Raw genomic sequence first — 57,671 nt, forward strand, 5'->3', positions numbered from 1 at the left:
ATGATACCCTCAGAGGATTTAATGGTAATGATGTCTTATTTGGTGAACAGGGTGATGACCGTTTTGAAGGTGGTCGGGGTGATGATACTTTCTATGGTGGTGCTGGTAATGATGTCTTTAACTTGGAACAGCTACAAGACAATGATGTAGTCACAGATTTTGTACGTGGACAAGACAAGATTGACCTCAGAAACCTCAATATTAATGATTGGACTACCCTGCAATTACTCATTAGTAACGATGGTCAAGACAATGCCTTAATTACTACCTTCTTCAATGGTTCTCAGTCGCAAATCAAACTACTGAATATCAACCCAAACCTACTCCAAGCTAGTGATTTCATCTTCAACACCGTTAACCTGAATCAAACTATCGAGGGTACTAACTTCGCAGATCAGTTATTCGGTGGTTTAGGTAATGATACCCTCAGAGGATTTAATGGTAATGATGTCTTATTTGGTGAACAGGGTGACGACCGTTTTGAAGGTGGTACTGGTAACGATACTTTCTACGGTGGGACTGGTAATGATATCGCTGTTTATTTAGGTACTCGTTCTCAATATCAAGTAACTAGTAGTGGGGGTGTTTTTACAGTTACCGATACAGTGGCTAATCGTGATGGCGTAGATACATTACGTGAAGTTGAACAAATACAATTTTCAGATCAAACTATAACCATTGGTAATACTTCACCAACTATCACCTTAGCCGTATCTCCAGCTAGCGTTACCGAAGACGGAACCCCAAATCTAATTTACACTTTTACCCGCACTGGCAGCACTACCAACGCCTTAACTGTAAATTATAGCGTTGCTGGGACAGCTACCCTGAACACTGACTATGCTCAAAGTGGTGCTGCTAGTTTCAACGCTACCACTGGTACAATTACCTTTGCGGCGGGTGCAAGTACAGCCATCTTAACGATTAACCCCACCGCAGATACCACCGTCGAAAGTAACGAAACCGTTGCTTTAACTTTAGCAACCGGTACAGGCTATACAGTCGGTACAACAACAGCCGTCACTGGAACCATTACTAATGATGATACCTCACCTACTGGCATTACTATCAATCTCAGTGGTAGCCAAACTATAGTCGAAGGTAATACCAGTCCTCAAAACGTTACATACACCGTTACTCTTTCCCAAGCCAGCAGTCAAATTATCACCGTCCAATATGCCACCGCTAATGGTACAGCCACATCAGGTTCGGACTATACAAGCACAACCGGAACTCTGACTTTCAACCCAGGAGAAACCAGTAAAGTCATCAATATCCCCATTCTCAATGATTCAGTTAATGAGGCAAATGAAACCTTTACGCTGAGGTTGACTTCTCCCACCAATGCTACTCTTGGGACAACCAATACAGTTACCACAACTATCACCGATACCCTCACGGCTTCTGTGACTACCACTTTGCCAACTAATGTGGAAAACCTTACCCTCACAGGAACAGCAGCAATTAATGCTACAGGTAACGCCGGAAATAATGTCCTTACTGGTAATAGTGGCAATAATATTCTTTCTGGTGGCGCTGGAAACGATACTTATGCCTTTGTAGCTAATGCTGCCTTGGGAACGGACACCATTACAGAAACCGCTACAGGTGGTATTGACACTATTGACTTCAGTGGTACTACGGCTGCTGTCAGGGTGAATTTGGGTGTGACTACATCACAAACGGTGAATAGCAACCTCAAACTGATTCTCTCTGCTAATAACGTCATCGAAAATGCTACAGGTGGTACAGGTAATGACAGGCTTACTGGTAATGCTTTAAATAATATTCTGGCTGGTGGTAACGGAAACGACCAACTGCAAGGATTAGCTGGAAATGATACCCTCTGGGGTGGATTGGGGGATGATATTCTGACTGGTGGCGCTGGTCAGGATAAATATCTATTCCAAAGTAGTGGTGTTTTTAGTTCCAGTTTAGGGGTTGATTACATTAGCCAGTTTGATGTGGGACAAGACCAAATTGTGTTGAGTAAAGCTACATTTAATGCAGTTACTAATAGCGCAGGACAGGCTTTAACTGATTTTGCCGTTGTCAGTGATGATGAATTTGTTAACGCTAGTAGTGCGCGGATTGTCTATAGCCAAGGTAGTGGTAGCTTATTCTACAATCGAGACGGTAATGTTCTGGGTACAAGTACAGTGTTTGAGTTTGCTCGTTTAGGTAATCCTGATATTACTTTAAGTAGCAGCGATTTTAGTTTAATTGCCTAGCCATCATAGATACCCGACTTTTTGGAAAAGTCGGGTATCTTGTTTTTCACAAGGTAATTAACGCTGTGTGCAACTTTCTCTCAAACCTAACCCCCAACCCCTTCCCTGCGTTCGCGCAGCGCGTCGTTCGCGTTAGCGTTGCGTAGCAAAGACAGGGAAGGGGAGCAAGATTCAAAGTAGAGACGTTGCATGCAACGTCTCTACAGTTTCAGGGGAGAGGTACTCTGCGGGAAGCAAGCTATGGAGAGGGGTTTCAAAAATAAGTTGCACATCGCGTTAATAAAGAACAGGCGATCGCTCCCATCAACCGAGTAAGATTCTATTGTGCAGGTTTAGCAATATCTCCAACTTTGAATTTACCGCCAGTGGTGATTTTCCCAACGCTAGACGTAGCATCCACGTCAACTAGTTGAATCATGCCTAATGGTTGAGTAACACTGCGGATAACTTTACCTGTGGTCGGGTCTTTCACTTGTTTTGTCACTCGCTCAATGGAAAGTTTCATCCCGACTCGATAACCGTCTGATTGACCTTTGTTTAAAATCACAGTATTTCCTGTGACATCGGCTACAGTGGCGTTAACACTGGGTAAGGCTTTTGGTAAAGCGGCTAAATTAGCTGATTTTGTATTTAATTCAGTGATGACTTGATCTATGGCTTTTTCAGTGGCTTTGGTGAGTAATTTGCCTTCATTACTAGTAGAGGAACCTCCACCAATACCCAGTACGCTGACTTGAGTATCTGACTGACTCTCATTCCCATTACCTTCAGCGACAAATAAGATTTCGGCTGTAGTTGTATTGACTACACGAATATTCAACTTGACTAAAGCATCGGTATCGGTACTTGCTGCACCAAATCCTAAAAAGCCGCCTCCAGAACGCCGTTGTTGAACATCAAATTGAGTAACTGAGCCGATAACAACAGCCTCAACGCCTAAAATGCGGCCAATTTTTGCTGCGGTACTAGCATCGACTCGTCCAGAATCACCTAAATCTTGTTCTTTTAAAATAGCTTCTAATTGGCTACGTTCCACGACAACAAAATTACCGCTTTTCACTAACCTATTTACAAGGATGTCACTAACACCCTTACTACCTGCGGGAAAAAGTGATAGGTAACTGGGGTTGCTGACGCTACTAAAATCAAAATCGAGAACGGCAATTCTGACTTTTTCGGATGAGGAACTGCTTTGTTGTGCTAGTTGGAAAGATTGTGTTTGTTTGGCATTAGCTGGTTGTAGAGAAAAGGTTCCGGTATTTATGGTGAAATATGCAGCGAGCGCTGGTAAACATAAGCCCAAAATTATAGACTTATTTTGAGATAATTTGCTGTGATTCATCTGTTGAGCCTAATTAAGTAAATGTTATGACATTCCGCTTTTCTTTGAAATTACCTGCATAAAATAGGGAACACACAACAAGTCTTGTCTATTTGGAATTTTTCAGCGCCAACACAGACTACGCCAGTAAAAATCAAATAGGAGTTATATATATGCGGAAGGATGAAAAATTCTCATATGTGAATTTTTCATGAAGTTAATTATCTTTATCGCTACAGCACCTAAACACATATTATAAATTATCAGGAATTATGATTTTGCAATTTTAGTTTGAATTTTGTTGGCACAGCCTTCTCTACGTTCGCGGAGCGTGTCGTAGACAGACGCTACGCGTTGGTGTTAGCCTCTTGTAAGAGATGCCGTAGGCTATTTTGTAGCTTGCTTCCCGTAGGGTATTTTGAATTGATTCATGCCATAAAAAAGGGCAGGCATTATGCCCACCCTATAGTTAATGTAAGAGAATATTCTGTTGCTATTAACCCAACAATTGTTTAGCTTTAGCTAATACATTATCAACGGTAAAGCCAAATTTCTCCAAACAAATGCCGCCAGGAGCAGAAGCACCGAAGCGGTCTATAGTTACAACATCGCCTTCACTACCAATATATTTGTGCCAGCCGAAACTGCTAGCCGCTTCTACAGCTAAACGCTTGGTGACTGCTTTAGGTAGCACTGATTCTTTGTAAGCTGCATCTTGGGCATCAAATAAATCCCAAGCAGCCAAGGAGACTACACGAACTTTCTTGCCTTCAGCTTTAAGTTTCTCGGCTGCGGTGACGCAGAGGCTCAATTCTGAACCAGTACCAATCAGGATTAAATCTGGTGTGCCATCGGTATCTACAACAATGTATCCGCCCTTAGCTACGTTATCAATCGATGTACCTGCCAAGTTGGGAACATTTTGACGAGTAAACGCCAACAAAGTGGGAGCATTGTTCTTAGCTCTCTCAATTGCTACTTTGTAAGCGCCGGAGGTTTCATTACCGTCGGCGGGACGAATTACTGTCAGGTTAGGAATAGCACGGAGTGAAGCCAGAGTTTCAATTGGTTGGTGGGTAGGGCCGTCTTCACCTTGACCGATGGAGTCATGGGTCATGACCCAAATTGCACCGGCTTGAGACAGGGCAGATAAACGGATGGGAGCGCGCATATAATCACTGAAGATTAAGAAGGTAGCGCCGTAGGGAATTAGTCCCGAACCATGCAGCGCAATACCGTTACAGATTGCGCCCATACCATGTTCCCGGACACCAAAGTGGATGTTGGGATTTTGGTATTGTCCTTTTTGGAAGTCGCCTTTGCCCTTGATTTCGGTGAGGTTGGAATGGGTCAAGTCAGCCGAACCACCAATGAGTTCAGGTAGAACCGCCGCCAATTTGTTGAGGCAGGTTTCTGAATGCTTACGGGTGGGAAGTCCTTTATCTTCGGGGGTGTAGGATGGTAGTACCTTATCCCAACCATCAGCCAGTTTGCCGCTTAAGTGACGCTCAAATTCAGCTGCTTCTTGGGGATATTTAGCTTTGTAGTCTGCGTAGGTTTTGTTCCAGTCAGATTCGTAGCCTGCACCGCGCTCTACTGCTTTACGGGTATAGTTGAGGACATCTTCGGGAACAACAAATGGGTCGTGTGACCAACCCAGATTTTGACGAGTTAAGGCTACTTCGTCTCCACCCAATGCTGCACCGTGAACACCAGCAGTATTAGATTTGTTAGGGGAACCGTAACCGATAATGGTTGTCACCTTAATCAAGGTGGGCTTATCGGTGACAGCTTTTGCCTCTTCAATGGCTTTGTGAATTGCTTCTAAATCTGTGTTGCCATCTTTAACATGGATGACGTGCCAGCCATAAGATTCAAAACGCTGGGAAACATCTTCGGTAAAGGCTACATCTGTAGAACCATCGATAGAGATGTGGTTGTCGTCGTACAGGGCGATCAGTTTACCTAATCCCCAGTGTCCAGCCAGGGAGGCAGCTTCACCAGAAACGCCTTCCATGTTGCAACCATCACCTAAAATTACATAAGTATAGTGGTCAACAATTTTGGCATCGGGTTTGTTGAACTTAGCTGCGAGGTGAGCTTCTGCGAGCGCTAAACCAACTCCATTGGCAATACCTTGACCTAGTGGCCCGGTGGTGACTTCTACGCCTGCGGTCATGAAGTTTTCTGGGTGTCCAGGGGTTTTGGATTCCCACTGACGGAATTGCTTAATATCTTCAATACTGACGCTATCGTAGCCTGTCAGGTAGAGCAGGGCATACTGCAACATGGAACCATGACCGGCAGACAAAACAAAGCGATCGCGGTTAAACCATTTGGGATTTTTCGGGTTATACCGCATAAAGCGGTTCCACAGCACAAAAGCCATTGGAGCCGCGCCCATCGGTAGTCCGGGGTGTCCCGATTTTGCTTTTTCTATGGCATCAACAGCCAAGAAACGAATCGCATTAATAGAAAGTTCTTCGAGGGATTGGGTTGCAACAGCCATAATCTCTTGTTCTTAACGACGGGTTAGCACTCTTCAAGCTACTTTTACTGGGGTTATTTTTCTCAGCTAGCAATTAACAGTTAACAATTATCAAGATAGGATTCACTACTGATGACTGATACTGAATAAATGACAACTGATTTTCATTCCCCTACGTTATCCTCATCATCCCATTCCCGATTGTCCGTGGACAAGCGGGATCTCCTGAGTTTGTGGTAATTTATCAAGCCAAGAATCTGGTCACGCTGAACCCTTGGCTGGGTCGGGAATGATATCTATGATACTTTTAGCTGGTTGATTTCAGGAGAGCCGACAAGTGGAGAGTGGGGAGATATGAAAGATATAAAATCAAAAGTTTTTCTCCCTACCTCTTGCCTTATTCACACGTACTTTTTGAAAGCTAGTGTGACATTATGACCACCAAATCCAAAAGAATTAGACAATGCTACCTGGACTTTGTGAGCGCGACTAGAGTCAGGCACGTAGTCTAGGTCACAATCTGGGTCAAGGTTTTGAATATTAATTGTGGGTGGAATTTGGTCGTGAGCAGTTGCCAACACTGTGGCTACAGCTTCAATACCTCCAGAACCACCCAAAAGATGACCTGTCATCGATTTGGTGGAGCTGACTGCTATTTTATAAGCGTGGTCTCCTAGCGCTCGTTTAATCGCTGCGGTTTCAGTGGTATCGTTTGCTGAAGTGCTGGTGCCGTGAGCATTAATGTAGCTAACTTGTTCTGGGGTGATGTTTGCGTCTTTGAGTGCCAGTTGGATGGCTCTGGAGGCTCCTTCGCCGCCCGGAACTGGGGATGTCATGTGGTAAGCATCGCAAGTCATACCATAACCAACAATTTCGGCATAAATGCGAGCGCCGCGACTTATGGCGTGTTGCAGCTCTTCCAGAATCAGAACTCCCGCACCTTCACCCATGACAAATCCATCGCGATCGCGGTCAAAGGGACGACAAGCATGAGCAGGGTCATCATTGCGAGTTGATAACGCCCGTGCAGCCGCAAACCCAGCTACACCTAATGGTGTAATTGCTGCCTCAGCCCCACCGCAAATCATGGCTTGGGCATAACCGCCTTGAACTAGGCGGAAAGCGTCGCCGATCGCATTAGAGCCTGCGGCGCAAGCAGTGACGGTACAGTTATTTGGCCCTTTGGCTCCAGTGTGAATTGCTGTCAGTCCAGCCGCCATGTTGGCGATCATCATGGGAATCATGAAGGGACTACAGCGATCAGGGCCACGGTTGAGATAGATGGTTTGTTGGTCTTCCATGACCTTGAGTCCGCCTACCCCAGAACCAATAATAATCCCCACTTGTTCGGCGTTCAGTTCATTAATGACTAACTGGGAATCCGCAAGTGCTTGTTTGGCTGCTGCAACTGCAAATTGGGAAAACCGATCCATGCGCTTGGCTTCTTTGCGCTCCAAGTACTCATGGGGGTCGAAGTTTTTCACTTCACCAGCAATACGACAATCATGGCTAGACGCATCAAAGTGGGTGATGTAGTCAATGCCATTGCGTCCGCTTAACAATCCTTCCCAATATTCAGAGGCTGTGTTACCAATAGGTGTAATCGCGCCAACACCCGTGACAACAACGCGTTTACGATTATAATCTGTCATGACTCAGTTAAAGGTGGCGAGAAAGCTGCAAAAATTAGGGACTAGAGACTAGGGATAAGAAAGAGGCAGGGGAGCAGGGGGGCAGGGGGTAGGGGAGCAGGGGAGGCAGGGGAGGCAAGGGGAGAACTTGCTCCAAGATTTTCGCCCAACACCTAGTCCCCAGTCCCCAATCCCCAATCCCCAATTCCCAATCCCCAATTCCCAATCCCCAATCGCTGCTTAAGCTGATGCGGCAACTTGGTTATTGATGTAATCCACCGCCTCTTGAACGGTGGTGATTTTCTCTGCGGCTTCATCGGGAATTTCGATCTCAAATTCTTCTTCCAAAGCCATTACTAGTTCTACTGTATCGAGGGAATCAGCCTGTAAATCGTTGGCAAAACTAGCTTCTGGAGTTACTTTGTCAGGGTCTTCCACACTTAGTTGTTCGACAACAATGCTTTTGACTTTTTCAAAAGTTTCTGATTGGCTCATAGATAAAGGTCCTTAACCGGTTGCTATTGTCTGCGCTTTGTGGGCAACATTTTGAGCATATACATCTTATCGGAAAGCGCGATCGTCCGCATAGCGTCCCAGTTCCAAATATAGAATAGGGTGGGCAGTGCTGAGTTTTTAGTCCTGAGTGCTGAGTACGTGTTTTGACCCAGCCCTTGTTTCTTGCTACTTAGCTCTATTGATATAAGCTCTTGCTATGAGCGATTTTTTGCTAGTCCAGATAAGACTTTGTACTTTGGGCTTTGACCGACTGTCGGTCATCACGCCTACGCTTTGTAAATGCTGTTGTTTACCAATTCTTACTAAATTTTTGGCAAATGTCCAAAAAAAATTACCATTCCTCTTAAGTATGGCCTGTGAGGGGTGATAGAAAAGTTATCATCGGGGCAGTTGCCCTAAAATAAACCTAATTTTATGCTATCTCAGACACTAAAATATGCTTACTTTCCTGGTTGTGTTGCCCAAGGTGCTTGTCGGGAACTGTATCAGTCTACTCAAGCTCTTACCCAAGCTTTAGGTATTCAACTGATTGAATTGAAAAAAGCTGCCTGCTGTGGTTCTGGCACTTTTAAGGAAGACTCCCAACTGCTAGAAGACACAGTCAATGCTCGTAATATTGCCCTAGCAGAAGAATTAAATTTACCTTTACTAACTCATTGCAGTACTTGTCAGGGTGTGATTGGTCATGTTAATGAGCGTTTGCAAGAATCTCAGACCAGTAACCCTGATTATCTAGAACAGGTGAATGGTCTTTTACACAAAGAAGGTTGTTCACCTTATCAGGGTAGTACAGAGGTGAAACATCTGCTTTACGCTTTAGTCACAGACTACGGCTTAGAGGAAATTACCAAACGTGTGACCCGTAAGCTATCTGGTTTGAAGTGTGCAGCTTTTTACGGCTGCTATCTACTCCGCGCCCAAAAGTTAATGCCTTATGATGATCCTTACAACCCACAAGCGATGGAAAATGTTTTTCAATCTGTGGGGGCAGAGCCAATTTATTATCGTGGACGGACACAATGTTGTGGTTGGCCTTTATCTAGTTATGCCACTAATGAATCTTTTAAGATGGCGGGGATGCACCTTCAAGATGCCTTAACAGCAGGGGCGGATTGTTTAGTTACCCCTTGTCCTTTATGTCATCTCAATTTAGATTCTCGTCAACCAGAAGTGGAAAAAGTTATCGGTCATAAACTAGGTTTGCCAGTGCTGCACTTACCACAGTTAATTGCTTTGGCACTAGGCGTTAGTCCTGAAGAATTAGGATTAGACCGTCACATTGTTTCGACAAAGCCAGTGTTAGAGAAATTAGGTTTTTAATCGGGACTTTTGGGTTGGGAGGGTGTGAGGGTGTAAGGAAAAGAAAGATTTATACCTATACCCCAATACGGTTCAGTTAAGAGAATGGTAGGTTGGGTGGAGCGATAGCGGAACCCAACAAAGTCTTGAGAATGTTGGGTTCCGTTCCTCCACCCAACCTACACCGGTCTAAGTTGTTGCCTTAACTGAACTGTATTGCCCTAAACCCCTACCACCCCTAAACCCCTATACCCCTAAACCCTTGCCACATAATCTACCAAGAATTATACCTATCTGGATGCTGATAACTCCTAATATGGTGCTGCCAGCCCAGTAAAACCCTGCTGCTACTAAATTACGATCGCCTAAAAGGGTAAAGGTGTCTAAGGCATAAGTTGAAAATGTGGTGTATGCACCGAGAAAGCCAACTGCTACAAGTAATCGGATTTCGGGAGAAATTAAGGATACTCGCTCTAAGGCTAGGGCATAAAAGAAACCCATAGCTAAACAGCCGGTAATATTAATGAACAATGTGCCGTAGGGAAAAGTAATGCCGAAGCGTTGGGCAAACCACAAACTGAGATAATAGCGACTGAGCGCGCCGGCGATCGCACCTAAACTCACGGCAATGGGATGACGAATTGTCGGTTGTTGCAGCACTTCCGGTATTAACCTTGGTGCAACAGTCAACAATTGGATACTCTGCTCAACCAAAGTCTTCAGCCCAAATCCCATATTTATCCTACCTTTAGAGCCAAGTTTGTATGACTCGACCTTTTAATTCTTGCCCTAACCAAGATGTGTTACTAGAAAGTGTACACAGATTTTTCCTCTCGACTTTCCAGATTTTCTGAGGATCAAATAAAGTTAGTTCTGCTTTGTGATGAGGGGCAAATGCACTCACTTTTTGTTGAATACATTGGGCTGGACGAGTACTCAAAGCCTGCCATAATTCTAAAGCCGTAAATTCTCCAGTTTCTACAAGATTTTGCCAAAGTAAGGGTAATGCTAACTCGAAACCGATCGCCCCTGGTGGTGCTTCGGCGAAGGCTTGGACTTTTTCTTCGTAGGTGTATGGTGCATGATCAACGGCGATCGCATCTATTACCCCTGTGCGGACTCCTTGACGTAATGCCTTGACATCGCTGGCGTTACCCAAAGGTGGGTCTAAATGCAGGCTAGTATTATAACTTTTAACTGCTTTTGTGTCTAGTAACAGGTGTAGCCAAGTGGTACTGGCGGTGATGGGTAAACCTTTGGCTTTGGCGGCGGCGATTAGTTCTACACTACGGGCGGTGGAAACCCGCATAATGTGTACTTGAGTATTACCTGTAGCAGCAACCAACTCTAATAAAGCAGCGATCGCTGTTGTTTCTGCACTAGGAGGTATGGGAGGTAAACCAAAGCGGAGGGCATCTGCGCCTTCCCGCATCACCCCATTAGCAGAGAGTTGGCGATCGCACGGCCAAAATGCTACAGGTTTCCCCAATGGTTGGACATATTCCAGCAAGCGCCGCACCAGGCTTAAATTGTCTAAAGGCAACCCATCAGTAAAACCAACCACCCCCGCCGCCGCTAAATCAGCCAATTCTGTCATCTGCTTCCCTGCCACATCCAGGGTAATAGCACCCCAAAGATGGAGCAGGGGTGCTAGGTATTGGGGATTGGGGATTGGGGATTGGGGACTGGGGATTGGGGACTGGGGATTGGGCGACAATCTTGGAGTAATTTCTCCCCCTGCCTCCCCTGCTCCCCTACCTCCTGCCCCCTGCTCCCTGCCCCCTGCCCCCTGCCTCCTCTTCTGCAACTGTGCCACCAGCCCTGGATTATCAATAGCCGGAGATGTATCGGGTAAAATACTGACTTTGGTAAAACCACCAGCAGCCGCCGCTTGTAAGAAAGATGCCAGCGTTTCCCGTTCTTCAAATCCTGGTTCTCCAGAGTGGCTGTATAAATCCACTAAACCAGGGCCAAGAACTAATCCTCGACAATCTCTAATTTGAGTATCAGGACTAGTATTAGGAATATTTGGGGCAATACCTTGAATTACACCATCAGCAATTAACACATCTGTGATATTGTCAATACCCGAAACCGGGTCGATTACCCTTACTTGTTGCAGAAGTTCAGTTGTCATTTAACCTATCAGTGCTGGGACTGCTTGTCTATTGTGATCTATATTTTGCCTATAATGCTCCAGCTGCGGTTTTATCTAATACACCACCCAAATGGGTAGTAATATTCATGGCTTGCAGCACTGGTACACCATTTAATCCAGAGGGGTAATCAATGACACTAACAGCACCATTACCTTGGCGAAAATTCCAGAAATTGTCTGTGGGTAAACCGAGAATATGACACAGTAAGGTTTTATTTGTGGCATCGTGAGCCACGATTAACCCTGTTTGGCGTTGATTATCTAAGGCTGTTTGCACGATATTTTGCCAGGCTTCCGTGCTACGTTCCCACACTTGCTGTAAATTCTCACCTTCCGGCATTTGTACCTGGCCTGGTATAGTCCGCCAACGCTCTAATTCACCAGGAAATTCCTCTTCTATTTCGGCTTCTAGTTTTCCTTCCCAAAGTCCGTGACTAATTTCTCTTAAACCGTCTTGCAACTCCAAATTGATACTTGGATGGTGACGCAAGATAATCTCGGCTGTTTCTTTGGGACGCAGCATAGAACTACTCACAGCAAAGTCAATTGCTACATTTTGCAGAAACACCCCGGCTTTTTGCGCTTGTTGCCTACCGTTATCATTGAGGGGAACGTCAATTTGCCCCTGAAACCTAGTTTGGCGATTCCATTCAGTTTCGCCGTGACGCACCAACAACAATCTCACTCCCTGATGACCAGGACGCAAGGAAGGTAGAGTCTCGCCTGTGTGTTGGGTTTGATTCATCGACTCTAGTTGCACTGGTTCACCCAGTCCCCCAGCAAAATTTAATACACTGATTCCACAGTTAGATTGCTGTATGGAATGGTAACGACTGGGGTGAATGCCCAAGGCTGTGCTGATGAGGGCGCGATTAATGCCGTTGTGTCCAACGATGAGAATGGTTTCACCTCGATGATGGGGCAAAATGTTTTGCCAAAACTGCCGCGCTTGTTCGTACAAAGATAAAACTGGAAAATGTTCTCTTGTTACCCCATTGTCGTTAACTAACATTTGTAGTTCCTGGGGGTTTTCGTGCCAAATGCGGTAATCTTCGGGAAATTTCTGCTTCACCTCAGATGTCAGCATTTTTTCCCACAAAGGCAAGTCTATTTCTCGTAACAATTCGGAAATCTGCACATCAGCAGACTGAACAGCCTCATTTACTAGTTCACCATGAATAATCTCTGCTGTTTGTTTTGCTCTCTGGAGCGGGCTGCTGTAAATTGCATTAAAGGAAATGTTAGTGAGGGCTTTGCCTACCTTACTAGCATCACTACGACCTCGATCCGTTAATGTTGATACGTCAGCACGTCCTTGAATGCGCCGTTCGATATTATAAGTACTTTGGCCGTGACGCACAATAATGACACGAGTCATCCGTCTTGCCCTCCTCTATCTAAAGGACTAATTTTACTGCAAACTGCTTGCAGAATTATTCTTTAGATTGGTTTTTGGGAATTTAATTAAGGGTGTAGGGGTGTAGGAGTGTAGGGGTATAAGGGTATAAGGGTGTAGGGGTGTAAGAGAGAATTGCTATTGACTATTGACTATTGACTATTGACTATTGACTATTGACTATTGACAATTTTTCACTGATTTCCTAAATCTAACTGTACCTGCACTCCATCATTACCATTAACTGACTCTTGTGCTGGCTGTAATAAAACTGGAGTATCTAATGAGGTTGAGCGATTTGACCTCCATCCACTAACATTCTGATTATCTTTTATATTGTTAGTGGGAATACTGGTGTTAAAGAATTGTGAGAAGTCATCCTGTGCTGACCTATTACCAATGCCTTCTAGAGAGTCACCAGTTAACTTATAGTCTTGCGTACTTGGGTTTGGCGTTGCTGGTGTCTGGGCGCGAACCGGGCTTTCTAAGCTGGCAGTAGATAGGGCGATCGCCAAAACAGCAATAATTCTAGCTTTCATTAGTTTGTTCCCAATTCTTCTTTATTGCTCGTAGCTATTTTTCCAAAAAACTATCTTTTTAACTTCTACTATCAGTTAGATTTGACAAACAAAGATTTGCATCAAAACTAACATTGAGGAAATCAGACATTCACAAAAGTAATATTGTTGTAAAATAAACCGAATAATATGTTACTTTAAGTGATCTCCTCGTAACTTTAAGGATTGCTTAATATTTTTGAGAAAAATAAATGGGTGTAAAGGCGATCGCCCATCCTAGTATGCTAAATCCAAGAGCAGTTGCATATCTCACTAGTCCCTCCCTACCTTATTGAGCAATGCCTCTAATTCTGACTTGATGGATAGAGGGTGATAACCTAAGGCAAACGCCTGAGAACTATCTAAGGAAACATCTGCTGGTCTGGGTGCTGCCATGTTTACATTTTGTTGAAGACAGGCTTTAATTCCTGCTGTTGGTAATTGAAAGACTTCGGCTAATATATGCCCAAAATCATAACGAGAAATTCGTTCTTTGCCTCCTAAATGAATTATGCCTTTAACTTTTTCTAATGCTAATAAAATCCCTTTAGCTGCTGTTGTACCACTGACAGGGGTACGAAATTCATCTATAAATAAAGTCAGTTCTTGACCAGATTTTAATGTTTGAATGAATGGCTGGATAAAGCTTTTAGCTGTAGGTGTAGCATTACCAAACATTAAAGGCATTCGACACACTGTTGCTATGGGATAACGTTCTAATATACCCACTTCAGCCAAGACTTTCTGCTCACCATAAATATTCACAGGACATACGGTGTCAGTTTCTTTATAAGGAGAATTTACGCCATCAAAAACTAGTTCGCTGGATGTAAACGCATAAGGGATAGAAGCCGCCGCACAAAGTTCGGCAAGATTGCAAGAAGCAGTGACGTTAATTGTATATGATTCATCAGGATGGATTTGACAAAAATTTGGTTGTGATTGTGCAGCTGTATGTATGACTGCATCTGGTTTAATTTCATTAAATATTTGTTTAAGTTCTAAAAAATCTGTTAAATTGACCTTGAGTAATTTTATACCGAGAATAGATAAGGTATGAGAGCAATAAGTTCCATAAACTTCCCATTCTTGTTGCGCCGCTTGGCAAAGATGCCATCCTAAAAAACCGCTAGCACCAGTAATTAAAAGCTTCTTCATATCGAAACTAGTACGTGTATTGAGATGATGGACGCAAAAATTATACTCTTAATGGTTTCAACAACTTGAATATTTTCAATTACTGAATCATTACTTCCTGAGGCTATAAATAAATGTACTCACAAGCTAGGTATAAAAATTTTATCCAGCGCATAGCAGTAGTGTCCTACCAAAGGCTAACGCAGTTATTTCCTTCTATATTTGGTATTTGTATCTTTTTGATATCCTGGCACTTTTTAAGCTTGCGTCCTGATACATCTTTGCCGTCGCCGCTTGCAGTTATTAACAATACTTGGGATTTGATTAAAGACCCGTTTTTTTATAAAGGTGGTAATAATAAAGGTTTTTTCTGGTTAATTCTCGCTAGTCTCAAGCGAGTAGTTGTTGGTTATTTGCTGGCTACATTAATAGGTATTCCCATCGGGTTTATTATTAGCTTAAATAGCTTTTGTAGAAAAGCCATCGACCCACTCATACAATTACTGCGTCCTGTTGCTCCTTTGGCTTGGCTACCGTTAGCACAAGCGGTATTTCTCAAACCTAATCCTTCAGCTATTTTTGTAATTTGTATCACTGCTATTTGGCCGATTATTCTCAATACCGCATTAGGTGTCAAGCTTGTTCCCAAAGATTATAGAAATGTTTCTAAGTTATTGGGTTTATCACCATTAGAAAATTTTTACAAAATCTTGTTACCAGCAACTTTACCCTATATATTTACCGGGTTGAGAATTGCCATTGGTCTATCATGGTTAGCAGTTGTCGCCGCCGAAATGTTGCTGTCTGATGATGGAATTGGCTTTTTCATTGTGGATGCTTACAACAATGCGAATATTCATGAAATGATTTTGGCAATTGTTTACTTGGGTGCTGTTGGTTTATTGCTAGACAAAATCATGGCCTATATTTCCGAAAAAGTGACTCCTCAAGAGTAAGTTATAGACGGTAGGGAGGAAGCAGGTAGTAAACGGAGTAATTTTACTCTATGTTCAATTCATCTGCTGGTAATGGGTAATAGGTAATTGGTAATAGTTAAAAGTAAATACTATGTCTAATTTCGTAGAAATCAGGGAGATAAAAAAGGAATTTGTTCAGGATGGTAGTAACAATATTGTTCTCAAAGATATCAACTTAGAAATTCAGCAAGGAAATTTTGTTTCTTTGATTGGGCATTCTGGGTGTGGGAAATCTACGCTTTTAAACATCGTGGCGGGTTTAGAAAAACCAACTCAAGGTCAGGTACGAGTTGATGGTCAATTAGTAAAAAGACCATTCCGCGATCGCATGGTAGTATTTCAGAATTATTCCCTATTACCCTGGCTCACTGCTTGGGAAAATGTGGCTTTGTTTGTCGATAAAGCCATGCCTCGGAAATCTAAAAATGAACGTCGTGAGATTATCGCCTCTCACCTAGAGATGGTTGGTTTAAAAGACGCAGCCCAGAAAAAGCCAGCGCAACTATCGGGAGGGATGAAACAGCGCGTGGCCTTAGCCCGTGCTTTAGCTGTGCAACCCAAGTTACTCTTACTCGATGAACCATTTGGCGCGTTAGATGCCCTCACCCGTGGTTCCTTGCAAGTAGAGTTAATGCGTATCTGTGATATTTACCACATCACAACCATCATGGTGACTCATGATGTAGATGAAGCATTATTACTCTCAGATCAAGTAGTGATGTTGAAAAATGGCCCAGCCGCAACCATCGGTCAAATATTAGATATCCCCTTTGAACATCCCCGTTCTCTAGAAATTCGAGATAGTCCCCAATATCATCACCTACGCCAACAACTAATGCAGTTTTTACAAGGTCAAGAACAAGCTAAACGCTTACAAGTCTAGACACTTCATTCCTAGCAAACTAACTTTAGCAAAACTCTGCGTACCTTTGCGTTGAAAAATTGTCCTTTAAATTCTCCCAGAGTTAATATGCCAAAATTTAACAGGCGACAATTTATCACAACTGCCGGTGCAGCTGCACTGACTCATGCCACTATTGCCAAAACTCAGTTACATTCCGGCGTTTATGCTGGCTATAGTGATACTCCAGAAGTAACCACAGCTACACTGGGATTTTTACCTGTTACTAGCTGCTGTCCTTTAATTATTGCCAAAGCCAAAGGGTTTTTTGCTAAACATGGAATGCCCGATATTAATGTTGTCAAACAACCTTCCTGGGCAGTCATGCGCGACAAACTCATGTTAGGTGCAGCCGATGAGGGGTTAGATGGTGGGCATTTGCTGTTTCCGATGGTGTACCTCATGGCTACCGGGGAAATTAGCTATGGGCGAAAAATCCCCATGTATATCTTGGCCAGAATGAATGTGAACGGACAAGGGATATCAGTTGCTAATAGCTACAAAAATTTAAACCTGAGTATAGATAGTTCTCCCTTAAAATCAACCTTTGCCCAAAAAACCAAAGCTGGAGAAACTGTGCGTTGTGCAGTCCCTTATCGCCGAGTAACGGGTGATTTTTTTATGCGTTGGTGGTTGGCTTATGGTGGAATAGACCCAGACCGTGATTTATCAGTAATTGTGATTGCGCCTCCACAGATGGTTGCAAGTATGCGTAGTGGTAGTATGGAAGCCTTCTGTGTGGTTGACCCTTGGCATCACCGATTAATTAAACAAGGGCTTGGTTACTCAACTGTGACAACTGGTGAGTTGTGGCCTAATCACCCAGAGAAAGCCTTTACCCTACGTGCTGATTGGGTGGATAAATATCCCAAGGCGGCAAAAGCGATGCTGGCGGCATTTTTAGAGGCGCAAATTTGGTGTGATAAGCCAGAAAATAAAGAGGAACTATTCCAAATAGTGTCACAACGGCAATGGATTGGCGTGAAAAGTGACTTGATCCGCGATCGCCTCTTAGGTAAATTTGATTATGGTAATGGGCGGATAGTGGAAAATAGCCCCCATGCCATCAAGTATTGGCGGGAAAATGCTTCCTATCCTTTCAAGAGTCATGATTTATGGTTTCTCATTGAAGATATGCGCTGGGGTTATCGTTCCCCCGATTTTGACACCAAACCCCTAATTGATACGGTCAATCGTGAAGATTTGTGGCGAGAAGCTGCTAAATTCATCGGTCAAGAGTCAGCGATTCCCGCCAGTACATCACGGGGGGTAGAGAAATTCTTTAATGGCTTAGAATTTAATCCAGAAAATCCCCAAGCTTATCTCAATGCGCCCAAGATCAGGATAATGTGATGAAGGAGGGTTCGCCATTGGGTAAAAGTATCATGAAATTGAAATTAAGTAAATTAAGCGATCGTATATTGCATTACCTAGCCGACTTAACCAAAACTCTACTCGGTCTAGACCAGAAAAAATTTCAACCACTCAGCCTCAGCATACTTAGCTTATTACTTTGGGGACTATGCGGCATAATCACAATTGTCGGTTTTACGCCCCCAGCTTTCGCCCTTGATTACAACAAAGAAATATTAATTGAAGCCGACTTCTCAGGACGCGATTTAACAGATGCGAGTTTTACCAAAGCTAATTTGCGTCAGAGCAACTTTAGTAAATCTAATTTAACTGGTGTTAGCTTCTTCGCCGCCAATTTAGAATCAGCTAATTTAGAAGGAACAAACCTGACAAACGCCACCTTAGATTCTGCTCGTCTCATCAGAGCCAACTTAACAAATGCAGTATTAGAAGGAGCCTTCGCCGCCAGCACCAAATTTGATGGAGCAATCATTGACGGTGCAGACTTCACCGATGTACTCTTACGCCCAGATGAGCAGAAAAAATTATGTAAAGTTGCCAAAGGCACTAATCCCACTACGGGAAGAGAAACCCGCGACACATTATTCTGTCCCTAATTTATCAGTTCATAGCAAGCGTTTTCGCTCAGTTACCCGACTTCTTGAAGATGTCGGGTAACTAGCAACCCCACACATTACCAATTACCAATTACCCTTCTCATTTCATCCATATCCAAATAGTCATAAGCAAAAGCTTTCCGCAACAGTGGATGAGGAATAAACTCGTCATACTTCTGCATCTCTGGTGCTTCTGCCGAACTTATCAAATCTTCGCTCATAATTCTTTGTTCACACAAAGAGACAATCTCTGGCTGAAGATTTTTAAATTTCCCCTTACCTAACTTAATTGTCAAATAATAGGGATTTACCCCACCAATACTACTAATTTCCAAAGACTCTCGACAAAAATTATTTAGTAATCTTTCTAATGTACGGTAAGCCACAGTACCCATCCAAGGAAAGATACAGCACCTACCTTTTTCTAACTGCAAAATATACTGCTTATCCAAGCCAACTTCTTTTACCAATTCACGAACTTTTCGTAAACGTTGGAGAGCATTTTTTTGCAAATAGCTATATTCCTTATCTTCCAATAAAATAAGGCGCATCTTTTGCAAAACTTTAGTATGAATCATACCGCTACCACCGCGCCAATAACTTGTAGCTTTACCTGCCACTTGCTTAACTATCACTACTCTTTTTTTGAAATCAACTTCTGTAACTTCCCATGTTACCCCTGCTAAAGCAAACTGTTTACCAACAACTGGCGGTGTAGCGATACTACCAATTTCCTTTGTACCTTGTTTAACCGTATATTCTTTGTTATCTGCAAACACAGCATAAAACTGAAATTTACCTACTATTCTTTCACCAGCTAAACCCAGAATTAATTTATTCTGTTCAGTATGTTGAATATGACCAATATCAATTAAATAACGCAACAGTAACTTAAAATCTTCCTGAGAAATAGCCGCAAATGGGGGTAAACTCAAAACCTGTTTAGCTAAAGCAGCAGGGGAAATTTCCCCCACTGCCACTAAAATACTCATGGTTTGGTGATATAACAAACTCAAAGGATATTTAATTGGCTTAATCGGTTCAATCCAACGTTCTTCTAAATAAAGTTGAATAATCGCTATACACTGCAACAGTTGCCAAGGAATTTGCTCTGGTAAAGGTGCTTCTGGGGAAATTTCCTCCTCAGCACAAATAAAGCGCATATCAGCAGCCTCACCCCTTCTACCCGCACGCCCCAAACGTTGTAAAAAACTTGCTACAGAAAGGGGTGATTCTAATTGAATAACTCGTTCTAAATGACCTATATCTATACCTAACTCTAAAGTCAGAGTTGCCGCAGTCACCGCCGGGTTATGGGGTTCGCGCATAGCATTTTCTGCCACTTGTCGTAAGCTAGCAGATATACTCCCATGATGTACATGATATATATCTGGCTGTGCTTCTTGGTTGGCAATTTGTCGCAAAGAAGCAATTATTGATTCAGTTTGTGTACGATTGTTTGCGAAAATTAAACATTTGCGAGATTGACTCAGATTAAAAATATATTTTTCGTAGGCTGTGGCTTCTGATTCATCTACATCATTCGCAATATAAAAGTGTTCTAAGGCTAATTTAATTTGGCGTTTTCCAGCTTCCACCTTTGGCGTAATTACTTGTTTATCAGTTCCCAAACGCAGCCACTCTTCCGCCATTGAATAATCACCCAAAGTTGCTGATAAACCAATGCGGCGGGGTTGGGTTTTGGTTAAATTTGCCAAACGCTGTAATTGACAAATAATCTGACAACCACGTTCCGAACCCATAAAGGCGTGGATTTCATCAATAACTACAAATCTTAAATCGCCAAATAAACGTAATATTTCTTTATGTTTATTGACTAATAAACTTTCTAGAGATTCTGGTGTAATTTGGAGAATCCCTTGGGGATTTTGTAGAAGTTTATTTTTGCGACTTTGCGCCACATCACCATGCCAATGGTAAACCGGGATGTCTGCTAGTCTTAATAAATCATTGAGGCGTGCAAATTGGTCATTAATTAAAGCTTTGATAGGGCCTATATATAGTGCGCCGATGGTGCTGGCGGGGTTGTTGTGTAACAGAGTTAGAACGGGTAAAAAAGCAGCTTCTGTTTTCCCCGCAGCTGTGGCGGCGGCAATTAATAGATGAGCATCGGTGTCAAATACCACCTCACAAGCTGCCGTTTGAACAGGTCTTAATTCAGTCCACTGATGATGATAAATATATTCTTGAATAAAAGGCGCAAGTCTGTTGAAGGCATTAGTCATTATTTGGAGACGCGATGAATCGCGTCTGTACAATTATTTTTTTGTTAGAGACGCGATAAATCCCGTCTGTCCGAAATATTCATCGCGTCTGTTGTCCCCAATCCCAAATATAGACATGAAAAAACCCGGCTTGACCGGGCAGATGTACTGTTTGTCGAATTTGTGGTGAGAAATTTAAATTTTGATGTCACAAGTAAGAGGGCAGGAAGCATAGACTGTGCTTTCCATTTGCTCTTCTTCTCCGTGCAACCAGCTTAACCATTTAATTTCTGTGGGATGTACACCTTTAACGGTCAGCACACCAGCAGCTATCAAAACTGCCATCACATTAAACATAATTAAGCTGCCTGCTACGAATAAAACCGCACTGACAGGCATTACAGATTGCAACACAATTGACAACAGACATCCGACCGTAGCCATCAAAACTACCAATGGAAAACCCACAACCAACAAGCACACTGCCAGCGTAAAAGTCCATATCAAAAAGCTTTTGATAACCAACAAGGAGTAGGTCTTTCCGAGATTAGAGCTCTGAGCCGAAACCATGACTTTTCCTCCTAAATACACAGTGAGTTTGGTATTCAGTAATATTTCGATTTGATGAAATAAACTGATTACTTTAATGAAGTTTCAGTATATAAAACCCATCTGAGAAAATGAGCATTTATTTATTAAACTTTACAATTAATTTTTTTCAATGATGAATGTAAAGCCGGATTTACATTTCATGATTAATCTAGCTTTCAGTATCTGTCTTGAGGAGTAGAACACAAAAGCCATGCCTGAAAAAGTCCACTACAAACCCTTGACTTAGATTTTGCTTAACATTTCTTATGCAAAATCGATTTGTCTCTCATAATTCTCTTGTGGCGCTAGACAAATTATCTACAGATGATTTTGCTGTGAATTGCTAGTAAGTTATGGCTAACTCAGTCGTAGCTTTCTCATTTACGCTGATTAAACTATTTATAAAATTTTATTTGTACTAAAAAATACTAATACTTGTAAGCGTATTCGCTGATGTTGTTATTGAAACGCTTAGGTTAAACCAGTTTATATAGATGTAGCGTAGAATTTCTGTTTTTATTTGATAGTTATAAAAAATACAAAGTAGAAAGGGCTTTGTAATGAAGTGTTACTTAAAGGTTTTTAGCAATAAGGTATCTGTAATGCCGCTTGCCAACGCTATGAGAACCTTGACGAGAGTTTTTTGCTGTTTCTAGTTGATAACTACAAAATCATAAAGATATATGACGGAATCCCAGTCCCAATCAACTTCCCATCCCGTTGCTTCACGTAATATACCGCCTGTACCACCGCCACCATTACCACCGCCACCATCGTTAATTACCCAAAGGCAGCATACACAAACGTTGGATATGTCATCAGTTAATAGGAGTGCAAACCAACCTTCACCACCTCCACCACCTAGTGCGGCTCATCGTCCTGGGACACCGCCATCGGTTTCAAACCCATCTAATGATTCGCCTTTAACTTTGGCACAGATTATTAGAGAAGCTTTTGATAATGGCTATTCGGATATTCACTTGGGTGTTGGTGAAGTTCCCCGCTACCGCAACCGAGGTGAAATTAACCCGACTGAATATCCCGAAACCGATAAAGCAACTTTTATGAGTTGGTTACGGGAAATCATGACTGAGCCAGAAATTCAACGCTTCCAAGAGCATTTGGAATTTGATGGTGCAACTCAGTACGAATTTGCTCGTGTACGGATTAATGTCTTTGATTCTCTCAAAGGCTATTCGATGGTTTTGCGGTTGATTCCATTGAAAATACTATCTATTGACCAGTTGAGATTACCACCAGTATTTCGGGATGTTTGTCACACTCACAAAGGTTTAATTTTGGTGACAGGCCCGACTGGTTCTGGTAAATCTACAACAATGGCGGCAATGATTGATTACATTAATCGAGAAATGCCTAAGCACATTATTACTATTGAAGACCCTGTAGAATTCGTTCACCAAAGCCGTAAGTCTTTGATTAAGCAACGGGAAGTGGGAATGCACACCCGTAAATTTGATAATGCTTTAAAAGCGGCTTTGCGGGAAGACCCAGACTTGATTCTGGTGGGGGAAATGCGGGATAAAGAAACCGTCAATACAGCACTGAAAGCGGCTCAAACTGGTCACTTGGTAATGGGAACCTTACACACCAATAGTGCAGTAAAAACTATTGAACGGATTCTCAATTTATATTCAGGTGAAGAACAGGATGCTATGCGAATAGCCATAGCAGAGTCTTTGGTAGCGGTGATTGCTCAAGGGTTGTGTCGCACAACTGATGGTAAGCGGGCAGCTTTCCACGACATTTTGATTAATACTGAAGCCATCAAGGAATGGATTAAGGATGGTAAATATGATGAAATTAGCGAACTGATGAAGCAAGCTAGTTTTGATGGGATGGTGACGATGAATCAATCTTTGCTCAATCTCTATCAAGAAGGCCGCATCACTGAAGAAACTGCGCTGGAAATGTCACCAACTCCTAACGAAATGGCTCAGTTCCTGCGAGGACGAGTTTAGATACGGTAAAAGATAGAGGGTTAAGACTTACGCAACTGGTACACTCAAACACAAGTGGCCATTAGTCATTGGTCTATTGACTTTGGACTATTGACTATTGATACCCTTAATGAAAAATCCATAACACTTGTGTAAGTCCTAACCTAATTACCGTTCAGTTGTGGGAGCTTGTGACTAAATCGACTCCAGATAACTTACCTGTACCTCGGTTATACAAGGGTATCGCCTTGTTTACACCGGGAGGCGATTTAATTTATTGCATCGACCCTAATAAGCAAGGTCGATGGCATTCCCATTTGTGTGCTGCATTGCAGGAAATTTTAGACTTACCGGAACCGCCTCATTTTTTAGTCCCCTGCTATACAGCGACGGTTGACCATTGGTTAGACCCTCAGACGCAACAGGTGAAAACATTCGCCGAAGCTTCCCCTGGAATACTGAAACATCAAGCTGTGTTGAATGCTATTTTTAGCACGGGAGATTTGGTTTGGCAACCTGCTCCTTGGCAAGAGGGTTTGTGCGATCGCCTGGTATTATCAACTTATCGCTCTTCATTTCCCCAACTATGGGAAGACCATGATTTAATTGTCAACCTAGACTTATCTGAACAGGCTCCCAAATATTATCCACCGGCTATCACAGTCCAAAAAGCACCACTTAAAACTTATGTTTTACGGTTATTTGTGGCTGGACATAGTGCGAATACAGAACGGATTTTGAAAAATCTGCATGAACTATTGGAGCGATCGCTAGGATATCCTTACACTATGAAGGTGATTGATGTCTTAACTAATCCGGAACAGGCAGAAATTGATCAGGTTTCCGCCACTCCCACCTTAGTGAAAGTTTGGCCTTTGCCAATTCGGCGCATGGTTGGTGACTTGGACAACGCCGACAAAATATTACAAATGTTAGGTGCTATAGATAATGGCTAAAGTTTTTGACAAGACTACCAAAGAATTACTGTTCTTCAGTGCATTTTATGGAACCCTCGATAAATTTTTCCCATCAGCTGACAGAAACATTGTGGATGTGTAAAGTAGTTGAGGAATGTTTAATATCTTGAACCTTTGACACATCCATCTATGGATAGGAAAACCAAACGCCTCTTGCTGCTCGTGGCTTCTTGTAGTGTAACGGGTGTAATTTTAGGGGGAACCACTAGTTGGGCCCAGAGTACTCTTTGCTTGCAAGCCGATAAGGTGACAAATGAGTGCTTGACTCAAAACCCAATCCAAAAAACGGTAGAGGGCATGAGTACAGGCTTATTAGCCGGAGCCGGAGCAGCCTTCGGTGTAGCATGGAATGTGCGTCATCACGAAGACTAAAAACGATAATTGCGATCGCGCACCCATAGACTCATAGGTACAGCATTACCCTGTGGGTCTACTTTGACTTTTACAGCTAGTGGTCGCAACTGTCCATTTCTAGTCTGACGAGCAGCCCGGAAAATGTCGTTATTTAACTGCTGGCGTTGCTCGTCTGGCACGTTGTATGATTCCACACCATAGTTAATAAAGCCATTCTGGTAAACCCCTCTCAACGCTACTTGATTATCTCGGAGGGACATAGGTAAATTGTTGCTCACACGCACAGGTCGCCAAGCTCTAGGAGTACCACGACCAAAAGATTGTTGTTCTTGCAAAATTACATATAAGTTAGTTCCCTCAAGTAGCTGTCTACTCCTTCCCCGATTTCTTCTAACTAACTCATCCCAACCAGGAAGTCGCCGCAAACTAGAAACACGAGATATGTTGTAATCCAAATTGAGAGTATAGCCTCGCAACACATTATCAGGGTCAGCAGGTAAAGTTTGTAATATTACCTCTCTACCTGTGAGGTTGGTGTACATGGCTTGAGTGGGTACTGATAAGATTAGCCCTGTTTGCAAAATTAAGGGCAACAATAACCGCCAAAAAGGTAAAGGTTGGTTGCTTTTTTGTTCAGTAGCAGCCAAATAATCACGAAAAGTCAGCTTTTTAGAAAATTCTGCTTCGGGGGACAAAGTTTTACTTTTGCCCGATTCGGAGGATTCACTTGCCATAAGCCTAGTCCTACAAGTAATGGGGTTTTGGGAAAGCGGACATAGGACTTACGCAGAGTGGGGAGTAGTCAATTCAAAATTCGTCTTGAAAAGTTTCCTACGGCGGGAAACCCGCCTACAGAACTTTTCGCAAAATTTCAGAATTTTTGCTCCCTCATTTCTTTGCGATTCCATCAACTTGACTTCTTGTTAGAAGAACCGGTGAGGCGATTTTCAAACCACATTCCGGTACTGATTAAGATGGAACCGCACATCAAGAAAACCATTGACCTAAATAGTAAATCGGTGTCGTACTCTAACATCCGACTAATTACTAGTAAAGTTAACAATAGCATACCGCCCCAAAAGGAGCGTCGGTCACTTAACTTCAGCCCCTCCTGAATGAATCCCCAGGACAGCACAGCTAAAAGCACGTTGAAAATAAAACTGCCGAGGTCGCCAATGCGGTTGATGGCTTGATGCCAAAATGGTACTACGACGATAAAGCCCAAGAAAGTGGCAATCCAAGTAGTATTAAAAACAACTTCCCGGCGGGGGGGGTTACTTCTTTGACGTAGGAGAAATAACCATTGCAATACTGCAAGACCACTGAGAATCCCCAAATCAATGACGGAGACAGAAGAAAAGTTGCTGTTACCCGTTGACCCAAAGGAGTTGTAAGACAATCCTTGCCATTGCCAACGAAAGGAAAGGGCATAAAAGACTAAGCCAAAAGCGATTAAGGCTAAGTTACGCGCTAGGGGTTGAAATAGTCGATAATTTATGGTGGGGAATAACAGATCGTCATAACTCCAGAATATGGCAGGAGGCAGTGCTAATGCAAAAGATGCCACCCAAGGAGCTACGTCAGAAAAGTTTAGCAATGGTAGAGGGTTGAGGTTGAATTGCAGGGAACTAGCAAAGAAGATGGCTGCTAAGAAGAAAATCCACCGCGAACGGCAAAAGTAAGCCAGGGGGACAAACAATAGCCATGATATCAATGGCATATGGCGGACTGCTAGCCGCGCCCAACCCCATTCCCCTGAAGAGTACCATAAATCTCCTAGTCCAGCCCAGTAGCCAATCTGTACTAGGATAATAGCCATTATTCCCAAGGAATTAAGGGATAGGCTGTAAGCCATGAAGGAAACCCCAAATCCCCAGGCGATAAATAGTTCCGGAGTAGAACCGGTGATATTAAAAATCTGCGCCATGAGGATGAGGTTTGCACCCAAGATAAAAGCCGCAAAAATTAATAACGCTTCACCTAAGAAGCGCTTACTCTGCTGGGGCTTTTTTCCTTCTTTGTTCTTAAGTGTCGGCTCTCTCCAGGTGTAAAAACCTGTGATACTCACAAAGAAAAATAAACTCATCATCAAGATGAATTTGACTTCTCGTGACCAAGAAAACCAGTTAGCGGCCGCGAAGGTGAAGACACCTACAACCAACAAGACACCGCCAATAGCGATCGCTATCATCATAAAGCGATCGCGTGCAGCAATCTCTAGATTCTTAAATTTATAGCGATCGGCAATTTGTTGATACTGCGAAGCACTAATTATTCCTTCATCACGCCACAATTCCGCATCTCGTCGCAATTTTCGCTGAAAATTGTCAAAAATCATAACCCTCTCCACTGCGCTAGGGTAATTTGCCCATCATTTCGGATTTACGCATGGAGTTATTTAGTCATTAGTCAACAGTCATCAGTCAACAGTCAACAGTTCTCTTCTCCTCTACCTCTTCCCATTCCCCATTCCCTAGTATTATGAAGCCAAGCCACTTCTAAGCGTTGTTCTCCTGTTACCGTTTTACTAATGGAAAAACCATCGAACTTACTGCTTAAACTCGCACGACGTTTGTTTGAAAATCCTGATAAACAAGAAAAATTTATCGATGCGTTAGTTGCTCCTCAGCCTTTTAATCCCTGTATTCTGTGGTGTCAGAATCAGCCTGATAATTCACCTTTTTCCGTAGAATCTCCGCTAAGTTGGCAACCGAAATTTGTTGAGCGTCTGCACCTGGGAGAAAAACCCGGACAGCATACCTTACATCATCAAGGATATTTCTATTGTTTAGATTTTTCATCTGTATTTGCAGCGTCTATTTTATTAACGATTCCTCAATCAGTAAGCTTAGTTTTTGATATGTGCGCTGCTCCTGGCGGTAAAAGTGTTTTTGCCTGGCAAGCTTTACACCCAGATTTAATCATTTGTAATGAAGTGATTGGTAAACGTTTAGGAATGTTAATTTCTAATTTAAAACGTTGTCAAATTAGCCCTTCTATTATATTTAATAGAGATTCTAGTATTTTTGCTGAAAATATTCCTTTATCTAGTAATTTAGTTATAGTTGATGCCCCCTGTACAGGGCAATCTCTATTAGCAAAAGGAGAGAAAGCACCCGGATGTTTTCATCCTACTGCTATTAACAAGAGTGCAAATCGCCAAAAAAGAATCATCGCTAATTCTGCACAAATTGTTTCCCCACAAGGTTATCTTGCTTATATGACTTGTACTTATTCCCCTGAAGAGAATGAGCAGGTATGTGAATGGTTTCTGTCACGTTTTCCCCAGTTTCAAGCAGTGATGATTAATCATTTGCAAGAGTATCAGTCCCACTTAACAAATATTCCTTGTTATCGGTTATTCCCCCAAGATAAACTAGGCGCTGGGGCGTTTACTGTACTTTTTAAAAATACTGAAATTGGAGAAGTTAAAGAATTAGATCCACAGATTTTAGGTGATTTAGGTATTATTCAAAAATTCTCACCCCTTGTACCCCAATGAAGTCAGGATGATTAATGAATATACAAATTATCAAAGGACACAATGTTTGTGTCCCTTGAGGTTGTATTAGAGGATAATTCGTCTATCGGTTATTATCTTGTAAGTCCTCAGCGCTCCTCTTAGCGGTATCTGGGTAAACTGAACCGAATTGTTTTACTGCTTCTCCAGATTCTTTGGCAATTCTTTTCGCTCTTTCACCAGGAGCATCTTCTGTTTGACGCGCTTCTCTATTCCATTCTCCAGTGGTTTTGGGTCTATCAGCGTCATCTTGATGTAAGACTTTATCAAGCCTTCTAGTTACCGCATCGCTACTACGTCCAGAATCAATGCTGGAGTTTAGGCTGGTGGTTAGTACTAAAAAACCAACTAAGGCGATCGCTAAAAAACGCTTTACTTGAAAATCTTGAAATAGAAACTTGATATGAGTGATTACCTTAGAAAATAAATTTGTCATCATCATACTCCATTTATTTGCTGTGAAGACTCTTCACGCTTGTAGTACTTTCTTAGTCGTCTCTACAGTCCGAGTCAGCAGCGAAATTTAATCAAAGCTTTCACTGTAACTTCAAGTTAACGATAAAAAACTATTAATTCATCTGACACAAGTTATAAATTATTTCTAGACCAAGGAAGTTTTTTAAATTCCTGTTATGTATTATTGGAACTGGTCACATCCCCGACTTCTTGAAGAAGTCGGGGCTATAGTCGGAGATGTGACAAAGTGAAAATACTTACAGACACCTTAACTTATCGACAGATATTGCTCAACAGGCTACTATATCAAACTGTATATTAACCAGGGTCTTTGTTTTATGGCTAGTGTAGAACGCGACGAAAACAGAGAGAATCGCATCGAAACAGAGATTATTGTCGATGCGGAAGATAAAGAAGAAAGAGCAATGGGTTGGTACTACTATCTGGATGATACTTTGGAGTTCCCCTTTGTGGGTAAGTGGAAGAAGAAGTCTCGCAAAAACCCACCTATTGAAGAGAAACCTGTTGAGGTATTGGGTATGGCTCCAGAGGATGAGTGTTTGAAGGATATGTATGTAGAAGTTGCTTATCTCAACGGTAACGAAGAGGATGTATATACTGCCAAGCTTTCGGATATAGAGGTTACTGATGCGGATGATGACACTAAAGAAGCGATCGCTGATTGGTTATATTGGTTAGCTAGGGGGTATAAATTTTAGGCTAAATTGCGAATTACCCGACAAGGATTGCCAACGGCTACAACGTTAGCAGGGATGTCTTTTACAACTACGCTCCCAGCCCCAATCGTGGTATTGTCCCCAATTGTTACCCCTGGACAAATAATTACACCACCACCAATCCAGACGTTATGACCAATTTTAATTGGGGCAGCCAATTCTCTTCCAGATAGACGAATCTCCGGTTCTGTGGGATGGTAAGCAGTATAAATCTGCACGTAGGGCGCTAACAAGACATTTTCCCCGATTTCTACTTTATTGCAATCTAAAATTACACAACCGTAGTTCATATACACTCCACTGCCTGCGTATATATTGCTACCATAATCACAATGAAGCGGTGGTACTATGGTGATTTTTTCGCCTATCTGGGCAAATAATTCTTGTAAAATTTGCCTGCGTTGTTCTGGTTGTTCTTCGGTTGTGGCGTTATACATTCGCAACAGGCGACTAGCTCGTTTACTCTCCACTGCTAATTCTGGATCATCTGCTAGGTATAATTCACCTGCAAGCATTTTTTGTTTTTCGGTTTTTTCCATATATATAATTATTAACAATTACCAATTACCACCCTCACAAGAAACTAACAATTATTAGCTTTATTAAATACGCCATAACGGGCTTTACCTTGCTGTTTAGCACGGAACATAGCATGGTCTGCATCTCTTAATAGGTTTTCTGGCTCATCATAACTACCAGCGTTGAGAGTAATACCGATGCTGGCTGTGGTAAATATTTGATGTCCATTTAAGTTTAGGGGTAATCCTAAGGTATCTTGGATGCGTTTGGCTACGTTGATAGCGTCGTTAACGTCTCGAATATCTTCTAACAACACGGCGAATTCATCACCGCCAAATCGCCCTACAGTATCTCCACTACGTACACAGGATTCTAATCTATGAGCGATCGCTACTAAAAAATCATCTCCCATTCCGTGTCCAAAGCGATCGTTAATTCCCTGAAAACCATCTAAATCTAAAAACAACACAGCAAAACGATAATCACTGCGGCGTTTACTACGTTCAATTGCTTGTTTGAGGCGGTCTAAAAATAAAATTCGATTGGGTAGCGTCGTCAGTCCATCATAAAAAGCATTGCGGAGTAATTGCACCTCCGACTGTTTGCGTTGAGTGATGTCTTGAAAAACTAAAACTGCCCCAGTAATATTGCCCGTATTATCTCGGATAGGTGCAATCTTATCTCCTATCGGTATCTCTTTACCATCCTTAGAAATCAGCGTACAGTTTTCGGGTAAATTGACAATCTCACCAGTCTGCATCGCCTGTGTAGCCAAATTATCAATTACCTCGTCCATATCCTTATCAACTAGATTCACCACCTCGGCTAAATCTTTGCCAAAAGCTTCATGCTGCATCCAACCCGTAAGTTTTTCCGCCATTGGATTCATCATTTGAATCTGACCATTAGTAAAGGTAACAATTACTCCACAGCCCATACTATTAATAATGGCTGCTTTTTTTGCTGTCTCCTCCTGTAATCTTTTGTGAATTTGATACTGCTTTAAAGCCATTTCTACTGCAAGATGTAAATCTTTTTCTGCAAATGGCTTTAACAGATAAGCAAAAGACTCATCTAGGTGTTTATTGTGCAATTCTAAATATTGTGAATACTCAATTATACATAACACTGGTATGTGAAAATCATCTTGAATAATATTTGCTACTTGTATCCCGTTAATTTCTCCAGATAAACGGATATCAAATAATACTAAATCTGGGTACTTCTCTGCTACTTTTTTAATTGCTTCTTGAGGTGAATTTGTAATCTCCAGAACATTATGTCCCAATACTTGTAAACTATTTTTAATATTTAGCGCCAGGGCTGCTTCATCCTCAACAACTAGGATTTTGCGGGAGACCATGTTAAAATTACCTGTTTGCTAAGGTTCAGATATTGTTGTTAACATCAACTTAATCTGAAAGTTATTTATTCTATGATAATCAATCTCTAAAATATCGGTTAGTTGCTTGAATAAACTCTTGATTTAAGATTGAAGATTATGTTAATTGCTGGCAAATTTTCCTGATGTTCAGCAAATAAAAAAATAAGTGCAATTATCTGATGTAGATAAAATCTTCATTTTTAATAAAACTATTTTTTGTATCTTATTTGTTACAAAAATATGACCAATAGGCATATTGGATACCATAATCTTTGTAAATCCAACAATTCCAAAAATATTTATGATTCCCCGTGTAAGAGCGCCAGAACTACCGCAAAATTATTCTTGGTTGAATACTGAACGACCTTTGTCTATTAAGCAACTTAGAGGTAGAGTTGTAATTTTAGATTTTTGGACTTACTGTTGTATAAACTGTCTCCACGTTCTGCCAGATTTGAAATATCTGGAACAAAAATACAAGGATAGCCTCACAGTTATTGGTGTCCATTCTGCCAAATTCGACAACGAACAAGAAACCGAAAACATCCGCCAAGCTATATTACGCTACGATATTGAACACCCAGTATTAGTAGACAAAGGTTTTCGTGTATGGCAAGAGTATGCTGTACGTGCTTGGCCTACTTTAATGGTTATCGACCCCAAAGGTTATGTAATTGGCTACGTTTCTGGTGAAGGAAATCGAGATAAGTTAGACCAATTAATTACACAAGTCATACAAGAACATCAAGGCGCAATTAATTTCCAACAACTTAGCCTAACTCTAGAAAAACAGCGTCAACCATTAATTACACCTCTAGCCTTTCCCGGTAAAGTCCTAGCCACCCCAACCGGGTTATTCGTCGCCGACTCTGGACATCACCGCATAGTTGTGAGTGACTTCAACGGCGAGATTCTGCATTTAATCGGTAACGGAAAGTCAGGATTAACTGATGGTAATTTTCAGGAAGCCCAATTTTCCGCGCCCCAAGGAATGGCATTTGATAACGAAAATCAAATTCTCTACGTCGCTGACACAGAAAATCATGCTGTGAGACGGGTTGATATTCAGCAGCAAACAGTAGAAACCATTGCAGGGACAGGTGAACAAAGCCGCAATATTCAACCACACACGGGTGCTGGTTTAGAAGCTGCTTTAAACTCCCCTTGGGATTTGGTGAAGGTTGGAAATAGTTTATACATTGCAATGGCAGGAATCCATCAAATTTGGCAAATGGATTTACCAAGCGGCGTTGTCAAAACCTATGCAGGTACAGGTGCAGAAGGTTGTTTTGATGGTTCCCTTACAGAATCAGTTTTTGCCCAACCTAGTGGAATTACTACTAATAAACAAGAATTATACATTGCTGATAGTGAAATCAGTTCCATTCGTGGTGTAGGACTGGTGGAACCTCAGCAAGTCAGAACCGTTTGTGGTAGTGGTGGTTTGTTCGGTTTTGGTGATGTCGATGGACAGGGTGAAAATGTCCGCTTACAGCATTGTTTAGGGGTGGAATATTTTCAAAATTATTTGTGGGTAGCAGATACATACAACCACAAAATTAAATTAGTTAGTCCTCATACTGGTAATTGTCAAACTATCCTGGGAGATGGTTCGGCTGGGTTACAAAATGGTCAAGGTAAAAACACGCGCTTTTTTGAACCTTCCGGCTTGAGTGCGATAGATTCATACTTGTATATTAGTGATACGAATAATCATTTAATTCGCCGTGTGGATTTGCGTACTTTAGAAGTGACGACGATGCAATTTAATGGTTTATGTGCGCCTGATGTTTGTATTCCCAATAACTTTTAAGTTCGCGCATTCAACTAAGTCATTCTCGCAGGTAGGCGCAAAGTTTTCTCTGTGCCTCTGCGTCTCTGCGTGAAATGTCAAAGAAAATATTATTATAGTCAAAGTCTAGCCTATGCAATTAGTGATTTTTGATATTGATGGTACATTAATTAATTCAAACAATATTGATTCAGATTGCTTTATCAGCGCTTTTGAATTAGAGTTTGGTTTTACTAATATTAGTTCCAGTTGGGCTAAATATACCAACGTCACAGATTCAGGAATTGCACAAGAAATTTTCATAGAAAAGTTAGGTCAATTACCAACACAAATGGAATTAGAAAATGTTAAAAAATGTTTTGTTAATTTATTGCAAAAATCATCTCATGAAAACCCCAATTTATTCGACGAAATTCTTGGTTCTGGACAAATATTAGCTGAATTACAGGTAAATCAAGATTGGTGCGTGGCGATCGCAACTGGTGGTTGGTATAATTCTGCAATCTTGAAATTAGAAAAAGCAAACTTAAATATACAGGGTATTCCCCTTGCTTCATCTGATGATGGAATTACACGAGAAGATATTATCAATTGTGCAATTTCCAAATCTAAAGAAATTTATCAAGTCAGAGAATTTCAAAAAATCGTTTTTGTTGGTGATGGTGTGTGGGATGTGGCAACAGCTTACAATCTCAATATTGCTTTTATTGGCAGGGAAAATAAATTAGACAACATTTTACTTAATGCGGGCGTTGAAAATATAGTGGAAGATTTTATTGATTCAACTAATTTTCTTAAGCTATTAAAAATAGCGAAAATACCTGAATAAACTATGAATACTATTCTCCATATCGCCAAACGTCAACAATGGGAACAAGCAAAAAATGTCGGCAGCTACCATGCTGATTCGCTGGATGCGGAAGGATTTATTCACTCTTCTCAAGCAACACAAATACTCAAGGTTGCCAATAGGTTTTTTCATCACCAAACGGAATTAGTATTACTTTTTATTGATGCTGATCAAGTTAAACCAGAAATTCGTTATGAGGCGGCTGATGGTGATTTATTTCCCCATATTTATGGCGAATTGAATCTTGATGCTGTGTATCAGGTGATTGATTTTGAGCCTGGGGAAAATGGGTTGTTTGAGTTGCCGCCAGAGGTTGTAAGTTTAGGGTAGATAAGTATGGAGATGAAAGATCAAGTGTTGGGTGCGTATGTTGAACAAACGGCGTTGCTGTTGGATTTGCCGATAAAAGATGAGTATCGGGATGGGGTGGTGGCAAATTTTGAGAGAATAAAAGCGATCGCTCAACTTGTTAACTCATTTCCACTACCAGAAGCAATAGAACCCGCCCCTGTCTTTGAACCATGAATGATGCTGTCTCCATCGCTAAGGCTATACGTGAGGGCAAAGTTACCGCCGTAGAGGTGACGCAGGCTGCTTTAGCGCGGATAGCAGCACAGGATGTAGAACTGAACTGTTTTACGGCTGTAACTAGGGAAACGGCTTTGGCGGATGCAGCACGTATTGATAGGGAAATAGCCGCAGGTAATGATCCTGGGTTACTGGCTGGTGTGCCTTTTGCTGTGAAAAACTTATTTGATATCGCTGGTTTAACAACTTTGGCGGGTGCGAAAATCAATGCCGAAAATCCGCCAGCTAGTCGAGATGCAACCGCAGTAGCCAAGCTGAAACAAGCTGGTGCGGTGTTGGTAGGCGCTTTAAATATGGATGAGTACGCCTACGGATTTGTTACAGAAAATTCCCATTATGGTGTTACCCGTAACCCCCATGATTTACAGCGAGTGGCTGGGGGTTCCTCTGGCGGTTCGGCGGCGGCGGTGGCGGCTGGGTTGGTTCCTTTTACCTTGGGTTCTGATACTAACGGTTCTATTCGTGTCCCGGCGGCGTTGTGTGGTGTGTTTGGTTTTAAACCGACTTATGGGCGTTTGTCTCGTGGTGGGGTGACTTTATTTTCTAGTAGTTTTGACCACATCGGCCCCTTTGCCCGTTCGGTTGGGGATATCGCCACAATATTTGATATTCTCCAAGGAGAGGACGATCGCGATCCTATCTGCACTCAACGACCTGTAAACCCCACTTTACCGCAACTGCATCAAGATATCTCTCAGATCAGAATAGCGATCGCTGACGATTATTTCCAAAAAGGGGCAACATCGGCAGCATTAGCAGCCGTGCAGGAAGTAGCCAATGCTTTAAACGTCACCAATTACGTAACTTTACCAGAAGCCCACCGCGCTAGGGCAGCCGCATTTGTAATTACCGCCAGCGAAGGAGCAAATTTACACTTAGATAAATTAAGAACACGTCCCCAAGACTTTGACCCCGCAACGCGCGATCGCTTTTTAGCCGGGGCATTAATTCCCAGTAATTGGTATATACAAGCACAACGCTTTCGGCAATGGTACCGCGATCGCATCCGTGAAGTTTTTCAGAATGTTGATGTAATTCTTGCCCCTACCACACCCATTACAGCACCGCTAATTGGTCAACAGACAATGATTTTAGATGGGGAGGAAATTCTAGTGCGTCCCCACTTAGGATTGTTCACTCAACCCTTATCTTTTATTGGTTTACCAGTTTTATCAGTACCAATCCAGTGTTCAAATGCTTTACCTCTGGGTGTGCAGTTAATCGCCGCCCCATACAATGAAGCTTTGATTCTACAGGTGGCGGCTGTATTAGCAGCCCAAGGTGTAGTTTCAGCCGTGAGTCCGGTAAATTTGGGACTTACGCGCTGAACTAAAAAACTCTTCTGTGGTTAATAGTCAATAGTCCAAAAACCTTGATTTTGACTATTGACTATGGACTATTGACAAATTAATCATTGGCTGAGGAAGACGCGATGAATCGCGTCTCTACAAGTGGTTTATTTGTCGGATTCTTTTTTAAACCTTGGTGCGATCGGTTAAAATTTCGTACCCGGTTTCTGTGACTAAAACTGTATGTTCAAATTGGGCGGATAGAGAATTATCTACAGTTACAGCCGTCCAGCGATCGGATAAAGTCCGGGTGTGTTTAGAACCTGCATTTAAAATGGGTTCAATTGCCAATGTCATCCCTGCGCGCAGTTTCACATTGGGCATTTCTCTGGTGCGGTAGTTAAATACAGAAGGTTCTTCATGTAGGTTACGTCCCACACCGTGTCCTGTGAATTCTTCTACCACAGTAAAGCCATTCATTTTTACATGATCCTCAATTGCCCCAGCTAAATCCAGCAGATATGCACCTGCTTTGACTTGTTCAATGCCCTTATATAGCGCCTCTTCAGCTACGCGAATCAGTTTAGCGGCATCTGGAGTTACTTCACCAACAGCGATCGTAATACAGGAATCACCATGAAAGCCTTGAAAATAAGCACCTGTGTCTACTTTTAGTACATCGCCAGTCCGAATTACTTTCTTATGGCTGGGAATACCATGTACAACTTCGTTATTAATACTAGAGCAGATAGAACCGGTAAAGCCGTGATAACCCTTAAAACTTGGTGTTGCACCCATTTCACGGATACGTTTTTCCGCATAAGCATCCAAGTCAGCCGTCGTCATTCCTGGTTTTACCAGCCCGGAAATCTCTTTAAGTACGGTGGCGACAATTTTCGCCGACTCTCGCATAATATCAATTTCGCGGGGTGATTTAATTTCAATACCCCGGCGTTGTTTTTTGGCAGGTGATGGCTTAGGTGTTTGAGAAAGCAAGTTGGTGAGAATATTCATGGGAAATCAATTATTACTTGCGCCTTGCCGCTAAGGTTGCAGGTTATTTCTAAACAATTGAGAAATAATATCTATACTTAAGTTAACTTATTTTTCGCTGCTAGATACGTATATAGATGATGGCTGACTGCTAACTAAGGACTGATCACGATTTCCCCTGTCATCCCTGCTTCTGTATGTCCTGGTATGGGACAGCGTAAGCCATATTTTCCTGGTTTGATGGCTAGAAGCACCCATTCAGCTTCAGCACCGGGCTTAAGTTCCAGTTCATGAATCGCCCCTTTAATTTCCACCTTACCTGCTTCCACTTTTTGCGTCCAAATCCCATCGGCAAAGTCTTTGGCAGTAAAATAATGTTTCAGTTGGCTGGGGTTGTTGAGGTGTAGTAGATAACGTTTACCAGCTACTAATTCCAAGTTATTTGGTTCAAACTTCAGTTCGTTAGCAGAATTACCCAAAGAAACTGTAATTTCCGAAACAGGTTGTTTAAGTAAATCACTAGATTCTTTCGCTGCCAATGCAGAATTAGTGTTAGTAAAAGTAAAACATAGCAGCAGGGTAAAAACCACGCAAATTTGACGAACTATTGGTAATAAAAATGAAATCATGGTGTATACAATTTTGCGAATTTCCTGAAATAAGTTATACCAATTTGAAAAAAAGAATGCGATAAATAAACCATTTGTAGAGACGCGATTCATGAGCCAGCGCGTTGCGGGGGTTCCCCCCGTTGTAGCGACTGGCGTCGCGTCTTCTTCAGCCAATGATTTGTAGCCATGATTAATTGAATTGGTATTAGTCCGTAGGGGCAGTATTTAAACGCACCCCTACAACGGTCAACCGTCAACAGTTAGCACTATTTACCTTACACCTTGTCTTGCGACCATAGAAGGCCCAGCCGTTACTACTACTACTTGATCTGGGTGGAGTAACTCACTAGCTGCTTGATTAACTTCGTTTAAGGTAACTTGCTGAATTTTTTGATTATAAGAATGTAGTTCGCTCGGTTCTAGTCCATAAACTTGATTCATCAGAATTTTATTGGTTAACTCCTCTGGGTCTGCCAAAGAAACGTTATAGTTACCAATCAAGGTACGTTTAGCTGTCTCTACTTCTGATGCTGTCACACCTTGTTGGTGAATTTGCTCAAGTACTTGCTGGGTACTAGCGATCGCTTTATTGGTATCTTCGGGGCTGGTTTGCATTTCAATCCAGAATGTCCCAAAATCTTTTTCGGCTTGGAAGTCGCTGTAAATGCCATAAGTTAAACCTTGGCGATCGCGCACTTGCTCCCCTAATCTACTAGATAAGGTGTCTCCGCCCAAAATTTGGTTTAACACTAGCGCCGCGTAAAATCTCGGATCTTGACGCTTAATACCTGCATAACCAAGGTAAGTAATAGCTTGGGTCTTACCAGGTAATACTGGATTCTCTCGCGTGGTAGTTTTTGGTAGGGAAACTTGAGGATAGTTGATAGTTGGAGGTTTTCCACTAGTTTGCCAATCACCAAATTCTGCTTGAATGAGCGATCGCACTTGCTGAGGTTCAAAATCCCCCATTAGCACCAGCACAGTAGTATCTGGACGATAATATTTCTGACTAAAAGCAATCACATCCTGACGGCGAATCTTCCGCAAACTTTCCACTGTCGGAAAAGTATGTAGGGGATGTTTCTTGGGGTATACCGATTGCAGAAAAATTCTTCTAGCAACTTCTCCCGGATCATCTAATTCCATTTTCAGAGAAGTTACAGCTTGTTGCAGATTTAATTCCAGTTCTTTTTTAGGAAATGTACTATTTTTCAGTCCGTCGGCTAATGTCCGAATCAGCACAGGAAAATCTTCCGCTAAACTATCGGCTTGGATACGCATACCATTGCGATACGCGGCAAAATCTAAGGTCACACCCCTATCATCCAACACTTGAGCTAAAGTCGAAGCATTTTTAGTTTTCGTCCCACTCATTAAGCTATCTGCTACTAATGAGGCTAAACCTGCTTGTCCATCTGGATCAAATTCCGTACCTGCTTTAACATAACCACTCAAGGTAACGGTCGGTGTACTTTTATCAGGTAGCAAGAATACTTGCAACCCATTAGCTAAAGTAAACTGCTGTGGTAAACGTGTTTGCGACTTCTGTTGAATATTATCGGTTGTAGTATCTAAAGATGGTAGATACTTCATCACCTCCGATGATGTTACAGATGAGTCGCCAGTGAGATTTTCTTGTGTGCGTTGTGTTGGCTTTTTGTTGCCAACTTCTTTGGTGCTGGTAGATATCGTTGGTTGAAAAATACCTACTTTCCGGTGAGATTTTGGTAAATATTTTTGAATTACCCGTACTACATCTGCTGAAGTTACTTGTCTAATTGCCGATAAATAATAATCTGTAAAGCGATAATCACCAACAGTTGTCTCATCATTGCCCAACTGCATGGCTTGATCAGTGATAGTCCGGTTACTCAAAATGATGGCAGCTTCTAACTGTCTTTTAGCTCTAGCTAATTCTTCTGCTTTTACACCTGTGCGGGCAAGATTAGCGATCGCTTTATTCAATACCGAGTCAATTTTACCTATATCTTGGTCTGGATCTGCCGTCACCAACAACTCATACCAACCAGCCCGTTGCAAACCACCAACAGAAGCTTCTACTTCACTGGCTAAACCCGATTCTATCAATGCTTTATATAGTCGAGAATTGCGCCCCTCCGTCAAGATGTAATCTACCACCTCTAAGGCAGGCATATCCGGGTGACTCGCTGGCGGTAGGGGGTAAATCACTTGTAAAAGTCCCGCCGCGCCTGGTTCTCGTAGAACTATAGGATTTTTGACTGTTGACTGTTGACTGTTGACTATTGACTGTTGACTATTGACTTTTGCCTGTTGACGCTGAGGAATACCGCCAAATATCTCTTTTACCGTTGCCAAGGTTTCTTCTGCTTGGCAATCGCCAACAATTACTAACACGGCATTTTCGGGACTGTAAAAGTTTTTATAGTATTTTTGTACTTGCTCAACTGGAAATTTTTCTACATCTGCCTTAGTCCCACCTACAGGTAACCCATAAGGATGATTAGGAAACACAGCCTGCATAACCGCTCGATTGAGGCGATATTCTGGACTATTTTCATAACCCTGTAATTCGGAAATGACTACACGCTTTTCACTGGCTAATTTGTCAGCATCGATGAGGGCGTTTTGCATTCTGTCTGCTTCCAAGACTAGCAACGCTTTGAGCTTATCTCGTTCTACTGTGCCGTAATATGCTGTTTGGTCATAACTGGTGAAGGCGTTGGAGTCACTACCTAAAGCACTAAATAAACGTCCAAATTGAATAGGACGGCTTTTTGTGCCTTTAAACATCATGTGTTCTAATTGATGGGCGATGCCGTTGACACCTGGTTCTTCATGACTTGAGCCAAACTTGTACCATACCTGTACACTTACAACAGGTACAGTCGGTACTTCCTTGATGAATACGGTCAAACCATTGTCCAAAACTGTTTTGTGGACGTTTTCTGTGACTCGGAATTGATGGTGATTGTTCGCCACTAATGTTGCTTGGGAATTGACTCGACTCAATGTAGTTTTGTATTGACTTTCAGCAGGGTTATTACTGAAAAATAATACTGTAACTAAAGAAACACTCAACAATAACACATAAAAACGGTATCGATACCAGATAGATAATGCAGACATTTATTTGGTAGATGTGTTGAGTTTATATACTTTTATGTACAGAACTAGTTTAATCCTTTTATGCGTATGTTAGTTGAGCTACATCACTTTGTATATAAAGTTACACTATAAAATCAGTTAAGTTTCGCTAAAACTCGAATAAATTCCAATGGCAATCCATCAGTGTCAGCTATAAAAGCCACTTCAAAAATGCGATCGCCTATTTGTTGTTGTGTCGGTTCTAAAAGTATCTGCAAGGGAGGTAATTCTGTTACCAGTGACACACGTTCTTGTAAAGCTGTCAACCAGTTAGGCAAGTCTGGGGTAGTCTCAGTTAAATCAAATGACAAGTGATAGTAACCCACATAATGCTCATCTGCAAAAGCATCTGGGGCTGGTTTTGGTTCAGGAATTTGGATCAGTTCAATTCTGCCGCCTAGTCCTTCCATCCAGCAAGCTAGGGTATAGCCTGTAGTGAAGCGTTCACAGACCGTAAATCCTAGTATTTCATAAAAGGCGATCGCGCGATGGATATTCGCAGTGCGGATAGAGGCGTGGTGCATAAGGATTTAGTCATCAGTCATTAGTCATTGGTCAATAGTCATTAGTCATTTGTGAGTTCAACGGTTGTTTACTCTGGACAACGGACTGTGGACTATTGACCACTGACTCTTATTCAAATAATCTGAAATAAGGGTAGCGCACAGGAACACCCGGTTCTTTATCCAAATCAAAATTAATCACTTCCCAACAAGGATCATCAGTTGATTCGGGACTGAATTCCACAGGTAAGCCGTATAGTCTCGCCGATGAGGTTTCCGGCTGTCCAGAACGCCAAGGTGTGCTGCGTTCTAAATAACCACTCATCAATTCCTGATAACGCTTGGCGATAACTACCCTTGTAGCTCTGTAGCCTTGGGTATATAGCTTATCTAAAGCTTCGTGGATTTCAAAGCGAATGCCATCGGGATGAGTATGCTGTCGATACCATTCGTTATTCCATCTCCGCCAATGGCGACCAGACTGTAGATGAACTAGCTCTCCCGTTTTGGGATTAGCTTCAAAAGCGCCATGACGAGGACACAAATAGGTATCAGTCAGTGTCAGCGCCGGAATGGTTTGGCGACAATGGGGACACTGAATATCAGGGCCAAATATAGGGTACTGCAAGGCTGGATTCATCATGAAGTGCGTACAAACATAATTTCGTATTCACCAGCACCAGTGGGTTGAATTTTACACTTCGGCTCCACCATACTGGGGGAATTGTTCGTTGCTGCAAGTATACGGTATTGCAGCCAGAACAATTTTCACCGTTGTCTTCCTCAATTTGGAGGTGAGACTCTGTGATATTCTGGTTTTGCAACCAGCCTCCAAGGGTGGAGTTATTCCAGTGTTCCTGGGTACCATATTCATATTCTATCGTGTCTACCAATTCTTACTGGCCTTCTCCCGATTTTTCTCAAGCCGCCTTCATCGCCGCTAATGCTGTTGTTATGGGTTCAGTCAAAATAGCAGCAGGAGCAAGCATTTGGTACGGAGCAGTAGTGAGGGCAGATGTAGAAAGCATTGACATTGGTGAATGCACAAATATTCAAGATGGAGCCATTTTACACGGTGATCCTGGTTTGCCAACAGTACTAGAAGATCATGTAACTGTCGGACATCGAGCAGTCATTCACTCCGCCCATATTGAACGCGGTAGTTTGATTGGCATTGGCGCAGTAATTTTAGATGGAGTCCGCGTAGGTGCTGGTAGCATCATAGGTGCTGGATCGATAGTAACTAAGAATATACCCCCCTTATCTCTGGTTGTGGGTGTTCCTGGTAAAGTTTTACGTCCCATTACCCCGGAAGAAGCCGCAGACCTGATTCAACACGCCGAACGTTATAAAAAGTTAGCATTAGTCCATGCTGGTAAGGGTAGTGATATTGGGTTTTATCCGCAAGCGTAGAGCAGAGGGAGCAGGGAAGCAGGGGAGCAGGGGAGCAAGAGAAGTAAACAAGAATGACTATGGACTATTGACTACTGACTATTGACAAATTTAACCTTTCTTTACAAAATTATGTAGAAAAATTGCCCACTTCAGCTAAAAATAAAAATGAGGACAGTTGACAAAAATTTAATTTCTACGTGATAGAGGGGTTTAGATATGGATATTGATTTTCGTGTAGCGATCGTTTTAGCGCCAATTGCCGTTGCTGCTGGCTGGGCTGCTTTTAATATTGGTGCTGCTGCTATCAGACAAGTTCAAAACTTTTTGAACAGAGAAGCTTAAATCTCGGTTAAAAATTTTAACTTTGCACCGACTGTTCTCTTTACAGAGACAGTCGGTTTTAGTATGGGGATTAGAGAGATGAGTAAATAAATCAATAAAAACCTTATTCCCAATTACCCATTACCCATTCCGTGAATATCAATTCCCTACTGCAACCATTTCACCATTTCGGCGTTAACCTGGGACTTTCCCGGATTATCAAATTGCTGGACAACCTTGGCAATCCTCATGAGCGAGTTCCCATAATTCATGTTGCTGGTACAAATGGCAAAGGTTCTGTTTGTGCTTATTTGTCCTCTGTGCTGACTGAAGCTGGTTATCGTACAGGACGCTACACCTCACCTCATTTAGTCGATTGGCCAGAGCGTATTTGCCTGAATGAACAGCAAATTTCTCATAACGAATTGTGTCAATTACTTTTAAGAGTTCAAGCGGCTATTTGCCTTGATGATGAGTATCCGACTCTATTTGAAGTAATTACCGCCGCCGCTTGGTTATATTTTGCTCAGCAACAAGTTGATGTGGCGGTGGTAGAAGTAGGATTGGGTGGACGGCTGGATGCTACTAATGTAATTGCTGATCCTTTGGTGACAGTGATAACTTCCATCAGTCGGGAACATTGGCAACAATTGGGGCCGACTGTGGCTGATATTGCTGGGGAAAAAGCGGGGATTCTCAAAAGTGGATGTCCGGCTGTGGTGGGGACTTTGCCACCAGATGCAGAAAAAGTGGTGCGATCGCGCGCTCAAGAATTACAATGTCCTTTGATTCTGCCTCAACCTGCTCGTCAAATCTCTCCCCAATTAGCAGAATATCAAAGTATTCAAAATACAAAAACAATTAAATATCCTCTACCTTTACAAGGACAAATTCAACTCAATAATTCTGCTTTGGCACTAGCAGCTTTAGAAATTTTGCAACAAAAAGGCTGGCAGATTTCTGAAGCAGAAATTATTAATGGCATGGCAAAAACTAAATGGCCAGGGCGGATGCAATGGATTAACTGGAACAGCCACAAATTACTAATTGATGGCGCTCATAATCCGGCGGCGGCTAAAGTACTCAGAAATTATGTAGATACCCTAAATACTCAATCAGTAACTTGGGTTATGGGAATGTTATCTACAAAAGACCACACCGATATTTTTCAAGCTTTATTAAAACCAAATGACCAATTATATTTAGTTCCAGTACCAGATAATAATTCAGCTAACCCAGAAGTTTTATCAAAGTTAGCTCGTGATATTTGTCCAAAATTAAGCACCTGTCAAACTTTTCCACATTTACCATTAGCCCTAGAAACCGCATTCAACTCAACAGATAATTTAGTAGTCTTATGCGGTTCCTTATATTTAATTGGTCACTTTTTAGGACTAGAGACTAGGTAAAAGCAATCCCCAATCCCCAGTCCCCAGTCCCCAATCCCCAATCCCTACCGATTATTCCACTCCTGCGCCGCATCCTCTACGGCTTTATCTACCGTTTTTTCCCCTAACATTGCAGCTTGTAAGTTGTCATAAATCGCCTTTTGTAGCTTCTTAATATCCTTTAAAGCCGGGGTGAGAATTTCTGCTTGTTGTAATTGCTGCGCGCTGACAACTCGCGCTTTTTCTACTGTGGAAGCATCAGCCGGAATATCTTTAAAATAACTATCAGCTAGTGCTTTAGTTGTGGATGGCAAAACATTTGCAGCTTTAGCAAAAGCTAATTGATTTTCGTCATTGGTGACAAATAAAGCAAATTTCACCGCCGCATCTGGTTGTTTTGTGTCGCGGGGAACGACGATATTCATCACAGCCACATTTTTCTTACCTGTATCGCCAGTGAGTTGGGGTGCGATCGCCGAAGCTTGAGCAATTTTTGGTGCATTAGTGGCGATCGTTTTCAGAAATTCAGGCCCAGAAGCTAGAAAGGCTGTTTCTCCAGATTGATATAAATCAATGGCGTGGCGATGTCCTTGAGTCAGTGCTTCTTTCGGTAATAAGCCTTTTTTATAAAGGTCTACCCAATACTGAAACGCGGCTTTTCCTTGGGGTGAATTAAAAGCAGCTTTGCCTTCAGTATCTACTAGGGTTGCTCCCATCTGTACAAAAGACTGTAAGACTTCACCGGAATCTTGCGGTACAAATGTTACAAAAAACGCGTATTTCCCTGTCTTATCTTTAATTTGTTGCGCCGCTTGTGCTAATTCTGCGTAAGTAGCAGGTGGTTTACTGATACCTGCCTGTTTTAATAAATCAGTGTTATAAATGGTTAGCCTCGTTGTGAGGTACCAAGGAACGCCAAAACTTTTGCCATTAAGAGTACTGGCTTTCCAAATGTTCGGAAGATAGGAGGAACGTGCTTCCTGCGGGACTTTTGTATCCAAATCTAACCAGGCATTTCGTCCTGCTAGTTGAGAAGCAAAATCTGGATTGAGGTTAACAACATCAGGTGGCGTTTTTGCGGAGACAGCTGTTAAAATTTTGTTCTCCATTGCCGCCCAGGGTACATCTACCCAGTTCACCTTTATACCCGGATTTTGGGTTTCAAAATTCGCAATCAGACTTTGGAAGTAGTTAGTAAATTGAGGTTGGAGTTGCATAGTCCAAAACTCAATATTTGCTGTTCCCGAAGCAGTTTGCTGTGTATTTGTATTAACGTTTCCTGTGCTGCAACTGACCATCCAACTGGTGATTAAACCCAGCATTGCACAAGCAATAAATTTTTTTAATTTTTGCAATTGAATCATCTTACCAGTATTTTTACGCTTGATCAGGGACAAAAGCTTATGCAGAATTGTCGAGATTATAGGCTAAATAAAACCGCGTTGCGGAGTCATTAGTCCTTAGTCATTAGTCATTAGTAAACCATATCAACTTAGGCATTAGCCCTAAAGCAATATATATACTCAAAAAACTCATAACTAATGACCACTTAAGTCAATTTTAAATTTTCACTTTAGCAGTTTGGCGGGCATAAATGTGGTGAAAAGTTTCAGTAGTCTGTTTGGCAAATCTCATAGAGGGGTGGGTGTAGAAATTGCACCAGAACGGGTGAATGTAGTTCAAATACGCAAGCAGCGCCAAGGCTTGAAACTTGAATCTTTAACATCAGTTCCAGTTCCGGAGGGGATTGTCACTGATGGTCAAATCACCGATCCTCCGGCGATGGCGCAATTAATTCAGCAGGCGCTGGCTGAAAGCAAAATCAAAAAAGTATCTCGTGTGGCTACTGGTGTACCCGGACGAGATTCGATTGTCCGCATCATACCCGTACCATCAGAGTTGGATGACAAAGAATTACGGGATATGGTGTTAAACCACGAAGCAGGGTTGTATTTACCCTATCCCCGTGAGGAAGCTGATGTAGATTATCAGAAACTTGGGTACTTTGTGGATGAGGATGGCATTGAAAAGGTACGGGTTCTGTTAGTTGCTACCCGCAAGGAGGTAACAGATACATATATTAGTACTTTTGAGCAGGCAGGCTTACAAATTGGTGTTTTAGAAATTAACAGTTTTGCACTAATTCGGACAATTCGTGATCAACTGCGGCAATTTGGGCCAGAAGAAGCAACGGTACTAGTTGATATAGAGTTCGACAGTACAGAAATTGCGATCATCATTAATGGCGTACCACAATTTTCCCGTACTGTCCCCATTGGCACTTATCAAATGCAAATGGCATTTGCTAGAGCTATGAGTTTGCCCACTTCCAGAGATATGGAAATGTTACAGGGATTGGTGATTCCTGTAAATTCCGTAGAGAGCGATAAAACGGGGATGACGGAAACCGACCCCGGTATTGCTGGCGTATTGCGAATCCTGGGAGAACTAACAGATGAGCTACGCCGTTCTATTGATTTTTACTTAAATCAGAGTGAAAACGTAGAAATAGCCCAGATTTTATTGGGTGGGCCTGGTGGTGGACTAGAACAACTTCATGAGTTTTTTACTCAGCGTTTAAGTATTCCTACCAGTCAAATCGATCCTATAGGGTCTTTGTCCTTGCAAGTTGATGAAGAAAAATATCCCTCTACACAACGTTCTGGCTTAGGAATAGTCCTTGGTTTAGGAATGAGGGAGGTATGATACCAATTCAAAATTAGATCGGATTCCTACGGAAAAGTCAGGTTTTATAAGGATTTCCGGTTTTCAGTCTGTGTCCCTGTTTTGGAGAATTGGTATAAGAGAATGTATGGATTAGATATTAATTTTCTCAAAGACCGCCCAGCTTACCAGTCTAATAACAAGTCCGAGAAAAAACCGGGTATTAAATTGCCATCTGGGAGCTTATTACCAATGTATTTGGGAGTTGGCGTAGGTCTTTGTTTTCCGATATTTGTCGGTGGTGGGTTGTTATTTTTACAAGCGAAAACTGCGGAATTAGAGCAGGCGATCGCTCTATTGGATGAAGAGAGTAAGAAACTGGATGCAGAAATCGCCAGCATTACCAAAATCAAGGAACAGACTGGCGCTGTCAAAGCCGACACCCAAAGTTTGGTGATGGTGTTTGACCAGATTCGTCCTTGGTCAGCAATGTTAGAAGATTTGCGCGATCGCATTCCCGCAAGTGTACAAATTGAAACCGTTAGACAAACGCCACCTACACCCCCAGCCGCAGGACAGCCTGCTGGTAATCCAGCCGGTGGGATAGAAATTACTGGCTTGGCTCGTTCCTTTAACGATGTCAATGACTTCTTATTACTCTTACAACAATCTCGTTTTTTGAAGTCTGCTGACAGCAAAATTATCACAGCCAGCCTAGTAGATGCACCAGTACAAACTGGTGGTGGCAACAGTGCGGGAATTAAACCACCCCAAGTAGTTAAATACACTATTCAATCCAGCCTCAGTGATGTTCCAGCCTCTGAATTAATTCGGGAGTTAGAACAAAAAGGCACTGTCGGACTGGTGACTCGGATTCGAGCTATGCAACAAACAGGAGTCATTACAAGATGACGCTGAGCGAAGATTTAAATTTTGCCGAACAGGCTGCTGATGTAGAAGCGGCCGCATCAAATTATCCCGTTGTCTTTGGTATTAGTTTCACACCTAAAATCATTGGCATTCTCGTAGGTGTAGTGGGTCTAGCTGGTGCTTTGTATATGCTCCTGAATATGGTTATGCCAGCTTGGGATACCTATCAGCAGAAGCAAACTCAAAGTGCCGAATTAGAAGGTCAAGTATTACAAAAGAAAACCACTGTTAAACAAAAGGGCAAAATCACAGAAGAACTAGCCCAAGCTCAACAGCAAAGACAACAGGTGCTAGCTTTATTTGCTGATGAAAAAACTTTAGATACTATGCTGTTGGATCTGAATCGATTAGTAGAAGCAGGCAACGCTAAAACTCCTCTCAATGCGGTGAGAGCTAAACTACAAAAATTTGTGCCAGCTATCCAAAAACCAGAGCCTGTTAATGATGGGTCGCTAGGAACAGCAGTTGACGGTAAGCTGAAACGCTCTAGCGTTAATGTCGAAATTATCGGCACTTATGAACAAACACAATCGATTATTCGTAATATAGAACGCTTACAGCCTTTATTAATAGTTAAAGACTATCAATCAACATTAGCTAATGTACAGGCTACTGATAGGTCAGGCAAACCCACACGCAGGTTAGGCCCAGCACCAATTACCACATCTTTTCAACTGCAAGCATTAATGCCCTTAAGTCCTGAAGAGGCTGCGGCTGCTCAGGCTCCGCCTAAGAAGTAGAGCGGCAGGGAGCAGGGGGCAGGGAGCAGGGGGAGAAATCTTATTCAATACTCTCTACTCAGCAGTTTTTACTTCGATATTTTTAGTTACAAGACTTTATTAGGTGAGGAATGAACTGTGAAACACGTTCATGGTAATGGTTTAGTTTTAGGTGCTGCTGCTTTTGTATTTTTGGCAGCACAGCCTGTGTGGGCGCAAACCACGCAAATTACAGAAGTCAAGCTAAATCCAGGTAATGGTGGACTTAGCGTTGTTTTAAAAACTTCTGCCGGTTCTCGTCCACAAGTTTTTACAACAAAAAGAGGTAAAGCTTTAGTTGCAGATGTTATTAATACGCAACTAAGACTCCCACAAGGTAATAACTTCCGTCAAGATAAACCTGCGGCGGGAATTGCTTCCGTTGAGGTGGTGCAACTAGATGCTAATAGTATCCGCGTCATCGTGACTGGTGATACTGATGCACCAACTAGCCAACCTGTCACCCGTCAACAAGATGGCATCACCCTCAGCTTAACGCCATCATCAGGCACCACAGCATCAGCGCCAGTCACCCCCAGACCACCTGTATCTACAACACCGCCAGCTGCTACCCCAGCGCAAACAGGTGTAGTTCCCAATGTGCTTGTACCTAACCCACAAGTGACAATCGACGGCAAACCAGCCCAGCCTGCTGGCCCTGGTCAACCATTAAGCCAAGCGCCGCCGTTTTTACCTAGAGCCGTTGCTCCTCCTGTGGGTGACATTGCCATTTCTGCGACCGATGCCTCTCCCAGTACGATAGATTTAGGTACACAGGAACGTGTACCTCGTCTGGTGTTGCGGGATGCACCAGTTAGGGAAGTTTTATCATTGCTGGCTCGTGCTGCTAATTTAAACTTGGCTTATATAAGTGATGGAGCCGGTGGGACACCTGCGGCTGGAGGTCAAGGTATCTCCCAAACAATCTCACTAGATATAGAAAATGAGCCAGTACAAGATGTGTTTAACTATGTCTTGCGTCTGAGTGGTTTAGAAGCTAACCGGAGCAATAGAACAATTTTTGTTGGTCCGAAATTACCGAACTCCACCCGTGATGTGGTGATGCGTAACCTGCGACTTAATCAGGTAAATGTGGGAGTTGCTTTAAATTTTTTGGTAGGCTTAGGGGCTGAAACTGCTGTTAGCCGTGAACGTCAAGTTACCAATGTCAATGCTGTACCTGTAGGGACTGGAGTTGCGCCCATCACTCAAACGCAGACAACCACAGAAACTAGAGTCGAAACACAAAGAATTAATTTTCAAGACTCTAGCCCATTACTGAGAGGTTTACAAGCATTGGGAGATGAGAGGACTAATTCTCTCACCTTAATTGGCCCTCCCAAGCTAGTTGAGATGGCAATGAATCAACTCACTCAGCTTGATATTCGCCGTCGTCAAGTGGTAGTTAATGTCAAAATTATTGATGTTAATCTCGTAGGAAATCAAGATTACAATGCTAGCGTTTCTTTTGGTGTTGGAAATAATTACTTTTCTGCTGATGGTGGTGCCGCAACCTTTAATTTTGGTGGTTCAAGGCCGGCCACTAGTACTGAAGTGAGAAATAGTGTGACTAGTACACCTGTGACTGAAAATCCACTGAGCAGCTCAAATATTTTTCTCAACAACCCAGAAAACCCAACACAAGTTACGGGTAGTGCTGGCATTAGCTCTGACCCTACAAGGGCTGGCGTTACACAATACACCCCTGGAACTCCACCATCTGGAAACAGTTCTGGAACTCCGCCCACATACACACTTGAGCTACCAACTCTATACCAGTTTCCTAAGCGTCTTCTAGCTAGCTTGCAAGCTCAAGTTACAAGTGGTAATGCAAAGATATTGACTGATCCAACCCTAATTGTACAAGAGGGTCAAACAGCTAATGTTAAACTTACGCAGGAAGTGGTGGGAAATATAACGAGTGAAACAACTCGTGGTGATGGCACTTCTACACAAACTGTGACAGCAGAGAAAACAGATGTAGGTTTAACCTTAGCGGTCAAAGTTGAGCGAATTGATGACAATGGTTTTGTTTCCTTGTCAGTAGCTCCTGTAGTCAAAGCGCCCCAATCTTCAGCTGTACTCAACGTTTCAGGTAATAGCCAAACAATATTTTTGGTGTCTGAACGCTCTCTTAATTCAGGTATGATTCGTCTGAGAGATGGACAAACGCTTATTCTTTCAGGCATTATTCAAGACCAAGACAGAACAAGTGTTTCTAAAATCCCGATTTTGGGTGATATTCCGCTCATTGGTTCACTGTTTAGAAGCACAAGCAGAACCAATGAACGTAGAGAAGTAATTGTACTTCTCACACCTCAAGTTATGGATGACTCTCAAAACTCTTCTTACGGCTACAACTACAGTCCTAGCCCAGAAGTACGGCAATTGCTTGAGCGCCGTGGTTTAAATACACCTAAGAGGTAAGATAATGTACCAATTCGTAATTTCCAATGCTACCTGGAGCGTTAGCAAATTGGTATTGGTAATATAATTTCAATTTCTAGACTAGCCACAAGCCTTTGCGCTTTGTGGTATCTTTTTTGTCCAGGGGTTGCTAGATACCCGAATTTTTCAAAAAGTCGGGTATCTAAACAGAAAATTTTAGGCAGTAAACGAGTTCATCGGTTGGCTTTCCTTTGAGGAATTCTGCGTTTTTATTCACTTTCTGCAACTCAAAACCAAGCTTTTCTAGGACTTTACGGGAGGCGATATTATATTCGTTGACTGATGCGTGTAGAGAGGGGAGGAGAAAGCGTTTTTGGGTTTGAGCGATCGCCTCTAAACAATAAAGGGTAGCATATCCTTGTCTCTGGAAATCTACGAAGGTCATAAAGCCGATTTCTGCATAGAGGTCATCAAAAATACCTATTTCTACAAGACCTACATACTGATTTCTGGGATTTACCGCCGCCCATTTCAGCCAAATCATGGTTTCATTATCGGGCGATTTTTCTAAGGCAGCAAACCGGAAATTGTGCTGCACTTCTACCTGTGTGGGAATTTGTTCCTCTAGATATTCATACATCCGTGGATCACTGATGTACTGGTAGAGGATTGCGGCGTGTTGTTCTGTAACCTTTTCTAAACGCAAAATGACTTGTTTCTCTTCAAGAATTCAATTTAGACATATTAACGTTTTCGTTAAGTCCACGAATCAGGCGAGATAGTTCACGAATAATATTCACAGCGATTTCGGGAGTCTCTTCAATGGCATCATATAGTTGCTCTTGGGTTAATTCCAAAAATTCGCAAGGTTCTATGGTCGTTACAGAGGCGGAACGGGGTTGAGTATCAAATACTGCCATTTCCCCAAAGTATTTTCCCTGGTCTACTTCTGCTAGTTGTTTATCGCCAATATGAACTTTGACTCTACCAGACACAATAATATATAGCGATCGCCCCTCTTCCCCTTGTCTAAAAATTGTATGATTGGCGGGAAATTGCAATTCGTGCATTACTGAGGTTAGCCGCACAATAAAGTCATCCCGCAATTCTTTAAAAATCGGGACTCGTCGCACAAATAATAAACGGTCAACGCTACTGAGCATAGTTAATGGTCATTGGTTATTCTTCTTTGTTCCCCTCTGCTCCCTGCCCCCTGCCCCCACTCTCTTTTTCAAGCCAGTATAAGCTAAAGATTAATTTAAGCCAGCAGCATAATTACCAGGGAAATTCATAATAAAGAGGAAGGTAAAGGAAAAAGTCCTGATTACCTATGCCCAGAGTAATTAATTTAGCTGCCCAAGAATGTTTTGGAAATGGTGCTTTCGACTCTCAATAGTCTTTGTAGGACTTTGGCTACTCTTGGATTTGAGTTCCCGCTTGGGGGCAGAGATTTTTTGGTTTCAAGAGGTTGGCTATCTGCAAGTATTTCTCCTGCGGCTGGTGAGTCGTGGGGCTTTATGGGTAGTTGCTGTGGGTGTAACTGCTGTTTATCTGTGGGGAAATTTAACTTTGGCGCAACGGCTAAAGTATCCCCGGTCTTTGAAGATTGCGGAGGTTAGGCGAGAAGAAGCAGAGTTGAGTGTGGGTCTGAAAAACTTTCTCAGTCCTCAATATTCTCTGTTAAATGCGCCTAAAATTCATGATGCTGGCCACTTAAAACCTTTGAGGTTGCGTTGGCTGCTACCCTTGACTGTGGTCTTCAGCTTATTGGCAGGGTTAATTTTAGTTCACTATGGAAAAATAGCTCTTGCTTACCGGTATCCAGCTTTTAACAAGAATAGTTTACCGATAATTACTCCATTTCGCTTAGAAACTATCTGGGAACTGGGCAGGCAGGTTTTTTCCCAAGTTTTATATCTGGGTCTCATTGTCGGCGTAGCGATCGCTATTCTTATTTACTCACATTTTTTCCTCAGAGCGATCGCTGTTATTCTCAGTGTTGTGTTTGGGACGATTCTTTTTCACAACTGGGCAAAGGTTTTACAGTATTTCTTCCCTACACCCTTCAACAGTACTGACCCTTTATTTGGGAAAGATATTAGCTTTTATATCTTTTCCTTGCCATTGTGGGAACTGCTAGAACTCTGGTTGATGGGGATGTTTTTGTATGGCTTTATTGCTGTGACTCTTACCTATCTCCTGTCCGCCGACAGCCTCAGTCAGGGAATTTTTCCCGGTTTTTCACCCCAACAGCAACGCCATCTCTACGGTATGGGTGGCCTATTAATGTTGATGGTGGCTTTCAGTTATTGGCTGAGTCGTTATGAGTTAGTTTATTCGCCTCGTGGGGTGAGTTATGGCGCTAGTTACACGGATGTGGTCGTACAGTTACCCATTTATAACATCTTGTGTGTTCTGGGATTAGCGATCGCATTTTACCTGTTGTGGCGGACAATTTTTTGGCGCGCTAAATCTCAGTATCGTCAATTTGTCTTTTACGGATTGGGTGTTTATTTGTTTGTGGTCGTAGCGGCTGGGTCTGTTTTACCTACAGTAGTCCAGTATTTGATTGTTCAACCTAACGAATTACAACGGGAACAACCATACATTCAACGTACAATTGCCTTGACTAGGCAAGCATTTAGTTTAGAAACAATTGATGCTAGAACTTTTAACCCCCAAGGAAATTTAACTACAGCCGCTATCCAAGCTAATGATTTGACGATTCGTAACATTCGTCTGTGGGATAAGCGACCACTGTTAGAAACTAACCGCCAACTGCAACAATTCCGCCCTTACTATCGCTTCCCTGACGCAGATATCGACCGCTACACCTTAGAAGCGGAAGCAGCCGCAAATAGACCAGTAAACCCTAACCAGTCGCCAGCACCATCAGGAATTGCACCAACGGAACGACGACAAGTATTAATTGCTGCCAGGGAACTAGATTACAGTGCAGTCCCAGAGCAGGCGCAAACATGGATCAACCAGCATTTAATTTATACCCACGGTTACGGGTTTACCATGAGTCCGGTCAATACGGCTGGGCCTGGTGGACTACCGGAATATTTTGTAAAAGATATTGCTGGAAGTAATGAAGGCGCACTTTCTACTTCCAGTGAAGCAGTTCGTGACAGCATTCCTATTGGGCAACCCCGAATTTATTATGGTGAAATTACCAATACTTATGTAATGACTGGTACAAAGGTGAGGGAGTTAGACTATCCCAGTGGTAGTGATAATGCGTACAATGCTTATGATGGTCTGGGTGGTGTCATTATAGGCAATGGTTGGCGACGGGGACTATTTGCCATGTATTTAAAAGATTGGCAAATGTTGTTTACGCAGGACTTTTTACCAGAAACAAAGGTATTATTTCGCCGCAATGTCAAGCAGAGAATTCAGGCGATCGCACCTTTTTTAAAATTTGATAGTGACCCCTATTTAGTTGCGGCTGATGGTAGTCCAGCATTTCCAGGGCAGAATAATTACTTGTATTGGATTGTCGATGCTTACACGACGAGCGATCGCTATCCCTACTCAGACCCCGATAATAATGGCATAAATTACATCCGTAACTCTGTCAAAATAGTTATTGATGCTTACAATGGTAGTGTAAAATTTTACATTGCAGATGCGACAGATCCCATCATTGCTACTTGGTCAGCCATATTTCCCCAGATGTTTCAGCCATTGACTGATATGCCAGTTACTCTCCGCAGCCATATCCGCTATCCCTTAGATTACTTTGGCATCCAATCAGAGCGGTTGATGACCTATCACATGACTGATACCCAAGTATTTTACAACCGAGAAGACCAATGGCAAATCCCCAATGAAATTTATGGCAGTGAAAGCCGTCCAGTAGAACCTTATTATTTGATTACTAGTTTACCTACCTTCCCCTTTGAAGAATTTCTTCTCCTGCTACCTTATACCCCCAAACAACGGACTAACTTAATTGCTTGGTTAGCCGCGCGATCGGATGGTGAGAACTACGGTAAATTGTTACTGTATAACTTTCCGAAGGAACGGCTTGTATTCGGGCCAGAGCAAATAGAAGCACGTATTAACCAAGACCCAGTAATTTCCCAGCAAATTTCCTTATGGAATCGTCAGGGTTCGAGGGCAATTCAGGGGAATTTGTTAGTAATTCCCATCGAACAATCTCTGTTATATGTGGAGCCAATTTACCTGGAAGCAACACAAAATAGCTTACCAACTCTAGTGCGGGTAGTCGTAGCTTACGAAAACCGCATTGTCATGGCACAGACCTTGGAACAAGCTTTACAGGCTATCTTTCAGCCAGAAGTCACACCAGCACCAGCAATTATTCGTCCTTTTGAGGAAGTTACTCCACCGGGTTAAGTTGATTTTTCGGCGTTGCTGATTAGTGGGATGATTTTTGTCTCACGCAAAGGCGCAAAGACGCAAAGAATCAATATTATGCTTTGTGCAAAAGTCCCAATTCATCCCGCATTTATGCAACGCCGATTTTTCAAAATGCCAATTCTAAAGAAAACCTTAAGTATATGTACTCATATATCTTTTGAGAGAAGTTAGAGAATATTAACTTTTGTAAAAATAAAATCATTAGCCTCTTTCTACCTAAATCTACAAAATCAGCTCTTTAGAGTCTTCATGCTCATGCAAGGCAAGTTTTTTATGTCACAGGAAGAAAAGGAGAAGCTATTTCACACCCAGTTAGTCAAGTACGGTGTGAGATATGAAAAAGCGGCGAGAGTGGCGAGTATTTTAGCTTCTGGGAAATCTGAGGAGGTTTTTTCCGAAGAAGAAAAACAACTCGTAACCGAAGTGTGTCAACAGTGGCTAATAGGACACAAACGCCATAAGCAGATCGTTTCTTCATTGACAAGAACCAAAAGTTAGTTATCGAAAAATTAGGTTTAAAATCCCGTCATTTGACTACTGACTACTGACTACTGACTACTGACTAATGACTAACTTCACTTCTCGGATGCAGGCGGTACAGTCGCCGATTATTCCTGTGGTTGGGGAATTAATTCAAAATTCGCCAGGGACTATTTCTTTGGGACAGGGTGTGGTTTCTTATAGTCCGCCACCAGAAGCTATTGAGCTTTTGCCGAAATTTTTGGCTGATCCTGCTAATAATTTATATAAAGCGGTGGAGGGTATTCCTCCTTTGTTGAATGCGTTGACAGACAAATTGTCTACGTTCAACAAGATTGAAATCACCACAGATAACTGTATTGTGGTGACGGCGGGAAGCAATATGGCGTTTATGAACGCTATTTTGGCGATTACTTCTCCTGGTGATGAAATTATTCTCAATACGCCTTACTACTTCAACCACGAAATGGCGATCGCAATGGCTGGTTGTCGTGCAGTATTGGTGGAAACCGATGAAAATTACCAACTGCGTCCAGAGGCGATCGCTCAAGCTATTACCCCAAAAACCCGCGCGGTGGTCACAATTTCCCCCAATAATCCGACAGGTGTTGTCTATTGTGAAGATTTGTTACGTAATGTAAATCAAATTTGCGCTAATTGTGGCATCTATCACATTAGTGATGAGGCTTATGAATACTTTACTTACGATGGTGTAAAGCACGTTTCTCCAGCCTCATTTGCTGGGAGTAGTGAGTATACAATTTCCCTTTATAGTCTTTCTAAAGCTTACGGGTTTGCCAGTTGGCGAATTGGCTATATGGTGATTCCCAAACATCTGCTTGTCGCCATTAAAAAAGTCCAAGATACGATTTTGATTTGTCCGCCTGTGGTTTCTCAGTATGCAGCTTTGGGAGCATTGCAAGCAAAACCAGAATATTTACAAGATCATATTCAGGCGATCGCTCAAGTGAGGCAAATAGTATTCGACTACCTCAACCAACTCCAAGGCTTATGTACTATTACTCCCGCCGATGGTGCTTTCTATGTTTTCCTGAAAGTGCATACTCAAATAGATGCTTTTACACTAGTCAAACAACTAATTCAAGAATATAAAGTGGCTGTAATTCCCGGTACAACTTTTGGCATGGAAAATGGTTGTTATCTGCGGGTTGCTTACGGTGCGTTGCAAAAAGATACAGTCCAAGAAGGTATTGAAAGGTTAGTACAAGGATTGAAAACAATTTTATATCCAGAAAAATGAGATAATAATTTTTAGAATCCATCAATCAGCAGTCAGAATCAATAAGACTTTGATATTACAGCTTATACCGTTTCTTGATGTAGCTTGCCTGGCGTAGCCATAGATGCACTTTATTCTGTACTGTAGAGACGTTGCATGCAACGTCTCTACATCATTTATTTGAGGCAGCTTCATATTAATTTGGTGTTAGAGCTTTGAATAAAATTAAAGCTACTATGATTTGCTAATTTTTCAGTCATGCTAAATTGGCACTACTGATTTTTGATTTTTTGCCAATAAATTGGGTATTTAATATTAAATTTGTTATGTCTATATTCAATAAATTCATCGAAATAGAAACAGAACCAGGAATTAATATTTACAACATCACAAACTATCTCAAGGATTTTTTAGCTACTACTGCCATTCAAAATGGGCAAATTTTAGTGTTTTCACAACATACAACTACAGCTTTAGCTATTAATGAAGATGAAGTGAGATTATTAGAAGATATAAAAGTATTCTTGCGGAAAATAGCACCTGAATCAGAACGTTACCTGCACAATGATTTACATTTAAGAGTTGTACCAGAAGATGAACCAATGAATGCTCATTCTCATTTGATGGCAATGATGTTAACAACTAGCGAAGTTGTCCCCG

The 57,671-nt window shown here is 42.2% G+C and carries 51 protein-coding genes (1 of these 51 running past the window's edge); 27 read left to right on the plus strand and 24 right to left on the minus strand.

Annotated elements, in window-relative coordinates; genetic code table 11:
• On the plus strand, positions 1-2,231 hold a 2,231-nt coding region (locus ACM5QX_RS18845), incomplete at its 5' end, for a Calx-beta domain-containing protein (RefSeq protein ID WP_414754916.1).
• Positions 2,232-2,550: 319 nt separating this feature from the next.
• On the opposite strand, the gene ACM5QX_RS18850 is transcribed toward ACM5QX_RS18845, so the two are convergent.
• The 4 genes from ACM5QX_RS18850 to acpP all read right to left on the minus strand — a co-directional run bounded on the left by ACM5QX_RS18850 (position 2,551) and on the right by acpP (position 8,166).
• A complete protein-coding gene (locus ACM5QX_RS18850; RefSeq protein WP_414754917.1) occupies positions 2,551-3,573 on the minus strand; it encodes a CsgG/HfaB family protein in 1,023 nt (340 codons plus the stop codon).
• 475 nt (positions 3,574-4,048) lie between these two features.
• On the minus strand, positions 4,049-6,061 hold the full coding sequence (tkt, locus tag ACM5QX_RS18855) for a transketolase (protein ID WP_011320352.1): 2,013 nt from the start codon (positions 6,059-6,061) through the stop codon (positions 4,049-4,051).
• A 380-nt stretch (positions 6,062-6,441) separates the two neighbouring features.
• On the minus strand, positions 6,442-7,692 hold the full coding sequence (fabF, locus tag ACM5QX_RS18860) for a beta-ketoacyl-ACP synthase II (protein ID WP_011320353.1): 1,251 nt from the start codon (positions 7,690-7,692) through the stop codon (positions 6,442-6,444).
• Positions 7,693-7,911: 219 nt separating this feature from the next.
• Positions 7,912-8,166, minus strand: coding sequence for an acyl carrier protein (gene acpP, locus ACM5QX_RS18865; RefSeq protein WP_011320354.1), 255 nt, complete (start codon positions 8,164-8,166; stop codon positions 7,912-7,914).
• 435 nt (positions 8,167-8,601) lie between these two features.
• On the opposite strand from acpP, the gene ACM5QX_RS18870 reads away from it, so the two are divergent.
• Positions 8,602-9,507 (plus strand): CoB--CoM heterodisulfide reductase iron-sulfur subunit B family protein, encoded by a 906-nt coding sequence (locus ACM5QX_RS18870; protein ID WP_414754918.1) that lies wholly within the window; start codon positions 8,602-8,604, stop codon positions 9,505-9,507.
• A 225-nt stretch (positions 9,508-9,732) separates the two neighbouring features.
• Here ACM5QX_RS18870 and crcB read toward each other — a convergent pair whose 3' ends face one another.
• From crcB to ACM5QX_RS18895, 5 genes are all read right to left on the minus strand, one after another.
• Positions 9,733-10,221: a fluoride efflux transporter CrcB gene (gene crcB / locus ACM5QX_RS18875; protein ID WP_414754919.1), complete on the minus strand. Its 489-nt coding sequence runs from the start codon at positions 10,219-10,221 to the stop codon at positions 9,733-9,735.
• Positions 10,222-10,234: 13 nt separating this feature from the next.
• The gene (locus tag ACM5QX_RS18880) at positions 10,235-11,623 is read right to left on the minus strand and encodes a dihydroorotase (protein WP_414754920.1); all 1,389 of its coding nucleotides are present in this window, start codon (positions 11,621-11,623) and stop codon (positions 10,235-10,237) included.
• A 49-nt stretch (positions 11,624-11,672) separates the two neighbouring features.
• On the minus strand, positions 11,673-13,022 hold the full coding sequence (locus ACM5QX_RS18885; protein WP_414754921.1) for a histidine phosphatase family protein: 1,350 nt from the start codon (positions 13,020-13,022) through the stop codon (positions 11,673-11,675).
• Positions 13,023-13,234: 212 nt separating this feature from the next.
• Positions 13,235-13,579: a hypothetical protein gene (locus tag ACM5QX_RS18890; RefSeq protein ID WP_414754922.1), complete on the minus strand. Its 345-nt coding sequence runs from the start codon at positions 13,577-13,579 to the stop codon at positions 13,235-13,237.
• 291 nt (positions 13,580-13,870) lie between these two features.
• Positions 13,871-14,755 (minus strand): SDR family oxidoreductase, encoded by an 885-nt coding sequence (locus tag ACM5QX_RS18895; protein WP_414754923.1) that lies wholly within the window; start codon positions 14,753-14,755, stop codon positions 13,871-13,873.
• Between the two features lie 113 nt (positions 14,756-14,868).
• On the opposite strand from ACM5QX_RS18895, the gene ntrB reads away from it, so the two are divergent.
• The 4 genes from ntrB to ACM5QX_RS18915 all read left to right on the plus strand — a co-directional run bounded on the left by ntrB (position 14,869) and on the right by ACM5QX_RS18915 (position 18,582).
• Positions 14,869-15,690: a nitrate ABC transporter permease gene (gene ntrB / locus ACM5QX_RS18900; RefSeq protein ID WP_414754924.1), complete on the plus strand. Its 822-nt coding sequence runs from the start codon at positions 14,869-14,871 to the stop codon at positions 15,688-15,690.
• Positions 15,691-15,802: 112 nt separating this feature from the next.
• The gene (locus ACM5QX_RS18905) at positions 15,803-16,594 is read left to right on the plus strand and encodes an ABC transporter ATP-binding protein (RefSeq protein WP_414754925.1); all 792 of its coding nucleotides are present in this window, start codon (positions 15,803-15,805) and stop codon (positions 16,592-16,594) included.
• Between the two features lie 87 nt (positions 16,595-16,681).
• Positions 16,682-17,965, plus strand: coding sequence for a CmpA/NrtA family ABC transporter substrate-binding protein (locus ACM5QX_RS18910; protein ID WP_414754926.1), 1,284 nt, complete (start codon positions 16,682-16,684; stop codon positions 17,963-17,965).
• Between the two features lie 32 nt (positions 17,966-17,997).
• Entirely contained in the window at positions 17,998-18,582 is a 585-nt protein-coding gene (locus ACM5QX_RS18915) for a pentapeptide repeat-containing protein (RefSeq protein WP_414754927.1), read from the plus strand.
• Positions 18,583-18,659: 77 nt separating this feature from the next.
• Here the strand turns inward: ACM5QX_RS18915 and ACM5QX_RS18920 are convergent, their stop codons facing one another.
• Both ACM5QX_RS18920 and ACM5QX_RS18925 read right to left on the minus strand, forming a co-directional pair.
• Positions 18,660-20,828, minus strand: coding sequence for a DEAD/DEAH box helicase (locus ACM5QX_RS18920; protein ID WP_414754928.1), 2,169 nt, complete (start codon positions 20,826-20,828; stop codon positions 18,660-18,662).
• Between the two features lie 174 nt (positions 20,829-21,002).
• A complete protein-coding gene (locus tag ACM5QX_RS18925) occupies positions 21,003-21,377 on the minus strand; it encodes a hypothetical protein (RefSeq protein ID WP_414754929.1) in 375 nt (124 codons plus the stop codon).
• A gap of 704 nt (positions 21,378-22,081) precedes the next feature.
• On the opposite strand from ACM5QX_RS18925, the gene ACM5QX_RS18930 reads away from it, so the two are divergent.
• From ACM5QX_RS18930 to ACM5QX_RS18940, 3 genes are all read left to right on the plus strand, one after another.
• The gene (locus ACM5QX_RS18930) at positions 22,082-23,377 is read left to right on the plus strand and encodes a type IV pilus twitching motility protein PilT (protein WP_414754930.1); all 1,296 of its coding nucleotides are present in this window, start codon (positions 22,082-22,084) and stop codon (positions 23,375-23,377) included.
• A 170-nt stretch (positions 23,378-23,547) separates the two neighbouring features.
• Positions 23,548-24,312 carry a circadian clock KaiB family protein gene (locus tag ACM5QX_RS18935; RefSeq protein ID WP_414754931.1) on the plus strand — a complete coding sequence of 255 codons (765 nt, stop codon included), beginning with the start codon at positions 23,548-23,550 and terminating at the stop codon, positions 24,310-24,312.
• Between the two features lie 150 nt (positions 24,313-24,462).
• Entirely contained in the window at positions 24,463-24,705 is a 243-nt protein-coding gene (locus ACM5QX_RS18940; RefSeq protein ID WP_414754932.1) for a hypothetical protein, read from the plus strand.
• Here ACM5QX_RS18940 and ACM5QX_RS18945 read toward each other — a convergent pair.
• Both ACM5QX_RS18945 and ACM5QX_RS18950 read right to left on the minus strand, forming a co-directional pair.
• Complete coding sequence (locus tag ACM5QX_RS18945; protein WP_011320370.1) at positions 24,702-25,421, minus strand: GDYXXLXY domain-containing protein; 720 nt, start codon at positions 25,419-25,421, stop codon at positions 24,702-24,704. The two genes, ACM5QX_RS18940 and ACM5QX_RS18945, sit on opposite strands and share 4 nt — an antisense overlap.
• Positions 25,422-25,594: 173 nt before the next feature.
• A complete protein-coding gene (locus ACM5QX_RS18950) occupies positions 25,595-27,025 on the minus strand; it encodes a DUF2157 domain-containing protein (RefSeq protein WP_414754933.1) in 1,431 nt (476 codons plus the stop codon).
• 192 nt (positions 27,026-27,217) lie between these two features.
• Between ACM5QX_RS18950 and ACM5QX_RS18955 the strand changes: the two genes are divergently transcribed.
• On the plus strand, positions 27,218-28,189 hold the full coding sequence (locus tag ACM5QX_RS18955; RefSeq protein ID WP_414754934.1) for an RsmB/NOP family class I SAM-dependent RNA methyltransferase: 972 nt from the start codon (positions 27,218-27,220) through the stop codon (positions 28,187-28,189).
• Between the two features lie 82 nt (positions 28,190-28,271).
• Here ACM5QX_RS18955 and ACM5QX_RS18960 read toward each other — a convergent pair whose 3' ends face one another.
• Entirely contained in the window at positions 28,272-28,643 is a 372-nt protein-coding gene (locus ACM5QX_RS18960; protein WP_414754971.1) for a hypothetical protein, read from the minus strand.
• Positions 28,644-29,001: 358 nt separating this feature from the next.
• Between ACM5QX_RS18960 and ACM5QX_RS18965 the strand changes: the two genes are divergently transcribed.
• Positions 29,002-29,382 (plus strand): calcium-binding protein, encoded by a 381-nt coding sequence (locus tag ACM5QX_RS18965; RefSeq protein ID WP_414754935.1) that lies wholly within the window; start codon positions 29,002-29,004, stop codon positions 29,380-29,382.
• Here the strand turns inward: ACM5QX_RS18965 and ACM5QX_RS18970 are convergent.
• Together ACM5QX_RS18970 and ACM5QX_RS18975 are read right to left on the minus strand one after the other, a co-directional pair.
• Positions 29,379-29,939 carry a sugar O-acetyltransferase gene (locus ACM5QX_RS18970; protein WP_414754936.1) on the minus strand — a complete coding sequence of 187 codons (561 nt, stop codon included), beginning with the start codon at positions 29,937-29,939 and terminating at the stop codon, positions 29,379-29,381. The genes ACM5QX_RS18965 and ACM5QX_RS18970 overlap by 4 nt on opposite strands.
• A 44-nt stretch (positions 29,940-29,983) precedes the next feature.
• On the minus strand, positions 29,984-31,282 hold the full coding sequence (locus ACM5QX_RS18975) for a diguanylate cyclase domain-containing protein (RefSeq protein ID WP_414754937.1): 1,299 nt from the start codon (positions 31,280-31,282) through the stop codon (positions 29,984-29,986).
• Positions 31,283-31,604: 322 nt separating this feature from the next.
• On the opposite strand from ACM5QX_RS18975, the gene ACM5QX_RS18980 reads away from it, so the two are divergent.
• From ACM5QX_RS18980 to ACM5QX_RS19000, 5 genes are all read left to right on the plus strand, one after another.
• Positions 31,605-33,116 (plus strand): thioredoxin-like domain-containing protein, encoded by a 1,512-nt coding sequence (locus tag ACM5QX_RS18980; protein ID WP_414754938.1) that lies wholly within the window; start codon positions 31,605-31,607, stop codon positions 33,114-33,116.
• Between the two features lie 121 nt (positions 33,117-33,237).
• Complete coding sequence (locus ACM5QX_RS18985; RefSeq protein ID WP_414754939.1) at positions 33,238-33,924, plus strand: HAD family hydrolase; 687 nt, start codon at positions 33,238-33,240, stop codon at positions 33,922-33,924.
• Positions 33,925-33,927: 3 nt separating this feature from the next.
• On the plus strand, positions 33,928-34,275 hold the full coding sequence (locus ACM5QX_RS18990; protein ID WP_414754940.1) for a DUF952 domain-containing protein: 348 nt from the start codon (positions 33,928-33,930) through the stop codon (positions 34,273-34,275).
• A 6-nt stretch (positions 34,276-34,281) separates the two neighbouring features.
• Positions 34,282-34,470, plus strand: a complete 189-nt coding sequence (locus ACM5QX_RS18995) for a DUF4089 domain-containing protein (protein WP_414754941.1) — start codon at positions 34,282-34,284, stop codon at positions 34,468-34,470.
• On the plus strand, positions 34,467-35,861 hold the full coding sequence (locus ACM5QX_RS19000; RefSeq protein ID WP_414754942.1) for an AtzE family amidohydrolase: 1,395 nt from the start codon (positions 34,467-34,469) through the stop codon (positions 35,859-35,861). Before ACM5QX_RS18995 ends, ACM5QX_RS19000 begins: the two co-directional genes overlap by 4 nt.
• A 147-nt stretch (positions 35,862-36,008) precedes the next feature.
• On the opposite strand, the gene map is transcribed toward ACM5QX_RS19000, so the two are convergent.
• The 5 genes from map to ACM5QX_RS19025 form a co-directional block, all read right to left on the minus strand.
• On the minus strand, positions 36,009-36,836 hold the full coding sequence (map, locus tag ACM5QX_RS19005) for a type I methionyl aminopeptidase (protein WP_190567259.1): 828 nt from the start codon (positions 36,834-36,836) through the stop codon (positions 36,009-36,011).
• 134 nt (positions 36,837-36,970) lie between these two features.
• Positions 36,971-37,444 carry a plastocyanin/azurin family copper-binding protein gene (locus ACM5QX_RS19010; RefSeq protein WP_414754943.1) on the minus strand — a complete coding sequence of 158 codons (474 nt, stop codon included), beginning with the start codon at positions 37,442-37,444 and terminating at the stop codon, positions 36,971-36,973.
• Between the two features lie 252 nt (positions 37,445-37,696).
• Positions 37,697-40,534, minus strand: a complete 2,838-nt coding sequence (locus tag ACM5QX_RS19015) for a M16 family metallopeptidase (RefSeq protein ID WP_414754944.1) — start codon at positions 40,532-40,534, stop codon at positions 37,697-37,699.
• A 113-nt stretch (positions 40,535-40,647) separates the two neighbouring features.
• A complete protein-coding gene (locus ACM5QX_RS19020) occupies positions 40,648-41,076 on the minus strand; it encodes a VOC family protein (RefSeq protein WP_414754945.1) in 429 nt (142 codons plus the stop codon).
• Positions 41,077-41,185: 109 nt separating this feature from the next.
• Positions 41,186-41,698 (minus strand): TIGR02652 family protein, encoded by a 513-nt coding sequence (locus ACM5QX_RS19025; RefSeq protein WP_011320385.1) that lies wholly within the window; start codon positions 41,696-41,698, stop codon positions 41,186-41,188.
• Between the two features lie 239 nt (positions 41,699-41,937).
• Between ACM5QX_RS19025 and ACM5QX_RS19030 the strand changes: the two genes are divergently transcribed.
• The 3 genes from ACM5QX_RS19030 to ACM5QX_RS19040 all read left to right on the plus strand — a co-directional run bounded on the left by ACM5QX_RS19030 (position 41,938) and on the right by ACM5QX_RS19040 (position 44,180).
• The gene (locus ACM5QX_RS19030; RefSeq protein WP_414754947.1) at positions 41,938-42,468 is read left to right on the plus strand and encodes a gamma carbonic anhydrase family protein; all 531 of its coding nucleotides are present in this window, start codon (positions 41,938-41,940) and stop codon (positions 42,466-42,468) included.
• A gap of 198 nt (positions 42,469-42,666) precedes the next feature.
• Positions 42,667-42,792 carry a photosystem II protein Y gene (locus ACM5QX_RS19035; protein ID WP_010995199.1) on the plus strand — a complete coding sequence of 42 codons (126 nt, stop codon included), beginning with the start codon at positions 42,667-42,669 and terminating at the stop codon, positions 42,790-42,792.
• 131 nt (positions 42,793-42,923) lie between these two features.
• Complete coding sequence (locus ACM5QX_RS19040; RefSeq protein WP_414754948.1) at positions 42,924-44,180, plus strand: bifunctional folylpolyglutamate synthase/dihydrofolate synthase; 1,257 nt, start codon at positions 42,924-42,926, stop codon at positions 44,178-44,180.
• A gap of 44 nt (positions 44,181-44,224) precedes the next feature.
• Here ACM5QX_RS19040 and ACM5QX_RS19045 read toward each other — a convergent pair whose 3' ends face one another.
• Positions 44,225-45,523 carry an ABC transporter substrate-binding protein gene (locus ACM5QX_RS19045; protein WP_414754972.1) on the minus strand — a complete coding sequence of 433 codons (1,299 nt, stop codon included), beginning with the start codon at positions 45,521-45,523 and terminating at the stop codon, positions 44,225-44,227.
• Between the two features lie 232 nt (positions 45,524-45,755).
• Here ACM5QX_RS19045 and pilM point away from each other — a divergent pair, with 232 nt between their 5' ends.
• The 4 genes from pilM to ACM5QX_RS19065 all read left to right on the plus strand — a co-directional run bounded on the left by pilM (position 45,756) and on the right by ACM5QX_RS19065 (position 50,938).
• A complete protein-coding gene (gene pilM / locus ACM5QX_RS19050; protein WP_011320390.1) occupies positions 45,756-46,865 on the plus strand; it encodes a type IV pilus assembly protein PilM in 1,110 nt (369 codons plus the stop codon).
• A gap of 102 nt (positions 46,866-46,967) precedes the next feature.
• Complete coding sequence (locus tag ACM5QX_RS19055) at positions 46,968-47,735, plus strand: PilN domain-containing protein (protein ID WP_414754949.1); 768 nt, start codon at positions 46,968-46,970, stop codon at positions 47,733-47,735.
• On the plus strand, positions 47,732-48,493 hold the full coding sequence (locus ACM5QX_RS19060) for a pilus assembly protein PilO (protein WP_011320392.1): 762 nt from the start codon (positions 47,732-47,734) through the stop codon (positions 48,491-48,493). The genes ACM5QX_RS19055 and ACM5QX_RS19060 overlap by 4 nt, the downstream gene beginning before the upstream one ends.
• Positions 48,494-48,610: 117 nt before the next feature.
• Entirely contained in the window at positions 48,611-50,938 is a 2,328-nt protein-coding gene (locus tag ACM5QX_RS19065) for an AMIN domain-containing protein (RefSeq protein ID WP_414754950.1), read from the plus strand.
• Between the two features lie 163 nt (positions 50,939-51,101).
• Here ACM5QX_RS19065 and ACM5QX_RS19070 read toward each other — a convergent pair whose 3' ends face one another.
• On the minus strand, positions 51,102-51,605 hold the full coding sequence (locus ACM5QX_RS19070) for a GNAT family N-acetyltransferase (RefSeq protein WP_414754951.1): 504 nt from the start codon (positions 51,603-51,605) through the stop codon (positions 51,102-51,104).
• A gap of 16 nt (positions 51,606-51,621) precedes the next feature.
• Positions 51,622-52,062 (minus strand): cyclic nucleotide-binding domain-containing protein, encoded by a 441-nt coding sequence (locus ACM5QX_RS19075; RefSeq protein WP_414754952.1) that lies wholly within the window; start codon positions 52,060-52,062, stop codon positions 51,622-51,624.
• Positions 52,063-52,261: 199 nt separating this feature from the next.
• Between ACM5QX_RS19075 and ACM5QX_RS19080 the strand changes: the two genes are divergently transcribed.
• From ACM5QX_RS19080 to ACM5QX_RS19095, 4 genes are all read left to right on the plus strand, one after another.
• Positions 52,262-55,267 carry a UPF0182 family protein gene (locus ACM5QX_RS19080; protein ID WP_414754953.1) on the plus strand — a complete coding sequence of 1,002 codons (3,006 nt, stop codon included), beginning with the start codon at positions 52,262-52,264 and terminating at the stop codon, positions 55,265-55,267.
• A gap of 297 nt (positions 55,268-55,564) precedes the next feature.
• Positions 55,565-55,789, plus strand: a complete 225-nt coding sequence (locus ACM5QX_RS19085; protein ID WP_414754954.1) for a hypothetical protein — start codon at positions 55,565-55,567, stop codon at positions 55,787-55,789.
• Positions 55,790-55,856: 67 nt separating this feature from the next.
• The gene (locus ACM5QX_RS19090; RefSeq protein WP_414754955.1) at positions 55,857-57,032 is read left to right on the plus strand and encodes a pyridoxal phosphate-dependent aminotransferase; all 1,176 of its coding nucleotides are present in this window, start codon (positions 55,857-55,859) and stop codon (positions 57,030-57,032) included.
• A 305-nt stretch (positions 57,033-57,337) separates the two neighbouring features.
• Positions 57,338-57,671, plus strand: partial view of a secondary thiamine-phosphate synthase enzyme YjbQ gene (locus ACM5QX_RS19095; protein ID WP_414754956.1) — the 5' portion only. It continues 104 nt past the right edge of the window; only the first 334 of its 438 coding nucleotides appear in the window; it begins with the start codon at positions 57,338-57,340; the stop codon falls past the right edge of the window.

This window comes from Anabaena sp. CCY 9910 (assembly GCF_963920875.1).
In the GTDB taxonomy this organism is placed as follows: Bacteria; Cyanobacteriota; Cyanobacteriia; order Cyanobacteriales; family Nostocaceae; genus Trichormus; species Trichormus variabilis.

Coding starts and splice junctions, on each gene's coding strand:
- ACM5QX_RS19060 (WP_011320392.1), top strand. CDS start 47,732: ATGACGCTGAGCGAAGATTTAAATTTTGCCGAACAGGCTGCTGATGTA.
- ACM5QX_RS18885 (WP_414754921.1), bottom strand. CDS start 13,022: ATGACTCGTGTCATTATTGTGCGTCACGGCCAAAGTACTTATAATATC.
- ACM5QX_RS19090 (WP_414754955.1), top strand. CDS start 55,857: ATGACTAACTTCACTTCTCGGATGCAGGCGGTACAGTCGCCGATTATT.
- ACM5QX_RS19010 (WP_414754943.1), bottom strand. CDS start 37,444: ATGATTTCATTTTTATTACCAATAGTTCGTCAAATTTGCGTGGTTTTT.
- ACM5QX_RS18950 (WP_414754933.1), bottom strand. CDS start 27,025: ATGATTTTTGACAATTTTCAGCGAAAATTGCGACGAGATGCGGAATTG.
- ACM5QX_RS18880 (WP_414754920.1), bottom strand. CDS start 11,623: ATGACAACTGAACTTCTGCAACAAGTAAGGGTAATCGACCCGGTTTCG.
- ACM5QX_RS18920 (WP_414754928.1), bottom strand. CDS start 20,828: ATGACTAATGCCTTCAACAGACTTGCGCCTTTTATTCAAGAATATATT.
- ACM5QX_RS18970 (WP_414754936.1), bottom strand. CDS start 29,939: ATGGAAAAAACCGAAAAACAAAAAATGCTTGCAGGTGAATTATACCTA.
- ACM5QX_RS19000 (WP_414754942.1), top strand. CDS start 34,467: ATGAATGATGCTGTCTCCATCGCTAAGGCTATACGTGAGGGCAAAGTT.
- ACM5QX_RS19025 (WP_011320385.1), bottom strand. CDS start 41,698: ATGATGAATCCAGCCTTGCAGTACCCTATATTTGGCCCTGATATTCAG.
- ACM5QX_RS18850 (WP_414754917.1), bottom strand. CDS start 3,573: ATGAATCACAGCAAATTATCTCAAAATAAGTCTATAATTTTGGGCTTA.
- fabF (WP_011320353.1), bottom strand. CDS start 7,692: ATGACAGATTATAATCGTAAACGCGTTGTTGTCACGGGTGTTGGCGCG.
- ACM5QX_RS18990 (WP_414754940.1), top strand. CDS start 33,928: ATGAATACTATTCTCCATATCGCCAAACGTCAACAATGGGAACAAGCA.
- ACM5QX_RS18930 (WP_414754930.1), top strand. CDS start 22,082: ATGACGGAATCCCAGTCCCAATCAACTTCCCATCCCGTTGCTTCACGT.
- ACM5QX_RS19035 (WP_010995199.1), top strand. CDS start 42,667: ATGGATATTGATTTTCGTGTAGCGATCGTTTTAGCGCCAATTGCCGTT.
- ACM5QX_RS18915 (WP_414754927.1), top strand. CDS start 17,998: ATGAAATTGAAATTAAGTAAATTAAGCGATCGTATATTGCATTACCTA.
- ACM5QX_RS19015 (WP_414754944.1), bottom strand. CDS start 40,534: ATGTCTGCATTATCTATCTGGTATCGATACCGTTTTTATGTGTTATTG.
- ACM5QX_RS18910 (WP_414754926.1), top strand. CDS start 16,682: ATGCCAAAATTTAACAGGCGACAATTTATCACAACTGCCGGTGCAGCT.
- crcB (WP_414754919.1), bottom strand. CDS start 10,221: ATGGGATTTGGGCTGAAGACTTTGGTTGAGCAGAGTATCCAATTGTTG.
- ACM5QX_RS18940 (WP_414754932.1), top strand. CDS start 24,463: ATGGATAGGAAAACCAAACGCCTCTTGCTGCTCGTGGCTTCTTGTAGT.
- map (WP_190567259.1), bottom strand. CDS start 36,836: ATGAATATTCTCACCAACTTGCTTTCTCAAACACCTAAGCCATCACCT.
- ACM5QX_RS19075 (WP_414754952.1), bottom strand. CDS start 52,062: ATGCTCAGTAGCGTTGACCGTTTATTATTTGTGCGACGAGTCCCGATT.
- ACM5QX_RS19045 (WP_414754972.1), bottom strand. CDS start 45,523: ATGATTCAATTGCAAAAATTAAAAAAATTTATTGCTTGTGCAATGCTG.
- acpP (WP_011320354.1), bottom strand. CDS start 8,166: ATGAGCCAATCAGAAACTTTTGAAAAAGTCAAAAGCATTGTTGTCGAA.
- ACM5QX_RS18965 (WP_414754935.1), top strand. CDS start 29,002: ATGGCTAGTGTAGAACGCGACGAAAACAGAGAGAATCGCATCGAAACA.
- ACM5QX_RS18960 (WP_414754971.1), bottom strand. CDS start 28,643: ATGACAAATTTATTTTCTAAGGTAATCACTCATATCAAGTTTCTATTT.
- ACM5QX_RS18870 (WP_414754918.1), top strand. CDS start 8,602: ATGCTATCTCAGACACTAAAATATGCTTACTTTCCTGGTTGTGTTGCC.
- ACM5QX_RS18975 (WP_414754937.1), bottom strand. CDS start 31,282: ATGGTCTCCCGCAAAATCCTAGTTGTTGAGGATGAAGCAGCCCTGGCG.
- ACM5QX_RS18955 (WP_414754934.1), top strand. CDS start 27,218: ATGGAAAAACCATCGAACTTACTGCTTAAACTCGCACGACGTTTGTTT.
- ACM5QX_RS19055 (WP_414754949.1), top strand. CDS start 46,968: ATGTATGGATTAGATATTAATTTTCTCAAAGACCGCCCAGCTTACCAG.
- ACM5QX_RS19085 (WP_414754954.1), top strand. CDS start 55,565: ATGTCACAGGAAGAAAAGGAGAAGCTATTTCACACCCAGTTAGTCAAG.
- ACM5QX_RS18905 (WP_414754925.1), top strand. CDS start 15,803: ATGTCTAATTTCGTAGAAATCAGGGAGATAAAAAAGGAATTTGTTCAG.
- ACM5QX_RS19020 (WP_414754945.1), bottom strand. CDS start 41,076: ATGCACCACGCCTCTATCCGCACTGCGAATATCCATCGCGCGATCGCC.
- ACM5QX_RS18995 (WP_414754941.1), top strand. CDS start 34,282: ATGGAGATGAAAGATCAAGTGTTGGGTGCGTATGTTGAACAAACGGCG.
- ACM5QX_RS18925 (WP_414754929.1), bottom strand. CDS start 21,377: ATGGTTTCGGCTCAGAGCTCTAATCTCGGAAAGACCTACTCCTTGTTG.
- ACM5QX_RS18890 (WP_414754922.1), bottom strand. CDS start 13,579: ATGAAAGCTAGAATTATTGCTGTTTTGGCGATCGCCCTATCTACTGCC.
- ACM5QX_RS19080 (WP_414754953.1), top strand. CDS start 52,262: ATGTTTTGGAAATGGTGCTTTCGACTCTCAATAGTCTTTGTAGGACTT.
- ACM5QX_RS18945 (WP_011320370.1), bottom strand. CDS start 25,421: ATGGCAAGTGAATCCTCCGAATCGGGCAAAAGTAAAACTTTGTCCCCC.
- ntrB (WP_414754924.1), top strand. CDS start 14,869: ATGTACTCACAAGCTAGGTATAAAAATTTTATCCAGCGCATAGCAGTA.
- ACM5QX_RS18895 (WP_414754923.1), bottom strand. CDS start 14,755: ATGAAGAAGCTTTTAATTACTGGTGCTAGCGGTTTTTTAGGATGGCAT.
- tkt (WP_011320352.1), bottom strand. CDS start 6,061: ATGGCTGTTGCAACCCAATCCCTCGAAGAACTTTCTATTAATGCGATT.
- ACM5QX_RS18980 (WP_414754938.1), top strand. CDS start 31,605: ATGATTCCCCGTGTAAGAGCGCCAGAACTACCGCAAAATTATTCTTGG.